This is a genomic window from Hyphomonas jannaschiana VP2 (assembly GCF_000685215.1).
Lineage (GTDB): Bacteria > Pseudomonadota > Alphaproteobacteria > Caulobacterales > Hyphomonadaceae > Hyphomonas > Hyphomonas jannaschiana.
In genome coordinates, this window is sequence record NZ_ARYJ01000001.1 from 334,754 (window position 1) to 391,563 (window position 56,810).

Genomic DNA, 56,810 nt, shown 5'->3' on the forward strand with positions numbered 1-56,810 from the left:
TGGAAGGCAAGGCCGAACAGGCCGCGATGCGGGGCGACGATTTCAAATCCATTTTCGAGATGCTGGCCGAGACCTGGCGCACCTCCCGCCGCCGCGACATGGCCGCCGGGCGCACGCTGGAAGGCCCGCACCGGGCAGACCTTGCCGTCATTCACCGGCCGACGGGGGCACCCGCCAAGGATGCCTCGACCGGGCAGCAGAAGGCCTTACTGATCGGCCTGATCCTCGCCTCGGCCACGGCGCTGAAGGCGGAGCGCGACGGGCCGCCGCCCCTGCTGCTGCTGGACGAGGCCGCTGCGCATCTCGACCCGGACCGGCGGGCCGCGCTCTTCGACGAGATCTGCGCCCTTGGCGGCCAGGCCTGGCTGACCGGGACGGAGAAATTCCTGTTCGACAGTTTCGGCGACCGCGCCCAGGCCCTGCACGTGCAGGACGGCAATGTGGTGGCGGAGGGTTAGAGCCCGCGCCCGTGCTTCGACTTCGCTCAGCATGAGCGCTTCTAAAGTACGGTCTCATCCTGAGCGAAGTCGAAGGATGGCGGCAGCGCGCAGAAGCCTTACTGCTTGATCCGCAGGTCGGCGATCGACTGGGCGATTTCCTTGTAGACTTGTAGCAGCTCGTCCCCGTCGGCAGCCGAATAGGCGAAGGCCGGACTGGTGGCGCAGTATTCGAGGATCGTGCGCCCGTCGCCGGTCTTCTGAACCGAGTCCGGCACCTGGAAGCCGACCGTATAAATCGTCACATTGGACGGGGCCGCCTTCATCTGGTCGCAGAGATCCATGGATTGCTGGAACGAGTTCTTGGACGCGGAGAAGTGCTGCGAGTTGAAGTCACCATCAGTCATCAGGATGAGGGCCTTGGTGGCGTTCACCTCGTCATAGGCCCAGGGCTCGGAATCCGCCGGCCAGATAGACTTCCAGTTTGGCGAAATCAGGTACCAGCCCCAGGCGATGCCGAGATGGCCTGCCGTGCCGCCACCCGCCGTCAGGCTGTTCACATGCGCCTTCAGGGCGGCCTTGTTGTCCGTGAGCGGAACCGGGCCGGAGTCGCGGCAGGTCGCATAGTCGTTACGGAACGCACCTGTATTGCTATTGGCGCCGCCATAGGCGACTTCCTGCCAGCCGCGATATTTGTTGCGGTCGTTGTAACTGAAGTACCATTCCGGATTGGCTGCACCGATCCAGGCAAGCGAGCCGGGGGCGGCATCGGTATCCGCCTGGCTGCCGGTGCGCTCATAGACGCAGCTGTCCTTCACAGAGACGTCTGAATAGAAGCGCCGGGCCGGATCCCAGTCCCAGTTCGACCACTGATCGCAGGTGCCATAATCGAGGCAGGTGCCGGTCTGGTAGTAGAAGAAGCGCTTGCCGGTCGCGGAGTCGTACATCCGCTTGCCATTATACGAATTGAAATTCGCCGAGGCAGCAAGGTTGGAGGCATCCGACGCCAGCGACACGCCGTCGGTCACATCGTTGATATAGGACCCGGCATTGACGGAATTGTTGTAGGTCGTCACCGCGATGCGGATTGTCTTGTCGTCCGGCTTGTCATCCGGCAGCAGCGTGTCGAAGGCGGCATTGGCGGCCGTCTTCAGCAGTGACAGACGGTTATAGCTGTTCATGGAGCCAGAGACGTCGAAGACAAAGGCCACATCCACCTTGCCGACCGAATAGGTCGACGTCGTGGAGACCGTGAAATCGAGATGATCGCGGCCGAGGATCTGCGAAATGAAGGTGGGCTGGGTACACCGGATATTGGCATTGATGTCCTCGCTGACATCGTCCAGCACGACGCCGATCGTCTCGCAGGTCATGCCGCCCCCCTGCATGCCGATCAGGGCGCCTGCGTATTCGCGGACTTCGGCCTTCACTTCTTCGTCGGTCTTGCCCTTCTGGCGCTCCAGCGCGCCCGCAAGCACGGCCGAATCCAGCGCATACTGGACCTTTTCCTTCTGGGAGATCGTAAAGCGCAGATCGATCGCAAGGCCAGCCAGCCCCATGATCGCCACGACCACAAGCGCCATCAGTACCATGATATTGCCGCGCGTATCGCGGCGATACAGGCTTAAGACTTCCTGAATCTTCTTCATCTGAGACATTGTTCCACAGCTCCACCACCCGGAATCGGACGGATAATGCCCCGGATGGGTTGCGTCGCTGTTCTGTTTCGGCTTCCAATTTCCGGCGCCCCGGCAAAGTCCGTTTAACCATGCCAACCGAACCTCACGGGCAAGGAAGACGGCGCCAGGGGAATCGCGCTAGAAACTGTGCGTTTGAGGTCGGCCAGAACAGCTGAGGAGCCCGGATCCATGCAACAGTATCTCGATCTTCTGCGCGATGCCCTGGAGAACGGGTTCGAACGGGGCGACCGCACCGGCACGGGCACACGGGCTGTCTTCGGACGTCAGCTGCGCTTCAACCTCGAAGACGGCTTCCCGATGGTGACGACCAAGAAGCTCCACCTGCGCTCCATCATCATCGAACTGCTCTGGTTCCTGAAGGGCGACACGAACATCAAGTACCTGAAGGACAACAAGGTCTCGATCTGGGATGAGTGGGCCGACGAGCATGGCGACCTTGGCCCGGTCTATGGCAAGCAATGGCGTAGCTGGGCCGCACCGGACGGGCGCACGATCGACCAGATCCAGTGGGTGCTGGACGAGATCCGCACCAATCCGAACTCCCGCCGCCTGATCGTGTCTGCCTGGAACCCGGCCGACGTCAACGAAATGGCCCTGCCGCCCTGTCACTGCCTGTTCCAGTTCAATGTCATGGACGGCAAGCTGAACTGCCAGCTCTACCAGCGCTCGGCCGACATCTTCCTCGGCGTGCCGTTCAACATCGCCTCATACGCCCTGCTGACCATGATGATGGCGCGCGCCACAGGCCTGAAGCCCGGCGAGTTCATCCACACCTTCGGCGACGCGCACCTCTATCTGAACCATGTCGAGCAGGCCGAGCTGCAGCTCTCGCGCCAGCCCCTGCCCCTGCCGACCATGCGCCTCAACCCGGACAAGACCGATCTGTTCGGCTGGGAGTATGAAGACTTCCAGCTCGAAAACTATCAGGCCCACGCCCACATCAAGGCGCCAGTGGCCGTCTAGTCTTTCAGCGCCTGCCAGGCGTTCCAGGCGTCAGCGGCGTACATGAGGCTCGGGCCGCCGCCCATATAGACGGTCACGCCGAGCGCCTCGGACACTTCCTCGTCCGTTGCGCCGAGACGTTTCAGCGCCTTGGTGTGAAAGCCGATACAGCCGTCGCAATGGGTTGCCACACCGATGGAGAGTGCGATCAGCTCCTTCATCTTCTTGTCGAGCGCGCCATCGGTCATGGCGGCTTTCGACATGGCGGTGAACTGGTTCAGCGTCTCGACGGCGCCCGTATCGCGCAGGCCCTTGATGCCTTCATTGATCGAGCCGGTGATGGCGGCGTAGTCCTTGGTACCCATGCTCATGATCGCTCCTGTTGTCTGTGCTCTGGTCTAGCTGGCGGTTTAAAGTCTCCCCTTCAATAAGGGTTTAACCGGATAGGTCCGGCGGGGGTATGTTGGCGATTGGCAGCGACGCCGGCGGCCTCTAGGCTGGCTTCATGTGCGGACGGTTCTACAGGCATGAGATCAGTTGGGCGGAGTATGACGCCGTTCTGTCGATGATCCCGCCAGCGGGCGTCGCGCCGCCGGAAGCCGCCTACAATATCGCGCCCACCCAATACGCCCCGATCATCCGCCTGACGCCGGAGGGCGAAGCGCAGACCGCGGGCACGATCCAGATGGCGCCGGCCATGTGGGGCCTCGTCCCCAGCTGGTGGCACCAGCCGCTGAAGGAAAAGAAATTCTCCACCTTCAATGCCCGCGCCGAAGGCCTGCAGGAGTCGAACACGTTCCGCGGCTCGTTCCGTCACCGGCGCTGTCTCATTCCCGCCAGCGGCTTCTATGAATGGACCGGGCCGAAGGGCAACAGGACGCCCTATGCCATCGGCCTGCGCAACCGGCGCTGGTTCTGTTTCGGCGGCCTCTGGGACAGGGCCATGATCGACGGCTCGGAAATCGACAGTTTCACCATCATCACGACGAAGCCGAACGACCTGATGGCCGGGCTGCACACCCGTATGCCGGTGATCCTGGACCCGCAGGACTATACGCGCTGGCTGACGGCCTCCACGAAGGAGGTCGAAGACCTGTTCGAGCCCTTCCCCACCGATGCGATGCATGCCTGGCCGGTCGGCGCCGCGGTCGGCAATGTCCGCAATCAGGGCCCCGGCCTGATCGAAGAGGCCTGACAGGCTTTTCGCCCCAAGCGCGTAACCGATTGCCGCAAAAGGCGAATTCGATCACTCTCAGCCGATCCGCCGGGGAAAATGCCCCGGGTTTACTGGGAGGGTACCCAATGAAAATCTTTGTCGCCGAACTCATCGGCACCTTCACACTGGTCCTGTTCGGGTGCGGCGCGGCCGTGCTTGCAGGCGAGTTTGTCGGCCAGCTGGGCATTGCGCTCGCCTTCGGCCTGTCCATCGTGGCCATGGCCTATGGCATCGGGCCGATTTCGGGCTGTCATATCAATCCGGCCGTCAGTTTCGGCGCCTTTGTGGCCGGACGCCTCGGCATGAAGGACATGTTCCTCTATTGGGCGGCCCAGTTCGCCGGTGCGCTGGCCGCGGCAGGCGCGCTTTACCTCATCGCCAGCGGCAAGCCGGGCTATGACATCGCCATCAACGGCCTTGGCCAGAACGGCTATGACGCGGGGTCTCCCGGCGGCTACAGCCTTGCGGCGGGCTTCCTCTTCGAAGTCGTGGCCACCTTCCTGTTCCTGGTGGTCATCCTCGGCTCTACAGCGAAGAATGCGCCAGCAGGCTTTGCCGGTCTCTCCATCGGCCTGACGCTCGCCATGATCCACATTGCCGGCATCCAGGTGACCGGCGTGTCGGTAAACCCGGCGCGCAGCTTCGGCCCGGCCGTGTTCGTAGGCGGCGAAGCCCTGACCCAGCTCTGGCTGTTCATCGTCGCGCCCCTGATCGGCGCAGGCCTCGCCGGCTTCCTCGCCACGCTCAACCTTACCGTCAGCGAGGACTAGACCGCTTCAGAGTTCGGCAGGATCGGTCAGGCCAAGGTCTTCGCGCCGCCGGATGACGGCGGAAACGATGACCGCCCCGACCATCTTGCCGATCACGAAGACGATCCAGTTCCACATGTGCAGCGAATTGCCCGGCTCGGCGCCGAGCTCGATCTGTTTGGCAAGGTCCGCCCCGTAGAGGAAGACGGTCGTGTCGACCGGTGCCGCGAACAGGCTGGAGAGCAGGATCCGCGTCGACAGCCGGTATTTCGTGAAGGTGAACATCAGCCAGTCCACGCCCTCGGAAATGGCGAAGGCCACGCCGCTGGCCAGCGCGATCACGGGCCAGGCATAGTAGAACGACCAGGCCACCGCCATCGCCATGACGATCAGCACGCGGTGATGCATCTCGCGCTGAACGAAGTCGCGCACCACGAACACCATGCCTGTCACCATCGTCATCGGGTGGAGCGACACGCCATGCGGGAAGAGCGCGCTCTGGTGCGGCTCGACGACCTGGAACTCCGGAATGACGCCGAACGACCAGTTCAGGAAGGGAATCAGGGCGACATAGATGATCGCCCAGAAGCGGCCCTTCAGCAGCCAGATCGCGCCAAAGGTGAGCGCCAGCGCCAGAAGCGCAGGCAGCAGCTGTTCTGCGTGCCCATTGGTAAGCACTGAAATCAAAGTATTAATCGCGAGGCTCCCCGGTTGGCTGGCATTATTGGCAGACGCGACTGAGTTGCAAGCCTTGTCATTACCCCGGTGTAATGGCCACTACATGACCTGCACGGGGTCTGCCTCCCCGTCACCCCGACAGGAAATCAGCAACAAAGGTGTTGCCCCATGCCGGACACTCTGAACGTCTGCCTGATTGCCGCCCGCGGCAAGAACAATGTGATCGGAAAGGAAGGCGACCTGCCATGGCGCCTGAAAGACGATCTGTCCTTCTTCAAGAAGGTCACGATGGGCTGCCCCATCCTGATGGGCCGCAAGACATGGGAAAGCCTGCCGGTACGCCCGCTGAAGGGCCGCGAAAATATCGTGATGACCCGGGACTGGACCTATAACGCCCCGGGCGCGCGGGTCTATTCCAGCTTCCCGGCGGCCATAAATGCCGCCCGCGCCGTTGCCACCCGGCAGGGGGCCGGCTGTGTCTTCGTCATCGGCGGCGCCACGATCTATGATCTCGCCCTGCCATATGTCGACCGGATCTTCATGACCGAAGTCGATGCGAGCCCGGAAGGCGATGCCCATTTCCCGGAACTGCAGGCAGGCGACTGGTCCCGCGAGACGCTGGCCACCTATCCGGCCGGGAACGGGAACGATCACGCCTTCTCCATCGTCCGGATGGACCGCCAGGTAGCCATCGCACCGCGCACCTGACAGCGCCCACGCGAAAAGAATTGACACCCTGACTGCCAGATTGCAGTTTGGCGAACACGCGCTTAGGGTGGCCTCCGTCTATGGGAGGAAAAAACATGGAATATGAAACAGTCGCCAGCGGTCTCCGCTTCCCGGAAGGCCCGGTCGTCATGGCCGACGGCTCCATCATTGTCGTGGAAATCGAGAAGAAGTGCATCACGCGCTGCTGGGATGGCGGCAAGACCGAAGTGATCTGCACGCCGGGCGGCGGCCCCAACGGCCTCGCCATCGGTCCGGATGGCGCGCTCTGGGTCTGCAACAATGGCGGCTTCGAATATCACGAGATGGACGGCATGCTGATCCCCGGCAACTGCCCGGAGGATTATGATGGCGGCCGGATCGAACGGGTGGACCTCGCCACCGGCAAGGTCGAGCGTGTCATCGAAGCGGTCGACGGCAACCCTCTGAGAGGGCCGAACGACCTCGTCTTCGACAAGGCCGGCAATCTCTATTTCACCGACCATGGCAAGGTGTTCCCGCGCCACCGCGAATTCGGCGGGCTCTATTATCTCGCCAATGGCGCCAGCGCGGCGAAAGAGCTGGACTATCACTATTCCAGCCCCAATGGCGTCGGCCTCTCGCCGGACGAGCAGACCGTCTACATGGCCGACACGATGACCGGCCGCATGTGGGCGTTCGACCTGGAAAGCCCCGGCGTCATCAAACCGGCTTCGCCGCTGAATGGCGGACGCGTCGTCGCCACCATGCCCGGCCTGCAATATTTCGACAGCCTCGGCATGACGGCTGCGGGGAATGTCTGTGTGGCAACCATCCTGAATGGCGGCATCACCACGATCACGCCGGACGGCCAGCACAGCCATATTGCCTTCCCGGACCTGCTGGTCACCAATATCGCCTTTGGCGGGGACGACATGCGCGATGCCTACATCACGCTGTCGGGCACAGGAAACCTGATCAAGTGCCGATGGCCGGAACCGGGCCTGAAGCTCAACTTCAACGCCTGATCCAGCAGGCCGGGGGGACACGACAATGCGCATTCTGAAAACGGCGCTCATTATTCTGGCGGCACTGCTCCTCGCCGGAGCAGTTGCCCGCACGGTCTTCAGTGTGCAGATCGGAGAGGCCGTGTTCCGGTCTGCCGTGAAGAAGAATGTCGGCGCCAGCGCCCTGGCCGATGCGCCAGACGGGCTGACCGTGGTCCTCGTCGGCACCGGCTCCCCCCTGCCGGATCCGAAACGCGCCGGACCGATGACGGTCGTCGCCGCCGGCAACCGCGTCTTCATCGTCGATGCGGGCGCGGGCTCCGGCCGGAAATTCGGGGAGTTCGCCCTGCCCTGGGGCCGGGTGGAAGCGGCGTTCCTGACGCACTTCCATTCCGACCATATCGACGGGCTTGGCGAAGTGATGCTGCAGCACTGGGCTGCCGGCGGGGCGGATACGCCGCTCGCGCTCTACGGGCCGGAAGGCGTGGAACGGATCGCGGCCGGTTTCAACGAGGCCTATGCGCAGGATGCGGTCTACCGGATCGCGCATCACGGGGCGGATGTCGTGCCGCCCTCCGGCGCGGGCGCCGAAGCCTTCCCCTTCGCGACCGATGGCGGCGCCGTGCGCGTCTATGAGCGGGACGGCCTGACCATCACCGCCGTGCCGGTAGACCACAGCCCGGTGCATCCGGCCGTCGCCTACCGGTTCGATTACAAGGGCCGCTCCGTCACCATCTCCGGCGACACGAAAAAGGACCAGGCTCTGATCGATCTTGCCCGGGACACCGATGTGCTGGTGCACGAAGCGCTGAATGACGAAATGGTCGGTGAGATTGCCGACCAGCTGGACACGCTCGGCGCGAAACGTCTGGAAAAGATCATGCACGATATTCCCGACTATCACACCAGCCCCATCCAGGCGGCGGAAGTGGCAAGCGAGGCTGGCGCGGGCCTGCTCGTCTTCACCCATATCGTCCCGGCCCAGCCGAGCCGCATCCTCTATCCCGCCTTCCTGAAAGGCACGAAGAAAGCCTTCGACGGCCCGATCCTCATGGGGGAAGACGGCATGGCGTTCGTCCTGCCGGCCGGATCAAGCAAAATTGAGCGCAAGCGGCTGGACTAGGCTGTCAACGTTCCTTACCTGCCGCCCTCATGAAACACACTTTGATCGCGGCCATCGCCGCAACCCTTATTGCGTCCGGCTGCAGCGCCGGGCACGCCGGTCCGGACACGACCGCCGAAACGCAAGGCCGCACGCAGGTCCTCGCCGAGGGCACCGCCGCCCTGCTGGAGGAGCTGGACTTTTCCGGAACGCTCCTCGTCAGCCGGGATGGTGACATCCTGCTGCGCGAGGCGGTCACCCCGCCTTCGCTGGACACGTCAGACCGCGTAACCCCCGCAACCCGTTTCCCCATCGCCTCCATGACCAAGAGTTTCACTGCCGCCCTGGTGCTGAAACTTGTCGATGAGGGAAAGCTGAGCCTCGACCAGACCCTGGCTGACCTGCTGCCGGACTTCGACGCCCCCTATGCCGGGGACGTCACACTCCGCCACCTGCTGCAGAACCGGTCCGGCATTCCGCACTATATCGATATTCCCGGCTGGTTCGATAATGACGTGAAACGCGCCTTCACCGAGGACAGTTTCCTGTCCACCCTGGCGCAGCTGGAACTGAAATTCCCGCCCGGCAGCGATTATCTGTACTCGAACGTAAACTATTACCTGCTCGCCAAAGTGATCGACAGCTATTCGGGCATGGATTACGAGACCTGGCTGCAGACGCAGATCCTGGACCCGCTCGGCATGGATGCGACGAGCCAGCTCTATGACGGCGCAGATGACCTCGCTGTGAACTATCTGAAGAATGATGACGGCTCCTACGACGTCATCCCCGTCGTGAACCCGGTCCTGTTTCGCGGCACGGCCTCGATGGTCTCCACGGTCGACGACCTGCAAGCCTGGGGCGAAGCCATCATCAATGGCGAGATATATTCCGAGACGGCCGCGGCAGAGGCTTTCAATGCCGACACGCCGATGGCCTGGAACGTGGCGGAACTCCCGGCTGACGACGGCCAGACCACTGGCGTCATTTTCTATAATGGCCGCCTGATCGGGTATCTCAGCCTGATCCTGTTATTGCCGGAAGAAGACGGTGTGATCGTCGTCCTCAACAACAACACGGCCGGCTATGAGAACATGCTGGGCCTGGCGACCGAACTGGCCGCAGACTATTTCGGAGACGCGGACTAGTCCTCGAACACGATTTCCGGCGGCGCCTTGGTTTCCAGCGTGTCGAGGCCGATGGCGACCTTGCGGGCCAGTTCGTGGAACGCCTTCGCGGTTTCCTCATCGCCGATGGCCGCGGGCACGCCGGTGTCACCGCCTTCGCGGATGGCCTGCAGCATCGGCACTTCGGCGAGCAGCGGCAGGCCGAGCGCGTCGGCCATGCGTTTGCCGCCGCCATGGCCCATCAGGTAATGCTTGTTGCCGGCCGGGTCCTGGAAATAGCTCATCGTTTCGACAAGGCCGATCACCGGTACGGCGGTCTTGGTGAACATGGCCGCGCCCCGGCGTACATCCGCCAGGGCCACTTCCTGCGGCGTCGTCACGATCAGCGCGGCGGTCACCGGCACTTTCTGGGCGATGGTCAGCTGCGCATCGCCCGTGCCCGGCGGCGTGTCGATGACCAGCACGTCCAGCGGGTCTTCCGGCGTGCCCCATTCGGCATCGTTCAGCATCTGCGTGATCGCCGACATGACGATCGGCCCCCGCCAGATCATCGGCGCGTCCGGATCAGAGAGGTAACCGATGGAGAGCGTCTTCATCCCGTGCGCCTCGACCGGCACCAGTTTCTTGTTGGCTGAGCCCTTCGGCTCCGCTCCCTGCGTGCCCAGCATGGTGGGAATCGAAGGCCCGTAGATGTCCGCGTCCAGCAGGCCGACCTTCATGCCCGTCTTGGCGAGGGCGGCAGCGAGGTTCACCGAAACGGTGGACTTGCCGACCCCGCCCTTGGCGCTGGCGACGACCAGAATGCGGGAGATGCCGGGAATTTTCGCGACGCTCCCCTGCTGGCGCTGTGGGGCGCCCTGCTGCATCGCCTCATCCGACAGACGGGCGCCTTTCTGCACGCGGCGCGGCGACGGGGTGAGATTCAGCAGCTCTGTCCGGCCTTTTGACCCTGCAGGGGCGTGGTTGTGCGTATGGGCCGGTGCGGCGCCCTGTTTGCGTTCCGCCGTCAGCACGGTGGAGACGGTTTTGATCCCCGGTACGAGGCCCGCCTTGCCTTCGGCGTCCATCCGCAGGGCCTCCGCCACTGCAGTATCAGCAGGATCCGCCTCGATCACCAGCACGGCCCGGCCGGTCTCGTCGACGCTGACAGACTCCAGCCAGGGCGGGCTGCCGAGTGCCTTCACGATGGCATCCGCCTGTTTTTGCCGGGTTTTCCCTTTGGAACCGAACATGACCGCGACCCTCTATCCCTTGATGCCCCTCAAAAGGGCATGCATCTATTAGCAAAGCACCTATATGGAAGCGAACACGCGCAACAGGAGGGGCCATGCCCTGGGATGATAAAACAAAAGGTAGCGGCCCTTGGGGCGGCGGAGGCGGCGACAACGGAGGCGGTGACGGAAACTCCCCGTGGAAGCGCCCGTCCGGCGGCAGTGGTGGCGGGGGTGACCTCGAAGACCAGATGCGCCGCATGCAGGAACGTTTCCGCCAGCGCGGCAATGGCGGCGGCGGCGGCCGGCGTCGCGGCGGCGGCTCGGGCCCGAATTTCGGCCCGCTCGGCATCCTTGTCATCGCCGGTATTGCGCTGCTGGCCTGGCTGTTCACCGGCGTTGTCGTCGTGGACGAAGGCTCGCGCGCCGCTGTGTTCCGTTTCGGCCAGTGGCAGACGAACTTCACGCCCGGCCTGCACTTCCACCTGCCCGCCCCGATCGAGACGCATGTCATCATGCCATCCGAGAAACAGCAGGAAACCCAGATCGGCAACAATTCCAATGAAGCCCTGATGCTGACCGGCGACGAGAACATCGTCGATGTCCGTTTCCGCGTCTTCTGGTTCTACGATCCGGCCAATCCGGAAAACTTCATCCTCAACGTGGATGGCGGCAGCGAGCTGCTGAAAGCCTCCGCCGAGAGCGTGATGCGCGAAGTGGTCGGCAAGTCGAAGCTCGACGATGTCATCACCACGGGCCGGACCACGATCTCCGAACAGGTGAAGACCCAGCTGCAGGCCCTGATGAACGACTATCGCGCCGGTATCCAGGTGCAGAACGTCGAGATCCAGGAAGCGGCCGCCCCTGCGCAGGTGCGCCAGGCCTTTATCGACGTGGTCAATGCCGGCCAGGATGCCGAGAAAACCATCCAGGAAGCCAACAAGTACGCCAACGACATCATCCCGCGTGCAGAAGGCCAGGCCCTTCAGGTGATCCAGAACGCCGAGGCCTATCGCGAGCAGGTGATCGCCAACTCGACCGGTGAAGCGGCCCGCTTCAATTCCATTCTCGACGAATACCGCAAGGCACCGCAGGTGACCCGCGAGCGGATGTATCTCGAGACGATGGAACGCGTGCTGGGTAACACCGACAAGGTGATCCTCGATTCCGACTCCGGCGCGGTGCCATACCTGCCGGTCAACCCCAACCGCAATCAATAGGAGCGAACATCATGCGTGGACTTGGTATTGTCGCCCTTATCATCGCCGCCGGGGTTCTGATCGTCGGCATGAACAGCTTTTTCATCGTCAACCAGACCGAACAGGCGCTCGTCCTGCAGGTGGGTAAGGCGCAGGCTGCCTATAACGCCCCCGGGCAGAACCAGGCCGGCCTGAAAGTCAAAATGCCGTTCATCCAGAACGTCATCAAATATGACCGCCGGAACATCGGTCTCGACATTCCGAACATCGAAGTCCTGGCCTCCAACCAGGAACAGCTGATCGTGGACGCCTTCGTGCGTTACCAGATCTCCGATCCGCTGGCCTTCTACCAGCGCCTGCAGACGCAGCGCGTGGCCGAGAACCAGCTGTCGCAGTTCACCAACACGGCCATCCGGAACGCGCTGGCCAACAAGCTGCCCGAAGAGATCATCTCCGGCCAGCGGGCCACGCTGATGGATGAGATCCGCGAGAACCTGTCGGACTCCATCGCCGGGCGCGGCATCGACATCATCGATGTACGCATCCGCCGGGCCGACCTGCCGCAGGACGTGTCCGAACGCGTGTTCCGCCGCATGGAAGCGGCCCGGAACCAGGAAGCCGAGCTGATCCGCGCCAATGGTGACAAGCAGGCCCAGGCCATCAAGGCCAAGGCCGACCGCGACCGCACCGTGATCCTCGCCGAAGCGAACCAGAAATCGGAAGAGATCCGCGGTGAAGGCGATGCCAAGCGGAACGAGATCTATGCCAGCGCCTATGGCCGCGATCCGGAATTCTTCCGCTTCCAGCGCGCCCTGATCGCCTGCGAACAGTCGCTGAAGAAGGGCAATACGCAGATCGTGATCGGCCCGGAAAACCTTGGCCTGTGCGACGAGTTCATCGCCGCCGCGCGCAAGAACGCCAACTGAGCTGAAGGAGTCTTTCAGCCATGACGCTGCCACTGATCCTGCTGGCGGGTGTCGGCATGTGGTTCTTACTGGAAGGGGCGGCCTATGCGGTCGCCCCCGACTTCATGCGCCGGCTCGCCGTCCTCGTCACCCAGCTGAGCACGCGGGAGCTGACCATGGCCGGCCTTGGCGGCGGCGCGGTGGGCATTGTGCTGATCTGGCTTGCAGTTCACTTGGGCTGAACCTGTTGCACCTTGCCCGCAAAGCGCCATAGTCTGCGGTGAAAATAGTTTCATATTCCGCCCGCAGAGGAAGCCGAAGTCCCATGCGTTTCCCGGCTCTTGCCGCCCTTGCCGTTCTCGTCTCCGTCCCGCTGGCCGCGCCTGCCGCCGCGCAGCAGAGCCTGTCGCAAACCCTCGACCAGATCGACCCCAAGGAGCGCCCGGCCAGTTTCCGGGACCTGTCCAAGCGGCTGATGCCGGCCGTGGTGAACATTTCCACCTCCAAGACCGTAGCGCCGGATGGCATGCCCACCTTCCCGGAGGGCTCGCCAATGGAACGGTTCAACGATTTCTTCGGCCGCGATGAAGACGGTTTCCGCCGCGAAGGTTCGCTCGGTTCCGGTTTCGTCATCAGCGCCGACGGCTATGTTGTGACCAATAATCACGTCATTGAAGGCGCCGACGAGATTGAAGTGAACTTCGCCAATGGCCGCGTGCTGGACGCCGAACTGATCGGCCGCGACCAGGACACGGACCTTGCCGTGCTGAAGGTCAAATCCAGCACCCCCCTGCCTTTTGTCAGCTTCGCCGACAGCGACAGTGCCGAGGTCGGCGACTGGGTGATCGCCATCGGCAACCCGTTCGGCTTTGGCGGCTCCGTCTCCGCCGGCATCATCTCGGCCCGCAACCGCGACCTGAATGCCGGGCGGTCGGATGACTTCATCCAGACCGACGCGGCCATCAACCGCGGCAATTCCGGCGGCCCGCTGTTCAATCTGGGCGGCGAAGTCGTGGGCGTGAACACGGCGATCATCTCGCCGACCGGCGGCAGCGTCGGCATTGGCTTCTCGGTACCGTCGAACCTCGTCAACAAGATCACAAGCGAACTCATCAAGTCCGGCCGCATTCGCCGCTCCTGGATGGGCGTCAATGTTCAGGATGCGGACGAGTCCCTGGTGCGTGCCTACAAGGCCAGCGGCAAGGGCGGCGTGATTGTTACCCGCATCACCGATGATGGTCCGGCCGACAAGGCCATGCTGGAAGTCGGTGACCTGATCCTCAGCTTCGACAACCAGCCGGTTGCCAGCGTGCGGGAACTGACCCGCGTGATCGCCGACACGCCCATCGGCAAGGACGTGCCCGTGCGCCTGGTGCGCGATGGCCGCGCCCGCACCTTCACCGTCACCATGGGCGAGCTGGAAGAACAGACCGGCGACGAGGCGACCCAGCTGCCGGACCTGCCGGCCAGCGCCAATGATCTTGGGGCTGACCTGACCGGCATCGACGACGACATCCGCCGCCGCTACGGCATTCCGAAAGACGTCGATGGCGTGGTCGTCTCTTCCGTCTCCGCCCGCGGCCCGGCCTATGGCAAGCTGGTGCGCGGCGATGTCATCATCGAGGTGAATTTCGAACGTGTCGCCACGGTCAGCGAAACGCTGGACAAGGTCAAAGCCGCCCGCGCCACACCGGCAGAGCCGCTGCTGATCCGTGTCAAACGCCGCGGCGAAGCCGGCTGGTTCGATCAGTTCCTCAGCGTGGACCTCGGCAAGTAGGCCTTTTCTTCCGCTTTTCAGTCGCATGATCCCGGTCTAGGCTCTTCCCGAGGCGGACAGGGAGGTGGAAAGATGCTGCGCGCACTGATTGTTTTGTGGGGTCTGGCCAGCCTTGCCTTCGCCGCATCTGCAGAAACCCGCTATGCCCTTCTGATCGGGAACGAAGACTATCCGCCCACCGTCGGCCAGCTCACCCTGCCGCATGAAGACGTGGAGAACATGCGCGCCGGCCTGATGCAGGCGGGCTTTCCGGCAGAACATATCAAGGTGCTGAGAGATGCCACGCAGACGGACATCAATCTTGCCGTCGCGCAGCTCTCGTCCGACCTGCGCGCAGCAGGAGAGGACTCCATCGGCTTCTTCTACTATTCCGGCCATGGCGGCTCTGCCGAGTCTGCCGGACAGCGGGCGAATTACCTGATCCCGGCCAAATCGCCGATCACGGGCGCCGAACAGCTGCCGATCCTGGGTGTGCCGGTGAACAGTATCGTGGATGCGCTGGCCGCCAGCGATGCCAAGGCCATCTTCATCGTCTCCGATGCCTGCCGCAACACGCTGCCTTTCACCTCGTCCAAGGGCGGCGCGGCAGACAAGGGCATGGTCCGTGTCCCGCGCAAGAAAGGCCTCTATATCGCCTTTGCCACGGCTGACGGAGCAACGACGCCCGATGACGGCCTGTTCTCCCGCGCCCTGTCGAAACGCCTGCCGCAGAAAGGCCTGTCGGCTGACCGCGCCTTCACCCTCGCCCTGCGCGAAGTCGCTGCTGCCCGGCCCGGCAATGCCATGCCGTTCACGGCAGACGGCCTGACCGAAGACATCTGTTTTGCGGGGTGCGAACCTGCGCCGACGCCCGCCACCGCAGGCAGCGAAGACCTCGCCTTCCTCACTGCCAAGCGCACGAACACGATCGCCGGCTGGCTGGAATTCATCGAGGCCTGGCCGCACAGCAGCTTCATCCCCTCCGCGCAGGACGGGATCGTCGACCAGCTCTTCAAAGACACCGAGGAGGCGAAGTCCTATAACGGCCCATACGACACGCTGAGCGGCCCGCCCGCCCTGCTGGAGGCCGTGCTTCATGGCGGCGAGGTCTCCGCTCAGCGGGATCAGCTGGAGATGGCCGCGGTTTTCTTCCGGGTTGCCTGCTTTTCCGGACTCGGCCGGGCCTGCCCGGTTCTGGCAAACGCCATCCAGCAAGGCTACGCCAATGACGAATTCCGCAAATCCGATGGCAGTCTGGACTTCGATGCCCGGCGGGAAGCCGAGGTCAGCAGCTATCAAATCGGCTGCGCGCTCGGCGACCGGACGTCCTGCGACTGGCTGCGCGGGAACGGTCTGCGCATTCCAGAACCCTGCATGGCCTATGAGGGCGACGAGGCCTACAATTTCTGCGAAGAGAACGAAATCACGCCCGTCGCTGTCAGCCCGCAGTGATCAGAGCGCCTCACGCGCCAGCGCGAGACTCACCCCTTCAGTGTACCCGGCTTCATAGGCGGCATCGCGCACCAGCGTGACCACGCCGGTCTTCGCTTTCGGGGCCGCTTCGATGGCGACCTGGATGTCCGGCGTTTCGGCTTTGACCCGTTCGATGGCAGCGCGCACGGCGCCGATGTCGGTCATGCGGCCATTGACGCGGATGGTGCTGTCATCGCCGATCCGGATCAGCATCGCCTTGCCGGAGGACGGCCCCGTGCCGGTTGCCGGCGGCTCCAGCCGGATCGCCTTTTCCCGGGTGAAGGTTGATGTGACCATGAAGAAAATGAGCAGGATGAAAACCACGTCCAGCATCGGCGTCATCGACACCTCCGCAGTCCCTGCCCCGGTCCGGTGTCTGCCTCGCATTCTGGCCTCCCTCTTTTTCTGATTTGCGGAAGAATATACACGTGATGTAATGACATTACAATTTTGAAATGACCGACCGTTGTTTCAGTGTGCCCCCAGGCGGCGGCGCAGCGTCTGTTCACGGTGTTTATATGGTGTATTCACGGTGTTGTTCACGGTCTGAAGCGCCGCTTATCCAACACCTCAGCCGACGAAGTCCTTCGCCTCATAGCCCTGGAAGAAGAGCGCGGCGCGCAGGTCCGTGTGCTCGATCGCAGCATGCGCTTCGGCGGCCACAACGGGCTTCGCATGATAGGCAATGCCGAGACCCGAGGCCTTGATCATGGCGAGATCGTTCGCCCCGTCGCCCATCGCAATCACGTCGTCCCGGCCGATCCCTTTGCCGGCGGCAAATTCGTCCAGCGCCGAGAGTTTGGCTTCGCGGCCAAGGATCGGCCGGCCGACCTCCCCGGTCAGCACCTTGCCGTCATCGATCAGCGTATTGCCCCGGTGCGTGTGGAAGCCTGCCGCCGCCGCCACGCGGGAGGTGAAATAGGTGAAACCGCCTGAAACCAGTACAGTTTCTGCCCCGTCCGCTTTCATCGTTTCGACCAGCGTCTTCGCGCCGGGGTTCAGCGTGATGCGCTCCGAATAGGCCTGCTCCAGCGCGTCGAGGCCGAGCCCTTTCAGCATGGCGACGCGGGTTGTGAGGGCGCCTTCAAAGTCCAGCTCGCCGCGCATGGCACGCTCGGTAATGGCGGAGACTTCGGCTTTGAGCCCCGCAAAATCGGCGAGCTCATCCAGGCATTCCTGGCCGATGATGGTGGAATCCATGTCCGAGATCAGGAGGCGTTTGCGGCCGCTGTCTGCAGGCAGCACAGCCGTATCGACAGGGTGCCCCTTGTCGGTCAGCCGGGCCCGCAGACGGGCGGCCTCATCCTGGTCGCCCGGCACCCGCCACTCAAGCGCGACAAGCCCGTCCACGCTGCCAAGCGAACGCGACGGCGCCACACGCCCAAGCTCAGGCGAGACCTCCGCTTCCAGCTTTGCCGCATCCATTGCAGCGACGGCAACAATCCTCAGGCTCATGGCACATTTCCCGGGTTTTCCCGCGTCATCATGGGTTTCCTCTTCGATGACAACCCCTTACCTCTATTGGCATGCATCCGGCCATCCTGATCCACGGCCCCACGGCCAGCGGCAAGACCGCGCTCGCCATCGAAGTCGCCCGGCGGCTCGACGGAGAAGTGATCAATGCCGATTCCATGCAGGTTTACCGGGACCTGAAAGTCATTTCCGCCCGTCCGGACGAGGAAGAGATGGCCGGTGTTCCGCATCATCTGTTCGGGCATGTGAACGCCGCCGAACGCTATTCCACCGGCCAGTGGCTGGAAGAGGCCCGCGCCAAGATCCGCGTGCTCCAGAAGAAGAACAAGCGCGCCGTCATCGTTGGCGGTACCGGGCTGTACCTGCTGGCGCTGACGCAGGGCCTCTCGGCCATTCCGCCTGTGCCGGAAGACATCCGCGCCGAAGTCCGCGACATTGCCGAAGCCGAAGGTGCCGAAGGCCTGCGCGCCCGGCTTGCCCCGCACGATGCGGAAACGGCGGAGCGCCTCGGCACCGGCGACAGGCAACGCCTCGCGCGCGCCTATGAGGTCTGGCTGGCGACGGGCCGGCCCATCACGGACTTCCATAATGAGCGCCAGCCCCCTGTCCTGCTGGACCGGGAATGGATGGGCTTTGCCCTGACCCCGCCGCGCGCCAAGCTCTACGCAAAGATCGACCGGCGCTTCGAAGGCATGCTGATGCAGGGCGCGATGGCCGAGGCCCGGGCGCTGATCGAACGGGGGCTGGACCCCGAACTGCCTGCCATGAAAGCCCATGGCATGCCCTGGCTGGCTGCGTTTGCCCGCGGCGAGATCAGCGCCGAGTTTGCCGCCGAGAACGCAAAACGCGACACACGGCGCTATGCAAAGAGGCAATTCACGTGGATTGGCAGGCAATTCCCGTTCTGGCCGAGAATTCCGGGCACCGAAATGAGCGACCGCATGAGGGTTATTCTTGCCCTCTATAGGGAGATTGACAGGGAGATGGAGGCAGATTATTCCTAGCCCCCGTCGTTGGAGGAAACGCACGTGCGCATGTCAGAGGTACTCGTAATTAGGCACCCGTAGCCGGAGTTCATCAGAACCGGTTGCGGGTGTGCGCACAAAAGGGTCTCCGAAGGGGGCCCTTTTTCTTTTCAGAAAACAATCCGGACAAACACCCTCCTTTCTAACCCCAGACGCCAGAGCAAAGTCATGACCGTCAAAACCAAGCAGAAGACCGAAACACGCCTGATGACCGGCGCCGAGATCGTAATCACGGCCCTCCGGGAACAGGGTGTAGAAGTCATGTTTGGCTATCCAGGCGGCGCGGTCCTGCCGATTTATGACGCGCTATTCTCGGCAGACGACATACGTCACGTTCTGGTGCGTCATGAGCAGGGCGCAGGCCATGCGGCCGAAGGCTATGCGCGCTCCACCGGCAAGTGCGGCGTGGCGCTGGTCACCTCTGGCCCCGGCGCGACCAATATGGTCACGCCGATCACCGACGCGATGATGGATTCGATCCCCATGGTCGTCATCTCCGGCCAGGTGCCGACGCACCTGATCGGCACGGATGCCTTCCAGGAAGCCGACACGACCGGCATCACGCGCAGCTGCGCCAAGCACAATTACCTGGTCACCGATGTCGACCAGCTGGCCCGGACGATCCATGAGGCCTTCCACATCGCGACGTCCGGCCGCCCTGGCCCGGTCGTCATCGACATTCCCAAAGACATCCAGTTCGCGACCGGCACCTATTCCGGCAAGGACGGCGTGCACAAACCGACCTATTCGCCGAAGACCCAGCCGCAACCGGAAGCCATTGAGGCGGTCGCGGAGCTGATCGCCATGGCCCGCCGGCCTGTCTTCTACACAGGCGGCGGCGTCATCAATTCCGGGCCGAAAGCCTGCGAAGCGCTGCGCAAGCTGCAGGCCGAGACGGGCATCCCCGTCACCTCCACCCTGATGGGTCTCGGCGCCTTCCCCGCCTCCCACAAGGACTGGCTGGGCATGGTGGGCATGCATGGCAGCTACGAAGCCAACAATGCGATGCATGATTGCGACCTGATGATCTGCGTCGGCGCCCGCTTCGACGACCGTGTGACCGGCCGGATCGATGCCTTCTCACCGAACTCCAAGAAGGTCCACATCGACATCGACCCCTCCTCGATCAACAAGATCGTCCGGGTGGACGTGCCGATCGTTGCCGACTGCGGCGCAGCCCTCGAAGCGCTGATCGCTGCCGTGAAGCACCGCAAAGGCAAGCGCCCGGACCTGAAGCCCTGGAAGGCCGAGATCGACGCCTGGCGCGCCCGCGACTGTTTCGCCTATGCGCCATCGGACGAGGTCATCAAGCCGCAATACGCCATCGAACGTCTCTACGAACTGACCAAGGACCGCGATCCCTACATCACGACCGAGGTTGGCCAGCACCAGATGTGGGCGGCGCAGTTCTTCCATTTCGACGAACCGAACCACTGGATGACCTCCGGCGGCCTCGGCACGATGGGCTATGGCCTGCCTGCAGCAGTCGGCGTCCAGTGCGCTCATCCGGATGCGCTGGTCATCGACATTGCCGGCGAAGCCTCGATCCAGATGATGATGCAGGAGCTTTCGACCGCTGTGCAGTTCTGCCTGCCGGTGAAGGTCTTCATCCTCAACAATGAATGGATGGGCATGGTGCGCCAGTGGCAGGAATTGCTGCATGGCGAGCGCTATTCGCACTCCTATTCGGAAAGCCTGCCGGACTTCGTCAAACTGGCCGAAGCCATGGGCGCCCACGGCATCCGCTGCGAGGATCCGGCCCTGCTGGATGACAAGATCATGGAAATGATCGAGCATCCGGGCCCGGTCCTGTTCGACTGCCGGATTGAGAAGGACGGCAACTGCCTGCCCATGATCCCGTCGGGCTCTGCACATAACGAGATGATCCTCGGGCAGATAACTGGTAACGAGATTGGTGAGACCGGGCGCAAGCTCGTCTGACTTCTGACAGACCGGGAACCGGCGCCGCTTCAGGGGATGGTAATGGCCTTTGACAACATCTGGCAGCTACTGGCCGACAATGTCGGCACAGTCGTCACGGTGGTGTCGGCGATCGCGGCCGTGATCGGCGCGCTCGCCAGCCGGGCAGAAACCCGCAAGCAGCGCCAGCTGCGCACCGAGCAATTGCGCCAGGCCATCGACAGTTCCAGCCTCGACTGGGGCAATGCGGCCATCGATACGCTGGCCCGGGCGGCCATGCTGGCGCGCACCCGGCACCTGCATGGCAATGAAGGCGCCTTCCAGACCGCCCGCGCCGCCACGCTGATCAATCTGACTTCCCTGATCGACCGGGGCCGCATGTTTTTCCCCAATCTCGACGAACACGGGAAAGGCGCAGAGAAAGACGGCGCCTATCGCGGCTCGCGTCCGCCAATCCTCGACGCGATGGTCTGGGTTCATTGTGAAATCAAGGCGCTGACCCGTGAAGGCGGCCCGACCGGCGACAACAGCGCGGACTTCATCGATGAATGCCGGCGCCTCGTTGTGTCCGAACTGCAGGCCCATCTCGATCCGCGCCGCCTGAACCAGGTGATCGGGCGCTATGACGGGCAGACCCGTACCCATCAGAAGCAGGCCATCGGACGCGCTGAGTCCCTCAGGCAGCAACTCTTGACTCGGCGTCCCGGGGTCTCCATCGACAACCCAACCCGCCATCCAGAACAGCCGGAGACTGTACAATGAGCGACGGATCCGGAACGCCCGCTCCGAACGGACCGCAGAACGGGCCGAAGTCCGCCTACTTCCTCAACCATGAGGATGAAGCCGTCGAGCGCCGCACGCTGGCCGTGCTGGTCGACAACGAGCCGGGCGTGCTTGCCCGTGTCGTCGGCCTGTTCTCCGGGCGCGGCTATAACATCGACAGCCTGACCGTGGCCGAGGTGGATGCCTCCAGCCACCAGTCGCGCATCACCATTGTCACCCAGGGCACACCGCACATCCTGGAGCAGATTGAAGCGCACCTGATGCGCCTCGTGCCGGTTGGCGAAGTCGTGGACATCACAAAATCGAAGCGCGGCATCGAGCGTGAACTTGCCCTCGTAAAAGTGGCCGGCAGTGGCGAGAAGCGCGTGGAAGCGCTTCGCATTGCCCAGATTTTCCGCGCCAATGTGATCGATACGACGAATGAGAGCTTCATCTTCGAGATCACCGGCGCTTCCGACAAGATCAGCCAGTTCGTGGATCTGATGACGCCGCTTGGCCTGGTCGAGGTCAGCCGCACCGGCGTACTCTCAATCAAGCGCGGGAAGGAAAAGGGATGATGCACCGCCTTTTCGCCCTCCCCCTGCTGGCTGCCTGTTTCGCTGCGCCTGCGCTGGCCGAACCGCCGATGCCGGAAAGCTGCAAGCCGCGCGTGGCCGGAGTGGCGCTGGCCGTGGCCGACGAGGCCGGCAAGGCACAGCTGGCCTGCGATGTTGACCGGGCAGCGATCTACGAAAACCGTGCCGACGCGATTTTCGGGCAGGTCGCCGATCCGCTCGTCAGCGTGATCGATACCGCGATCTCCCCCAGCGGAGCGGTTTATGTCTACGCCGTCAGCGACGTTCAGGGCACGATGATCCTCAATGCCCGCTCGGTGCCGGCCGATATGGAACAGCCCGGCAATGTACCGGTCTGCCAGCTGAAGACACTGATGCCGGACGACGCGGCCGCGCAGGTTTCCATCGGCCTCCTGAAAGCTGCCTCACCCGACCTGCCCGGCTATGCCGAGCGGATGGAAGTCGTGGTCAATCCGGACGGATCGCACCGGTCTGTCCTGCTGCTCGATTCCCACGACGTGGTCAGCCGTGTGCAGACCGCGAACGGGACACGCAATTTCTCCCGCCACATCCGCCAGAGCGACGATGTGGCGAAACTCAACGAATTGATCATTGGCGTCGCCAATGTCAGCGACGGCTGGGACTGCAACGCCCCCTGACCGCCTCATCCCTATCCAGAACAACCCCCGACGGAGCCGAACGGAAGCCCATGAAAGTTTATTACGAGCAGGACGCAGATCTCGCCCTCATCCAGAGCAAGAAAGTGGCCGTGATCGGCTATGGCAGCCAGGGTCACGCCCATGTGCTGAACATGCGCGACAGCGGTGTGAAACAGGTCAAAGTCGGCCTTCAGGAAGGCTCGGCCAGCCGCAAGAAAGCTGAAGCCGAAGGCCTCGAAGTCGTCACCCCCGCTGAAGCCACCCAGTGGGCCGACGTGGTCATGATCCTGATCCCGGACGAAAAGCAGGCTGTGCTGTACGCCAACGAGATCGAGCCGCACCTGCGCGCCGGCCAGCACATCATGTTCGGCCACGGTTTCAACGTGCACTACAACCTGATCCGCCCGCGCGCCGATGTCGACGTGTCCCTGTCGGCCCCGAAAGGCCCGGGTCACACGCTGCGTGCGCAATACCAGATGGGCTTCGGCCTGCCGGGCCTCGTCGCCATCCACCAGGACGCGACCGGCACCGCCAGGGACGTCGCCCTCTCCTACTCGAAAGCCATCGGCAACACCCGCGCCGGCGTGATCGAAACCTCCTTCCGTGAAGAGACCGAAACCGACCTCTTCGGCGAACAGGCCGTTCTCTGCGGCGGTATCGTTGAGCTGATCAAGGCTGGCTACGAAACCCTGGTCGAAGCCGGCTATGCGCCGGAAATGGCCTATTTCGAATGCCTTCACGAGACCAAGCTGATCGTCGACCTGATCTATGAAGGCGGCATCGCCAACATGAACTACTCGATCTCCAACACGGCCGAGTATGGCGAATACGTTTCCGGCCCGCGCGTCGTGAACTCGGACGCCAAGGCGAACATGAAGAAGGTTCTGGAAGACATCCAGAACGGCACCTTCGCCCGCAACTGGGTGCTGGAAAACCAGGCCGGCGCACCGGGCTTCAACGCCATGCGCCAGCGCATGAACAGCCACCCGATCGAGGAAGTCGGCGAGAAGCTGCGCGGCATGATGCACTGGGCCCAGAACGACCGCCTGGTCGACAAATCCCGGAACTAACCCCCCTCGCGCCCCCGTTCAAACGCTGTTAGAGCGGGGGCGTGACCTCCACCGATCCGATTCTTGTTGCAGGCGTGAACCGCCCATTGGGGGCATGTATCGCGCTGGACCTTGCCGGACGCGGCCTGAAAGTCGTCGGCACACGGCGCCATCCCGATGTGGATCTCGACGCCCGTATGCAGGCCGCCGGTATTGAGCTTGCGCCCCTTGACCTGACAGACCTGACCGCGATCAGCGCCCTGGCGCCTCAGTTGTCCAGTGTCATTCTGACACCGATCCTGTCGATCTCCGGCCCGGCCGCACGCGCTTTCCATGCAGGGGGCGTGAGGCGCGGGGTCGTCTTTTCCTCGAACAATGTCGCGATCGTCGGCGAAGACCCCGTCTATGACCGGCTCCGCGCGGCTGAAGCGGACGTTCTGGAGAATGCATCCGGCTGGGCGGTCCTGCGGCCGACCATGATCTATGGATACCCGGGGGACGGAAACCTGTCGCGCCTGTTGCGGATGCTGGCGCGCTTGCCGGTGTTTCCACGCCTCGGTTCCGGTGAGGCGAGCCAGCAGCCGATCCATTTTGAAGACCTTGCCCGCCTGGCGGCCGCGCTGGTCACGGGCGAATGGAACGCGGCCGGCCTCCTCGCTGTCGGCGGGCCGCAGATCCTGTCTCACCGGGAGCTGATCGCGACAGCGCGCCGGGCGACCGGGCGCGGCGGCATCGACCTGCCGGTGCCGCTGGGGCCGGTTCGGGCAGTCGTGTCCCTGCTGACCGGGCTTGGGGTAAAACTGCCACTCAGCCCGGCACAGCTGGCGCGGATTGACCTCGACAAGGCCGCGGTGAACCCGGCGGACATTCCGGCAGCGCTGCGCCCGCAGGTCATGCCGGAGGAAGGCCTGACACGTCTCGCGCTCGACCTCGATATTTAAGGCGTGCCGGGCACGCGGTTGAGATCCACAAACCCGTCGACCCCGGGCACCTGACCTTTCATCGAATACTGCCAGATCAGCACCTCCCCGTCCGGCGGGCCGGACAGGCTGCGCATCCAGACCGGATGACCGGGAAAGTGTCCGGCCAGCCAGTCGCGATGGAAATCCGGTGTCGTGTAGAGCACGGGCGGCGCGCCATATTCGGCTTCCAGCGCATCCAGAAACGTCCTGATTTCTGCCCGGACGGCCTCTTTGGATCCGTCCGGCGGGCAATTATGGGCGTATTCCAGGTCGACTGCCGGGGGCAGCGTGCCTTCGCGCACTTCGACTGACTGGATGAAATTCTCCGCCTGTGCTGCGCCATTCCGGCAGAGCAGGTAGAAATGATAGGCCCCGACATGCCAGCCACGCTCGCTCGCCGCCAGCCAGTTTTCCTGAAACCGTGTGTCCTTCCAGTCGCGCCCTTCGGTGGCTTTCAGATAGACGAAATCGAGCGGCGCGCTGCTGAGCGCGTCCCAGTTCACCCGGCCATTGTGGTGGGAAAGGTCGATGCCCTCATTGCCGGGGGTGAACGGTCCGTTCTGCGCTATCTCCGCAACAGGCGCGGCGCGCTCCGAGCAGGCAGTCACGGTCAGGAGAAAGGCGGCGGTCAGGCAGATGAAGCGCATAGGCTGATCCAATCCCCTCTCTCCGGCGCCCCCGCGGCATGCCGGTGGCCAGATCGGGGCAATTCCCCGACTGAAGGCCCACGCACACCAATTTTCCCCTGAAATCAACAGGTTCTGCGGTCTGGGCACAATCCCTGCATAGACGCGCTTGTGAACAAGAAAAGGGCTTAGACCTCCATGGCACCTGCAGACAAAATGCGCGGCGGAGAACCGGCAAACCTGATCCTGAAGGGCACCACACTTGAGGGCGACCTGCGGTTCGGGGCCCAACTGGTCGTTGCAGGCGTGATCAAAGGCAACATCCACTGCGAAAGCATGCTGATCGTCGAACGCGGCGGCCGTGTCGAAGGCCGTATCGAAGCCCCGCTCATCGTCGTGCATGGTGAGCTGGTAGGCACGGTTCTGGCGACCCAGTCGATCGAAATCTGGTCGGGCGCAACGGTCGGCGGAGACGTCGCCGCGCGGTCCATCCGTGTCGATGAAGGCGCCATGCTGACAGCCAATCTGCTGATCGCTGCGGATCTGCCGGACCGTCTCGGGCCGCCGGATCCTGTTCAGGCCCCAAAAGCCGACCCGGTCCCAGCAGGGCGCCCTGTGGAGCCGCCTGTCACGCGGTCACAGCCAGCATCGCCCATAACACCGCCAGCCTCTTTCCTGTCTCCCGGCCCGGTGACGGATCGCCGCTAAGGCAAAGCGCGGCTGCGGATCAGCCGCCGCGCATGTCTTTCAGGCGTTCGAACGCAACGGAATCCGGATCATAAGCGCCCAGCTCGTCCAGCCGGGTGCAGGCCCATTCATAATCGCGATTGCAGGCGTCCTGCAGGACGCGCGTGCCTTCCGGCACATTCTTGGCGCCCCCCGTTCCGGTGAACAGCATGTTGCCATAACCGGCACAGCCGCTGACTTCACCAAGATCGCAGGATTCTTTGTAGAGGCCGCGCGCCTTCACCGGATCGGCGTCCATCCCGCGGCCCAGCATGGTCATATAGGCCAGTGAGGCACAGCCCTTGCCATTATCGCCCTTGCAGGCCCGGTCATACGCCTTGATGGCAAGTCCATAATCCTGCGTGCCGCCAGTGCCCTTGCGATAGGAATCGCCCGCAGTCACGCAGGCATCATAGTCGCGGGCGGCGCAGGCGGTGTTCGCTTCCTGACGGGCGGCACGTTGTTCGGCGAAAGTCTCTTTGGCGTTTTCCAGCGCGATCTCGGCCTGGGAGCGTTCAACCCGGCCATACTGGGCGGCGGCTGGCAGGGCGATGGCGCAACAGGTCAGTGCGGCGGCAATCAGAGGGGAGCGTAGCATGGGGTCTGCCCTTCCTAAGTCATTGTTCCGGCTCTGATATAGGGACCGGGCCATGGGGTCACCAAGACTTTACCGGCTTAAGCTTTCTTAACCTGCGATTGCCCTTGCTGCCCCTCCTGCCGCAGGGCAGTATTCCCCGACAAAAAAAAGCGCGATCGGAGAAAAGGGAGATTTCCGTATGGCCGCACAGGACCAGGCCCCGATCGGATCGGGATTTCACGACAAATCGACAGCTGCCGAAGTGATCGAAGGGATCGACCTTTCCGGAAAGAACGCCGTGGTCACCGGGGGCTATTCCGGCATCGGACTGGAAACCGTCCGGGCATTGGCCTCGGCTGGCGCCCGCGTGACGGTCCCGGCCCGGCGGCTCGACACGGCCGAAGCTGCGCTGGCCGATGTCCCCGGCGATATTGAGATCGCGGCGATGGACCTGGCAGACCTTGCCAGTGTCGAGAAATTCACCCGCGAATATGACGAAACCGGGCGCGGCCTCGACATCCTGATCAACAATGCCGGCATCATGGCCTGCCCGCTCGCCCGGGTCGGCCCCGGCTGGGAAAGCCAGTTCGGCATCAACCATCTCGGCCACATGGCGATGAGCCTCGCCCTCGCCCCCGCCATGCAGCGCACGGAGAATGCGCGCCTCGTCGCCCTCTCCTCCATCGGCCATGCCCGCTCGGACATTATCTGGGACGACCCGAACTACAATGAACGCGCCTATGACAAATGGGAGGCATACGGACAGGCCAAGACCGCCGATGCGCTGTTTGCCCTTGGCGTCGACCGGCGCGGGCGCGACATCGGCATCCGCGCTTTCTCGGTCCATCCCGGCGGCATCTTCACCCCGCTGCAACGCCACCTGCCGGAAGAAGAAATGGTCGCGCTTGGCTGGAAAGCACCGGACGGGTCCATCCCGCCCATGGTGCTGGAACGGTTCAAGACACCGGAACAGGGCGCCTCGACCACAGTCTGGGCGGCCACCTCGCCTCAGCTTGAAGGCCGCGGCGGCGTCTATTGCGAAGATTGCGACATTGCACAACTGGCCACCGAGACCAGTGAGCGCTGGGAACATGTCCGCCCCTGGGCCTGCGACGATGAACGCGCAGAACGCCTGTGGGAAATGAGTGAGAAAATGCTGGCAAACGCCTGATCCGGGGACGGATCACCCTGAGGAGAACAGGAAGATGAAACAGATCGCACTACTCAGCCTGGCAGGGGCCCTGCTCGCCGCCTGCGCCACACCGGCCGAAAGCCCTGCACCGGAAGCGCCTGCCGCCATGCCGGAAGCCCCTGCTCCCAAAGTGGCACCGGGCGGCTTCGATTATGAGAGCGTATTCCGCCAGGATGACCGGCCGGAACAGGACTATGAACTCTACCCGGTGCGCAAGTCCGCCGAAGTCCTGTCCTTTGCCGGTGTCATGCCAGGCATGACGATTGTCGAAATGGAAGCCGGTGACGGTTTCTATACCGAGCTCCTGTCACGCGTCGCCGGGCCGGATGGCAAGGTCTACATGCAGAACCCGCCATCGTTCAAAAACTTCCTCGGCGATTCCGTCTCGAAACGGGTCGACGGGCGGCTGCTGAATGTCCAGATCGTGGAAAGCGCCTTCGACAATCTCAGCAATGTGCCGGATGCGGATGCAGACATCGTGACCTGGTTCCTCGGCCCGCACGAGCTCTGGTATACGCCGCAGGGAGAGCCGGAAGGCGTGCTCGGCGACCCGGACATGACCTTTGACGAGATTGCCCGTGTACTGAAGCCGGGCGGCCATCTGGTGGTGCTGGACCACATGGCCCCGGCTGGATCGCCCCCCACAACGGGCGGAGACACGCACCGTATCGACAAGGCCATCATCGTCGCGCTGGCCGAAGATCATGGCCTGACGCTTGTCGATGAGAGCGGCATCCTCGCCAATCCGGACGATGACGGCACCGTGCAGGTGTTCGACCCGTCCGTCCGGCGCAAGACGGATCGCTTCCTCCTGAAATTCGCCAAATAGGCGTATCTGGCACAGAACATGCATATTTCCGGGCGAGTTTGGTCTTGCCCGGGAGTTGTGCCATGTCCGCCATCCGCTTTATCGCCATCAGCCTCGCCGCCGCGAGCGTTGCCCTACCCGTTCTTGCTGCAGAAGACAGCGGCCTGCGCGGCCGTCTGGAAGCTGATTTCCTGCCGAAAACCGAAACTGCCGAGGACGCCCCGGCTGTCATGGAAACGGTTGTGGTGACGGACAAGGACGGTTCGGACCTTCTGGTCTCCAAGCCGGCCATCCTGCGCTATGACGTGGCGCCTGAGGTTCCGGCCCGTGTCGTGGCGGAGACCCGCGGCCAGGATCCCGAGCGTATCGTCGAGGCGCACTAGACGGCGCCTTGCGGTCCGTCTCAGGACGGAACGACATTCTCCGAAAGAAGCAATTCGCGCTGTGCGCTTACGGCACGCATCGCTTGTGCCGGCAGCCAGCAGGTGACTTCCAGCCCGCCGCCATCGACCGGTTTCATGCCGACCGTGCCGCCGTGCAGGTCGACAAAGTGCTTCACGAGGGCAAGGCCGAGGCCAGCGCCGCGCTGATCGCCTGAGACGAAACTGTCGAAGCTGGTCGCGCGCTTGTCGGCCTCAAGGCCGCGGCCATTGTCGCGTACGGAAAACGTCACCATGTCGCCCATGCGCTGAGCCGAAATGACGATCTCGCCGCCGGAATCGGTAAAGCGAAGCGAGTTTGACACCAGATTGAACAGGATCTGACGGATGCGGCGTTCGTCCGCGCGGATCAGGCCCAGCTTGCCCGAAATATCCGACCGCACCGTGATCTGCGTATCCTCGGCCTTCGAGACGACCATCTCGATGCTTTCCTCGATCACGCTGGCAAGGTCGACATCTTCGAGGTCGAGATCCATACGCCCGGCCTCGATCATGGCGAGGTCGAGAATGTTCTCGATCAGCTTGGACAAGTGATCCGAGGCAGACAGGATCGCGCTGACATAGTCTTTCTGGCGTTCCGTCAGGTCGCCATTGCGCTGGGTTTCCAGAAGTTCGGCATAGCCGAAGATCACCGTCAGCGGCGAACGCAGCTGGTAGGACACGTTACGCACGAATTCCGTCTTCAGGCGGTCTGCCGCTTCGAAGGCTTCGGCGCGTTCGCGCAGGGCCGACTCGACCCGCCGCGTCGCCGTCACATCAGCAAAGGCGATCAGTGTGTTTCCGTCCGGCAACGGATGGGTGAGATAGGTCAGGATCGACCCATCGGAACGGCGCATTTCGCCCGTCGTCGACTGGCGCGCCTTGGCGGACGGGTCCGTGATGTGGCTCTTCATCGCCGCCCAGATTTCCGTGTCATGGAACAGCGGGATGCACTCCTCCACCACGTCATCATAGTCAGGCTGGTCCTTCAGCATCTCTCCGCTGAGGCTCCACAGGCGTTCGAAAGCGTAATTGTGCAGCTTCATGCGTCCGTCGCCGCCAAACACGGCAACCGCCTCGTGGAGATTATCGAGCGTGGAACTCTGCGTTTTTACAATGGCATTGAACTGGGTCTGCAGTTCCAGTTCGCCCGTAATGTCCTTGAACAAAAGCAGAAGGCCGCCCATCGGGTGGCGCTGGCGGGTCACAGACAGGGTCCGCTCATCCGGCAGCGACCAAGTGTCTTCCTTCACCCCGTCAATGTCGAGATAGTAGGAAAGCTCTTCCGCGCGCCATTCGGCATAGTTCGCCCGCGCCGGCAGCTTGCGGCGCTCGCGCAGCCGGTCCAGCAGCTGGCCATGGCCGGGACGGTCCAGCAGGAAGCTCTCATCGAGATCCCACATGTCGCGGAACGCCTTGTTGTAGAAGGTCAGCTTGCGATCGGCACCGAAAATGGCAACGGCATCGGCCACATGGTTCAGCGTCTCGTCATGCGCGCGGACGTGGCGGTTCAGTTCCTCACGCGCATCTTCCTGCGCGGTGACGTCCAGCGCCATCGCCCCTGCCCCACCCGACAGCGGGAAGGTCAGGATACGCATCGCCCTGCGCGCCCCATTGATGGTGATGTGGCGGGTCTCGTCGATGTCGATGCCTTCGCTGATCGTCTTGCGGGCCTGATCGGCGGTGGCCTGATCCAGCATCAGCTGGCGGTCCAGCACACGATCCAGGTTCGTGCCGTCGACGGCCTCGATATAGGCCGGGTTCACCCATTGCAGCTTGCCCATGCCCGACATACGCCAGGCCGGGAACGGCGCCTTGCCCAGCATGTCGAGGAAAGCGGTGGGGTCACGCGCGATGACCTGACGGGCCTCCTCCAGCTTGCCGCGTGCGGAGCTTTCTTCCAGCCCCTTGATGGTTGCGTCGCTGACCCAGACCACGGCGCGGGCGCCGGCCGTGCGCCCATCCGCTTCGAGGAAGCGCCCGGACGGGCCGATAATCGTCAACGAGAAGGCCTGCCCGCTCTCGCGCAGTTCGCGCAGGCGGATGCGAAGCGTTGTGTCATGTCCGGCACTGTCCCGGGCTTCAAGGTCTGCGAGGCCTTCGATAATGCGCACGGCCGGGTCGGGCGAAATGGCATCGTCGGTAAAGCTCAGCAGGCCAGCCAGCGCGACCGGGGACCCATACATTTCCGGCGGGATGATGTCGTCACCCTCGGCTTCCAGCGCCTCGCCCTGCCAGACCAAAATCACCCCCGGATGGGCACCGAGAATGGACCGGTGCGCCGCAAGCGTGGTTTCCAGCTCAGCAGACCGGTCACGATATTTACGGGCAGCCCCCCGCGCACCGTCCGACACGCGTAACGCCCAGAGCAGCGCCGCGAGGCCAAGAGCGGCCGCACCTGCGGCCATAATGATCGGAACCTGCTCCGCTGAAAGTGCCATGCCGCGTCATCCAAAAGCCCGAATCAGCCGCGAGAACGACCGATGAAACGGTTAACGAATTGCCCCTCTAGCGTTAAGGGCGCGTTAACGGAGTGCTAATGCCCGGCCGATACCGGCGCAAGATTACTGAAACCACATGTTGCAAAAACACAACACTCGCTTAGTCTGCTCGCCTGTTCGCGGAGTGATCCCCATGATTTTACGTCCAATCGCGCTGGCTGGCGCCTTGTTGATCGCTGCAGCAGTTCCGGCTGCGGCACAGGAAGCACAGGACGAAATCGTGCGTCTGCCTGGTCAGGGATTTACCAAACCCGAAGCGCGCCGCCCCAAGGGGACGCCTGAAAGGCTGGTCGCTGGCGGCGGCCTGTTCCTCAGTTTCGACACCAATGGGGACGGGGAAATCACGCGCGCAGAGCTGGAGGCCGGCACCAAAGCCGCTTTCCGGAACGCCGATACGAATGGCGACGGCTATCTGACAGCATTCGAGCAGATCAACTGGGCTGAGAGCCTGCCGACACGGGACGATTCCCTCGCCAATCCGGTCCGCTTTGACCCGAACCTCGACCGCCGGGTCAGCCCGGAAGAATTCGAAGCCGTGATCGCAGAGCTTGCGGATCACTATGCCGAGGAAACCAGCGACGTGATCGTGATCGCCTCTCTGAAGGCGCCGAAACCCAGGCCGGAGCGGGATGAGCGTTCGCCTTTCGACACCGGACAGCGGGCCCCCCGCGGCACGCCGGGCGGAAGCTGAGGCCTCCGATCAGACGAGTATGTCGTAGAGGTCTGTCCGCCGGTCGCGGAAGAAACCCCATGCGGCCCGATCGCGGTCGATGACATCAAGATCGAAGCTGGCGACCAGCACGCCTTCTTCACTGCGTCCGAAATCGGTAACGACTTCGCCGACATGGTCGGTAATGAAGCTGGTGCCATAGAAGACCTGACCTTCCTCATCGCCCACACGATTGGCAGCGACCACCGGCATGACATTCGCCACCGCATGGCCCTGCATCACGCGGCGCCAGCGGGCGGCCGTGTCGAGGCTGGCATCATGCGGCTCTGCCCCGATCGCGGTAGGATAGAGCAGCACATCGGCGCCCATCAGGGCCATGGCCCGCGCCGCTTCGGGGAACCACTGGTCCCAGCAAACGCCGACACCGATATTGCCCTTCATGGTCTGCCAGGTGCGGAAACCCGTATCGCCCGGCCGAAAATAGTATTTTTCCTGATAGCCGGGACCGTCCGGAATATGGCTCTTGCGGTAGACGCCCAGCGGGGTGCCATCGGCATCGATCATGACCAGCGAATTGTAATAGTGCGGGCCGTCCTTCTCATAGATCGAGACCGGGATCACGACACCAAGTTCGGCGGCGAGTTCTCCGAGCTGCATCACCGCCGGATGATCGTGCCAAGGCAGCGCGCGGGCGAAGTGATGCTCTTCCTGCGTCTTGCAGAAATAATAGCCGCAGAAAAGTTCTGGCGGCAGCACGACGTCAGCCCCCTGCCCGGCGGCTTCGCGGATGAAACCTGCCACGCGGTCGATGTTTGCCTGCATGTCATCGCTCGGCGTGAACTGGATGCTGGCGACGGTGAGAGTTCGGCTCATCTTGGGATCCTCCGGATCAGGCGGGAATTTCGCGGGTCATGCAGTGGAAGCTTCCGCCCCCACCCAGGATATGTCCGGCTGGCAGGCCGATGATCTTCCGGCCCGGGAACAGGACACGCATCTCCGCAAGCGCCACGAGACTGTAATGGTCTTCATAGACAGGCACCAGAACGGCGCCATTGGTGATGGTGAAGTTCATGTGGCTCGCCGGGATTGGCTCGCCCTCTTCCCCTGGTATCAGGCCAGGCGACGGGATGGTCGTCACATCGAGCCCGGCCTCACGCAGTGTGGCTTCGATTTCCAGCAGCACATCCTTGTTCGGGTCGTCCGCGCCGGACGGCATCTGGCACAGCGCATGGCCGGGCCCGATAAAGCGGGCAATATTGTCGACATGGCCGTCGGTGTGGTCGTTCAGGAGACCATCGCCCAGCCAGATCATTTCGTCGATACCCAGCGCCGCGCAGATGCGGGCCTCGATCTCGTCCGCCGTCAGGTCCGGATTGCGGTTCGGGTTAAGCAGGCACTGGCGCGTGGTCAGCAGCCGGCCCTTGCCATCGGCATCGATAGCACCGCCTTCAAGCACGATGGGATGGAAACTGGCCGGCAGCGTTTCGTGCGCCGCGATGGCGCCGGCGGTCTCTGTGTCGCCCGGCATGAGGTATTTGCCGCCCCAGCCATTGAAGCGGAAAGCCTGGGCCTCGCGCGCGTCGCCCTGCCCCGTCACGATCGGGCCGGTGTCACGCAGCCAGATGTCCCCGGCGGGGATGTCCACGATTTTCGCCACATCGCCGACAGCCGCCGTGGCAGAGGCCAGCGCCTCGGCAGACCCGGCAGCCACCCGGACCGGAACATGCGCCGAAGCGGCCCGGATGAATCCGGCAATCTGCACACGCGGCCCTTCGAGACGGCCGCCCCATTCATCGGCAAGATGCGGCCAGCCGCACCAGAGGGCAGCCTGCGGAGCCCATTCGGGCGGAAGGAAGGGTTTGTTGTCGCTCATCGCGCGCGCCATGCCACAGGTCTCACCAAAGGAAAAGGGCGGCCCCGCATGGAGCCGCCCTTCCCGATTTCAATTCAGTTCAGGCCGTAAGGCTTAGAACTTGTACTTGATACCGAAGTGGACCTGCCACAGCGACGGGCTGACCACGATGGAGTCCTGGTCGGCATCGCCGTTGAAGCTGGTGATCTCGTACTGGCCGTTCACAATGTTCGCATTGTACAGCTCAGCGTCACCCGGGAAGCCATGCTCACGCAGGATGCCCCAGTCGGAGTTCAGCAGGTTGCCGACGTTCTCGATGGTGACCCAGGCTTCCGTGCGGTCCTGAGCGCGCAGACCCGGCAGTTCCTGGGTCAGCTTCAGGTCGAACTTCGTCCACCAGTCATCCGCTGCATCGTTGCGGGTGAAGATGCTGCCGCGAGCGTTACGCAGGTCGTCATTGTTCTCGATGAAGTTCACGAGAGCAGCGACGGCATCCGGATCGGAGCTTGCCGCGATGAGCGGGTCAGCAATACCAGTCGGGATGTAGGCCAGCTGACGGCTGTTGCGGAACGGACCTTCGATCGTGCTGCCGTAGCCCAGGGTGTAGCTGTACGGAGCACCTTCGTTGGCCGTGCCGAACAGGGAGACGCGGGTCTCCAGGTCCTTGATGTACTCTTTCGCGTAGTTGAACTGCAGCGTGAAGCGGTGAGCCACTTCATAGTCCGACGTACCGAGGCTCGGGCTCACCGGATCGTAGGTCGCATAGTTCGCGAAGTTCGAGAAGGCGACCGACGACGTCATCGGGTTGGCGTCTTTGGCGTCCGTGTAAGCGTAGCCGAGAGCCCAGTCGATGCCGTTGTCATATGCCTGAGACAAGCCGAGCGAGAGCACCAGGGCGCTGCCCTTCTCGTCTGCATTGGTCAGCAGGAAGTCGCTGGTGGAGCCGCCGTAAAGCGGACGACCATCCGGCGCCGTGCCGGACTGAACATAGCTGAGCGGAACCACAGCAGCAGCTTCGTTCGTTTTCGAGTACAGGATGTCAGCCATGACGCGCAGGTCATTGCCGAGGATCGGCATATTGGTGTCAACATCAGCCACGGCACCGAACGCGAACTTCCATTCCGACGGGATTTCGAAGTTCGGGTCGAGGGCGTTCACACCACCACGGCCCGTCGCGTTAGCGATGTAGTCGATGGCCTCGTCCGGCACATCGAAGAACGGCCGTCCGGTGTCGGAGTAGGTGTAGTCGGCAAGGTTGGTGCCCGACGGAGCGTAGTAATCGTTCAGCGTCACGCCATTGTTCGAATAGTTGTTCGAAATCCAGACGTTCGGATTACCACCGGAGAACAGACCGAAGCCACCATGGAAGCTGAGATTGTCAGCATACTCATAGTTGAAACCAAACCGCGGCTGCAGCAGGTCGCGACCATCCATGTTCTCGTCGTTACGGATACCGTAGGTCGCTTCGAAGTCGGCGTTGTAACGCGGCTTGTCGCTGGACGTGTAGAAGTCATAGCGAAGACCCGCCGTCACATCGAGCTTGTCGGTGACCTGCCACTTGTCCTGAATGTAGAACGTATTGATTTCGTATCCGAAATCAGCCGCCGCATCGTTCACGTCGTTGGTGCCGGCAGCGTTCGTGTACTGGAAGTAGTTGATGTCGCCGTTGGCGAAATCAGCCGGGCTGTTGAAGCGCCACTCACCGATGGCCTGCTGAACGAACAGGTTGAACACGGAGAACTCTTCGCGCTCAACGCCGGCCGTAAAGAGATGGTCGCCCATCGAGTAGTTTGCAGCCGCCTTGTAGTTCCAAAGCTCGTAGTTCAGCTTGTTAGCTTGACGGCTGTCGTCGGCGCCGAGGTAGATCGTCGTTGTACCCGAACCAAGATCCTGCGGAACGCGGATCTGGACTTCACCCCAGTTGTCGGTTCCCCAGACAGGGATCTGACGGTTGTCGAGCTTAACGTAAGACGCACGCACCTCGGTGCTGAGGTTCGGCGTCCAGTCCGAATAAAGCGTGCCAGTGTAGTTCTCAAGCTTGGCACCGCGCTCATAGTAGTGGTTACCGTCGGGAAGACGGGTCGAGCCGGAGTCGGACGGCGAGTAGTTGGCACCATCATTGTAGGTGTAGGTAAATTCAGCACGGTGGTCGTCGTTGATGTTCCAGTCGAGCTTACCGAAGAACTTCTCGTCTTCGACAGCCAGAGAGGTCGGCAGACCGCCGGCGGTGTAGCCATACTGGTTCACAGCCGTGTCGATGATGCTCTGGTACAGGGCATCCGACAGGCCGACATCGTTCGGCGTGTAACCGAAGATGTTTGCGCCTTCGAATTTTTCGTAAGCAGCGAAGAAGAACAGTTTGTCCTTGATGATCGGGCCGCCGACATTGATGCCGTAACGCTTCTCTTCGAAGGAGCCGAGGTCACGTTTGATGCCATCGGTTTCGTCGCCGGTCAGCGAGTCGTCGGTGTAGTCGAAGAACAGGCCGCCGTGGAATTCGTTCGAACCGGTTTTCGTAACAGCGTTGATGTTACAGGCGGTGAACGAGCCGTAGTTCACGTCGAACGGTGCCAGCTCAACCGACACCTGCTCGATGGCGTCGTAGGAGAACGGGATACGCTCGGTCGGGTAACCGTTGGAGTTCAGGCCGAAATTGTCGTTCAGGCGGACGCCGTCGACGGTCAGCGAGTTGTAGCGCGGGTTGGCACCGGCACAGTTGATCGAGTCGTTGAAGGCTTCGTCGACATAGACGCGCGGGTCGAGACGGACGATGTCCTTGATGTCGCGGTTCATGGCCGGAGCATTTTCCAGCGTCGCGATATTGAAGGTCGAGGACGGGCCGGTCGCAACCTGGGCAACCTGCAGAGCGGAACCGGTGATGACAACCGTTTCCATGCGGGCCGTGTCGTCGCTGGACGTCGTAACGGCCAGGTTCAGGCTCGTGGCTTCACCGAGGTTGGCGTAGACGTTGTCGGCGCGGGCCGGCACGAAGCCTTCACCAGTGATGGTAACGCTGTAAGGGCCGCCGACGCGCAGGTTCTGAGCTGAGAACTGGCCGGTGGCGCTGGTGGTTGCCACGGCGACCGAGCCGGTCGGTTCGTGGAGGATGGTGACGGTGGCGCCGGAAACGGCAGCACCGGTTTCATCGACGATGGTACCGCGGATCGACGAGGTCGTAACCTGTGCCGATGCAACGCCAGCCGCCGTGATCGCGATAGCCGAAACGGCGGCACCGCGTGCGAATGTATTCCAGTTGATCATGATTTTCCCCTGTCCGAGAGAGCACCCGGTCAGCGCCCTTGCACGCCTTCCGGTTTTGAGAGCGCTTAACGCCCCCACATGACAGATTAGTGACAAGATCTTGAAGGTTCGACACATGATGTTCGGATTTGTGTCGAAGCCCGTGCTGCGATGCAAAAATGACACGGTGGTTAGAAAGAACTCGCCGTGAAACGTGCGTTTCAGGGTATATTATGTCGGCATCCCATCGCATAAACCGGACCAGTACCGAAAAGGCCCGAGGCAAATGATGGAATCCCCCGGCGAATCGACGACGGACTGGCGCCGCATCACCTATCTGGCCCTTTTGATTCTGCTGGCCCTGCGTGTCCTGCTCCTGGCCGTGTCCCCGCTGAACCTTTATGCCGACGAAGCCCAGTACTGGCGCTGGGGCGAGACGCTCGACTGGGGCTATTATTCAAAGCCGCCGATGATCGCCTGGCTGATCCATGCGGTCACATCCGTGTTCGGTAACGCGGAATGGGCTGTGCGCCTGCCTGCCCCCTTCCTGCATACGGCCGGGGCCATTTTCCTGTTCCATCTCGGCCGCGACATGTATGGTGGCCGAACCGGCATGCTGGCTGCGCTCGGCTATGCGCTGATGCCGGCGGTGGTGCTGTCCTCTGCCGTCATCTCGACCGATGGCGTGCTGATGCCCTTCTGGTGCGCGGCCCTGTTCTGCTTCTGGCGCCTGCGCGCCGGGAAAGGCAGCTGGGTGAGCGCCGCCGGCCTCGGCCTCGCCATCGGGGCGGGCCTCCTGTCGAAATATGCGATGATCTATTTCCTGATCGGCATTGTGCTGACACTGCTGATCGACCGGGACAGCCGCCGCGCGCTGATCTCAGGGCATGGCCTGCTTATGCTGGGCCTGGCCGCACTGGTCTTCGCACCGCACATGGCCTGGAACGCAGCGCATGATTTCGAGACCGTCAGCCATACGGTGGACAATGCCAATCTCGGAGGCGACCTGATCAATCCGGAAAACGCGCTGACCTTTCTGGTCGACCAGCTTGGCGTGTTCGGACCGGTCAGTTTCCTGGCCCTGGTCTTCGGCCTGTTCGCCGTCCGCTCGCAGGACGAAGGCATCATGGGCCGGGACCGCTGGCTGCTCTGCTTCATCCTGCCGGTGCTCGTCATCATTCTCGGCCAGGCCGTGCTGTCGCGTGCCAATGCGAACTGGGCCGCAACCGCCTACCCGGCTGCAAGCGTGCTGGTTGCTGCGTGGCTGATCCGCGCGCGGGCCAATCGGAAGCTCTGGTTCATCGTGGCCGGGCTGACCTTTGTGGCGCTGCAGTTCGTGCCGGACCTCGGCGTCTGGGTCCGGCTCATTCTCGGCCTTATTGTCGGTGGAGGCCTCCTGCTTTTCGCCGGCCTGGTAAGGTACCGCCCGTCGGGCCTGCTCTGGTTCAGCATTGGCCTGCACGGCGTGCTGGCACTCAGCTTTGCGGCGATCTCGCTGCTGCCGCTGCAGTCCTCCACCTCGCTCGGCCTCGACAATGCGCTGAAGCGCACACGCGGCTGGGACCAGGCCGCGAAAGACGTGTTCGGCATTGCCAGGTCGGTCGGCGCAACGGCTGTGCTGGTGGATGAGCGCGAGGCCTGGCACGGGCTCGACTATTATGGCCGCGACCGCTCCATCCCCCTGCTCTCCTGGCGCCGCTATGGCGTACCGAAGAGCTTCTCGGAAACCCAGCCGCTCGCCCCGCCGCTGGACCAGCGTGTCCTGATCGCTTCAATCCATCCCGGCATGCGGCCGATGCTTCGCAGTGAGTTCGAGACATTTGAACCGGCCGGCGAGATCTCCGTGCCGCTCGGCAAGCGCAGCAATGGCTGCCCGCTGTCGCGGACGTTCGTTCTGTATGTGGCGTCCGGCTTCAAGCCTCAGGTCCATGATGCGGACTGGGAGGCGCAGTTCGAAGGCCAGACGGAATTCCCGCCGGCACCCTGCCCTGCAAAACCGGAAACGGACGGTCAGTGACCGGCTGAATCCTCGGCCCAGACCTTCTTCACCCGCGCATCGCGGCCACAGGCCGTGCGGTAGTAGCGGTATTTGAGCGGGTTCTTCTTGTAATAGTCCTGGTGATAGTCCTCGGCAGGCCAGAACGTGCTGGCGTCGAGGATCTGCGTCACAACCGGTGTACCGAGCACGCCGGAGGCGTTGATCATGTCGACCTCGGCTTCGGCGACTTCGCGCTGGTCGGCATCGGCCACGAACACCGCCGAGCGGTAGCTTTCACCCTTGTCGCAGAACTGACCCGTCGCATCGGTCGGATCAATGTGGTGGAAATAATAATCCACCAGCGCATCATAGCTGACCTTATCCGGATCATAGGTGACTTTGACGGCCTCATAGTGGCCCGTCTTCTCGTGCGAGACCTGCTTGTAGGTCGGGTTCGCGACCGTGCCGCCGGTATAGCCGGAGATGGTTGAAACGACACCGTCCACCTTGTCAAAATCCGCTTCAACGCACCAGAAACAGCCACCGGCAAAGACGGCCGTCGACAGACGTTTGGCGTCCGGACTGGAGACCTGATCCTGTGCGCCGGCGCTGGAGAAGAATCCCAGCGCCATGGCTGCGAGACCGGCAGCTAGGGCAACAGACTGAGGAGAACGGGTACGCATCTTGTTTACTCGATTTACTGGATCGGGGCCTTGTTCGATTTCCGGTCTGATATGGGAAATGACCGGTGGTCTGTAACCCCGTAAACACAGTCCTAACGGGAATGTGTTGCGCCCGTGTTGTTCGAAGGCGGCGCAAATATGGCAATGCCGTGTTTTCAGGCAGGCCCGGTCAACACTCGCACCCGGACCCGGCTCGTGCGTCCTGCAGAATCAACTGCAGTGACGGTGTAAAAGCCCGGACGTTCCGGCTTCCAGACCGGCGCGCCGGCATCATCGGTCTCGCAAGGGCGGCCATCGATATACCAGCTGAGCCGTCCATCCCCCCGGCCGGCCAGGACGAAACCGCGGGACGTGCGCCCGTTCACCGGCCCGGCCCAGAGTTCCGAGGCCTGCGGTGGAAACAGGATCTGCGGTGGGCCTGCCTCCTCCAGCACCTTCATCGCGCCATGGGATTTCAGGCGGCGTTTCTCGCTGGTCAGCCGCATCGTCGCTTCGCCTTCGTCCTGAAGGTGCTGCGAGACGCGGTCGGCGACTTCGAACAGGATCGGCAGGGCCGTGTCATGACCGGTCTTGCCGGCGCGCGGCGCCCCATCGGCCCGTCCGACCCAGACGACAATCGCGTGCTGTCCGGAGACGCCTGCCGCCCAGGCATCACGGAAGCCATAGGACGTGCCTGTCTTGAAGGCAATCTGCGGGGCGTGTGCCGTCAGCGAGCCCGGCATGCGGCCTTCCGGTGTCGGCGCCTTGCGCAGGATGTCGAGCACTTCGCCGGCACTTTCCCCGCTGACGAGGCGCTTGCCGGTCGCTTCATAGTTCGCGGCCTCCTCGTCCGCGCGCCAGACAAGCGGCTTGGCAATGCCGTCATCGCCGAGTGCGGCATAGAGCACGGCCAGCTCACGCGCGGTCAGGCCTGCCCCGCCGAGCGCTATGGCAAGGCCCGCCTCGTGTTCCGCGCCGCCGGAGATGCGCGGGCGCGCCCCGGCCGAGGCGAGCTGCGCGGCAAAACGCTCCGGGCCGACCCGGTCCAGCATGGCGACGGCAGGAATGTTCAGCGAGTGCTGCAACGCGTCCGACACGCGGACATCGCCGCGGAACATGCGGTCAAAGTTTTCCGGCTGGTAGGACGCAAAGCGCGTCGGCAGGTCCGCCACGCGGGTGTCCGGCGCAGCGGTGCCGTCATCGAAGGCCATGGCATAGATGAAAGGTTTCAGCGTGGAACCCGGCGACCGTGCCTGCGCCGTCAGGTCCAGCCAGCCGCCCGGCCGGTCACGTGAGGCCGAACCGGCCACAGCCCGCACCGCCCGCGTCGGCACGTGCACGACCAGAACGGAAACCTGCACGTCCTCGCCTTCGGCTTCGGCGCGTGTCAGCGCGATCCGCTCGACCTCTGCCTGCAGGCCGGCATCGAGCGTCGAGCGGACATCTTCACGCGGGCCCTCGGCCAGCGCCTTGGCCGTGCCATGCCAGGCCCGGTCCGGGAAATCCCGCCGCCGTCCGGGCACGGACAGGGTGGCGACATCCTCCACATCGCCGGCCGTGTACACATCATACCGGTTCAGCTTCTCCGCCACCCAGTTGCGCGCACGCTCGGCTGCTTCCGGGTGCCGGTCCGGCCGCCGCGCCTCCGGTGATTGCGGCAGCGCGATCAACAGCGCGGTCTCGTCCTTGGACAGCTTGTCGGCCTCATGCCCGAAATAGCTCCAGCTGGCGGCCCGCACGCCTTCAAGGTTACCGCCATAGGGCGTCAGCGACAGGTAAAGCGACAGGATCTCGTCCTTGGTGAGACGCCGTTCCAGCTGCCAGGCACGGGCGATCTCGATCAGTTTGGAGCCGATATTGCGGTCGCGCGGTTCCAGCATGCGCGCGGTCTGCATGGTCAGGGTCGAGCCGCCGGACACGATGCGGCCGGCGAACAGCGAGTCCACGGCGGCGCGGCTGAGCCCCATCCAGTCGGTGCCCCGGTGTTCGTAGAAGCGCTTGTCTTCCACGCGGATGAGGGCGTCGATGAACTCCGGATCGATCCGGTCGAGGTCTCCGGCGAAGCGCCATCGCCCGTCTGGTGTCGCAAAGGCCCTGAGCGGCTTGCCGTCCCGGTCCGTGACGAGGGCGGACAATCCCCCCGCCCTTTCCAGCGGCGGAGGGAACAGCCTGTCCGCAATGGCCACCGCGAGGAACAGCGCAAAGATGCCGAGGAAGATCCGGCGCGCTGTCAACATGGGCTTACTTGCCTCCTTCGGCCCCGCTCTGGGCCGGGGCGATAGTGACGCGGCCGGCCTTCGAACGGGCGAACACGGCCGGGCGGTACATGTCCTCGGCGACGACGCCCGGAATGGCGAAGTCACCCGGTGTCACCGCGCGGACCACATAGGCCATGGTCACCGAGTTCGAATAGACATCGACGGCGGCGACATAGCGGTCATCCTGCGCCTGGGCGGTCTGGACATTGGCCAGCTCTCCCAGATAGGCGAAGGCGCCATCGGGCCCGTATTCCTGACGGCCATCGGCCGGGCGCAGTACCGTCTCGATCTCGAAACCGGCCGGCAGCAGGTCTGCCACGATCACCGGGTTCAGGCGGCGCTCTTCCGGCGAGACGGTCAGCTTCACGACTAGTTGGTCACCCTGGTTTACCCGGGCAAGATCCACCCGGCCGCCGGTCAGCGTATAGAACGCCTTGTCGACCTTCATCTTCGAAGCTGCCGATGGCGGCGCGCTTGCCGGCGCGCCGGTCACCAGCACGGTACGGAACATCGGCGCCTTGCCGCCGAGGGTGAAGGTCACGCCTTCGCGGGCCTGGTCCTCGGTCAGGGCATATTGGCGGTCATTATTGTTGCCACGGCCAAGCCCTTCCACATCGAGACGGAAGCCTTCCTCGCCAGCGCCCAGATCGTTCACCGCCTGCAGGAGGAAGGATTTCTCCTGCGTGGTCAGGCGGCTTGGGTCCGGCGTCTCATTGCCGAGCTTTTCGGACAGGCGTTCCAGCGTGCCGGTCTGCCCGGCCTCCGCTGCAAGAGCCAGCACACCGGCCAGGTCGCGCAGCGGCGTCTGGTAATAGTCGCCGGTATTGTTGTAGCCGAGCGCGTCTTCGGCGGCCTTGAAGGCCGAATTGGCACGGGCCTTGTCGCCCAGCTGCGCCAGCGCAGCACCGATATGGGCGCGTGCCAGCGGGCTGTCGATCGACTTCAGCTCGCGGTCATGCAGGTAGCGCAGGCGGGAGATGTCCGCCTTGCCCGCCTTGGCCAGCACATAGAGCGCATAGGCCGAGGAGCGTTTCATCATCTGCTCGACCGTGTCGTTCGAATAGCGGCTCTCATAGACGTCGGTGTCATAGCCATAGACCCGCCAGGCATCGCCGGTTGCGATCTGGCGCAGGGCCCCATAGGCGCGGTCCATCGCCTCGTCCGGCACGGCATAGCCGGCTTCCTTTGCGCGGTAGATGAAGTCCGTCGCATAGGCGCCGAGCCAGGGTGAGGCATAGCCATCGCCTTCACGCCAGAGGCCGAACGCCCCGTCCGCACCCTGACGGTTCAGCAGTGTGTTGACCGCCACCTGGACCTTCGTCTTCGGATCGTCATTGGCATCCTTCGCGCCCATGGCAACCAGCTGTTCCGAATAGAGCAGCGGCAACGCACGGCTCGTCGTCTGCTCGGTGCAGCCATAGGGATAGCGGTCCAGCGAAGCATAGAGCGTCGCCGCATCGACCGGGATGGAGGAGAAACCGACCGACACGAAGCCCGATCCCTGGACGAGGTCCGTCAACAGGCTCGGATCGACAGAGAAGGAATCGCCCGGCTGCATCAGTTTCGAGGACACGCGCGTCACCGGCAGGTAAGGCGATCGGGTCTGGATCTGATAGGTCCGGTCCACGGCATATTTGCCGGGGCCTTCAACATCCAGACGGACGGTGGAGATGCCCTCATCCTCAGCCTCGACACGGACCGGCAGGTCCATGCGCTCACCGGTCTTCAGCGTACGGGTCAGCTTGCCATCAGCAATCGCAAGGCCTTTGGTCGCGTCCACGAGGGCCGAGAACTCACCGTCGGCCAGTTCGACATTGTCGACACTGGCCGTGAGGACGGCTTCGTCGCCCGGCGCCAGGAAGCGCGGCATGATCAGGTCTGCCGGGGCTTCGTCGCGTACCGTCATGGTGGAGACAGCCGAGCCGACCCCGGTCTTCGACCAGGCCACCGCCATCAGGCGCAGCTCGCCATTGAACTCCGGCACATCGAAGCGGACCTTCGCCTTGCCGGACCGGCCGACATCGACGAGGCCCGAGAACAACGCCACGGATTTTACCGGCACAACGGAGAGGCCTTCCCCGCCCAGCTGGTCACCGCCGGTGCGCACTTCCGCAGGCAGGCCCATGTTCGGATCCAGCAGACGGCCGTAATCGTCGTAGAGTTCCACGCCGAGGGCCTTCTTGCCGTAATAATACGACACCGGATCCGGGCTCTTGAACTTGGTGAGACGCAAGATGCCTTCATCCACCGCGGCCAGCGTCAGATAGACCGGCTCACGCGGGCCATCGCCAATGTCGACCTCGATCACCTGCTCCCCGCGCGGACGCGCGACAGACGGCGCATCGATCGCCATGTCGAAGGTGCGCGCCTCCATATTGAGCGGAATGTAGGTGACACCGACGGCGCGGCGAGGCTTCGCGCGCAGCACAGGGTCACGTTCGGTGTAGACCGAGACCATGACATAGGCGCCGTCGCCCCATTCATCATTCACCGGCAGGGTCACCTGCGTGCCACCTTCGGTGACGGATATGTTCTGTACAGAAAGCACCTTGTCGGTCGCGACGACGACTTGCGCCTGCCCGTCATAGGGCGGAACGATGGTGATCTCGGCGGTCTGGCCGGAAGCCGGTGCCTTGGCCGGGCCGGTGACTTTCACACGGTCCGGTGCCTCGACACCGTCCTCGGAGACATACCCGCCCCAGCCGACATAGAAATTGTCGCTGGCCGACGTGCCGGACGCGGCGCCCGTGCCCTCGATCACCAGTTCATGGCTGCCCCAGTCGAGGCCGGAAACCGTGATCTCTCCCGTGCCGCCTTCCGGCGTGGTCAGCACGCCCTCATTCACCTTGGTCACCGTGCGCGAACGGCGCCAGCGCCAGCGGTCGCCATCATTGTACCAGTCATAATGCCAGTCTATGGCCAGCACTTTCCATGTCAGGTCCTGAGCGACGGCATTGCCATCGGCATCGACGGCGACGACCTGATAGGTCGCATCCCCGCCCTGCTCGACCGAATAGTCGAAACCGGGCTTGAGGCCGAGATACAGGCTCTCCGGCCGGTAAGGCACACGCACACTTTCAGAAACGGCCCGTCCGCCCGGCTCCAGCACGGAGACGACCGTGTTCAGGCGCAGTGGCACACCGGCATTGCTGCCGGCATTGCCGGGCGACAGGCGGATCACGGCATTGCCCGCGCCATCCGTCGTCACATCGTCAAATTCGAGAATGCGTTCCTGGAAGCTGGAATCGTGGCGTCCATAGCTGAACCCTTCAAAGGCCGGGAACGGATTGGGCTGACGTTCAACACGGGCTTCCGCCTTGACGGTCAGGCCCGCGCCGGGTGCGCCATAGAGGAAGCGCGACGACACTTCGACATCGCGCGTCCCGCCCAGCTTCACCGGCGTCTCATCATCAGTGGCAAGGTCCACGGCGATACGCTGCGGCACAAAATCCTCGACCGAGAAGCGCACAGAACCGGACGCACCGGACAAGCCGTCCATCTGGGCTTCGACGCGCCATTCCCCGCGCGAGGCGCCTTTGGGCAGTTCGAAATTGTGCAGCACGGCGGCCGCGTCTGATCCGGTGAAACGGATCTTCTCAGACACCAGGCCATTCGGGCGGTAAAGCACCAGGCTCCCGTCACGGTCGGTTACAGCCTTGCCCGTAGAGTCCCGCAGCATGCCGGTCAGCTTCACCGTCTCGCCCGGGCGGTAAATACCGCGGTCCGTATACAGATAGGCATCGACCAGGCCGGGCATGCGGCGCCCGCCAATATCCTCTTCCGACAGGTCCACCGGCGCGCGGGTCAGGTCCAGCGCGGCCAGTTCGCCCTTGGCGGTAAGCGCCAGGATCAGTTTTGGCGCCATAGTGCCCTGGCCATTGGTCAGCTCTGCCGGGAACACGACGCGTCCCTGCTGGTCAGACCGGCTTTCGGCCAGAATGTCATTGTTGCGGGCGATCAGCTGGACCGTCGTATCCGAGATCGGGCGGCCATCCTTCAGGGACCGCAGTGTCACATCGATCCCGTTGCCGCCTTCATAGGCTGTAATGGCAAGGTCGGTCAGCATGATCCAGCGGCTGGTCGAGGCTGGCGGACCAGCTGCCTCGCCGATGTCGCCGGCATCCTTGACGGTCACGAAATAGGCGCCCGGCTCCAGCGTACCGATGGTCGCTTCCAGCGGGAAGACGGTGATGACCGGCGCGTTCTGTTCGCGCGCGACATCCACCGTGCCCTTGAACAATTCTTCCTTCACATCGTCCGGATCGTCCTCGCCCCAGGTCCAGGAAGAGCGGCCCTGTGCCGTCGTCGTGCCTTCGCTGATCCGCTTGAAGGCCAGCGCCCGGTCATTGATGCGGGACACCGTCACTTCGATCTTGTCGACATTCACCGTCTCGATCGGCAGGCCGTCGGCATTCTCGCGCGGCAGGATCACGCCCGTGCCCTTGAAGCCGACATAAGGCGGCCGGTCAGCGAAATCGATCGGCACCTCTTCCTGGTTTTTCAGGGTCCGCCCATCGGCGGACGGCAGGCCTGACAACAGAGTCGCCGTCCGCTCCGTTCCGAAGGACAAGCCGCCAACGCACAGCTCACGGCCCTCAACGCTCAGCGCCGGTTTGAAGGCCGGGCGGAATTCAACATAGGGAGAGTAATCTGCTTCCGGGTCCAGCGCCGCGGAGAAGACGAAACAGGCCAGCGGCTCGTCTTCGCTCGTATCGATGCGGTAGCGGAAATAGGTGAATTCCTGCTCGCGGGCATCGATTGCGGCCTGGCGCCGCTTCTCTCTCTGCCGGGCCGCCACGCTGTCGGCGGGCGACAGCTGCACGACGGTGCCTTCTTCACCTGCACCGGAACCGGAGCGGTCCGAGCCGCCACCTCCCCCGCATGCAGCGAGAACACTCAGCAGCAACGCCATCAGCATTGCCTTACCGTATTCCCCCTTGCCCGGGATGAAGTGCGTCATGGAGCCTCTCCTACGTATAACATGAACACTCTTACACATCTTCGCGGCGGCGCGAACAGGGCGCGAATTGGACAATTCCGACATTATTCGGGGATTTCGCCGGTGCGGCAGCGCCAAACCCAGCTTGCCAGCCGCGGCACCACGCGCCATCGTCGCGTCATGTGGAGCTGGCGCATCCTCGGATTGATTTCGTTCGCGTTTGGCGCGATCGGTCTGTTTCTGCCTATCTGGCCCACCACAGTGTTCTGGATTGTCGCTGCGCTGGCCTTCGCCCGCTCCAACCCGGCCTGGGCGGAATGGATCTATGCCCGCCCTAAAATTGGCCCGCCGATCCGCACCTTTGTCGAGACCGGCGCGCTCAGCCATGCCGGCAAGGCTGCAGCTCTCGGCGGCATGGGCCTGTCAGCCGCTGTGATCGGCTTCGCATTCTGGAAACGGCCGGTGCCGCTGAGTATCGCCCTGTCGATCCTCGGCTTCGGCGCACTGTTCGTGATGACGCGCCCCCGGGCCCCTTCCGATTCCTGACCGGCGGCTAGTCGCCAAGCCCGCCATCGGTGCCGGGCAGCGGCACCTTCCCGTCCGGCGTCCGTTCGGCCTGTGAGGAATAGGCATGCGTGGCCGCCTTTTCCTTCGCCTCCTGGCGCTCGCGCAGTTCGTCCGAGAACGCGCTGGCGAACACACCGGCCGGAAGCGCCACCACACCGATGCCTGCAATCGCGATGACCGACGCGAACATCCGGCCCAGCGGCGTCACCGGGTAAACGTCGCCATAGCCCACCGTGGTCAGCGTTGCGATGGCCCACCAGATGGCACGGGGAATCGAGGCGAAGCTTTCCTGCTGTTCGCCTCCGACGCCTTCGATGAAATACAGCGCCACCGCCGAGACATAGACCAGCACCAGTGCCATCGCGAGCGCGGTGAGAAGCTGCGTGCCGGCCCGTTTGACCGCCGCGCCGAAAATGTCGAAGGCGGGCACGAAGCGCGCAATCTTGATCAGCCGGAAGAGGCGCAGCACCCGCAGCGCAATCAGCGGTATGCCGAACCCGGCCAGCATCACGATCAGTTCCGGCAGGAAGGCCAGCAGGTCCGCGATCGAATAGAACCGCGTCATATATTTCAGCCGCCCGCCAATGCCCCGGTATTCCGGGTCCAGTCCGGCCACGAAGACCCGCAGCACATATTCCACCGCGAAGGCGAACACGACGAAGATGTTGAATACGCGGAACACGGCCCGCCATTCGGCTTGCGAATTCAGGGCCGGTTCGGTTTCCAGTGCCAGGAACACGAAGCTCAGCAGGACCAGCGCAACAATGAAGAGGTTGGTGACCGAGATGCTACGCAGGCGCGCTTCGGGCACCAGCTCCTGATAGAGCTTGTAGCGCAGCCCCTTCTGCACCATCAGCTGCTGCACTGCCATTGCCTGCCTCGCTGCGTTCCCCTGCTGCCTATCCCCTTAGCACACCGCCGCAGCCTTTGGCGACGGCCGCCACGACCTTGTCCATCAGGGCCTGGATGTCTTCATCCTTCAGCTTTTCCTTCGGCTGGATCGTGATCTCGAACGCGACCGACTTCTTGTCTTCCGGCACGCCCTTGCCCTGATAGACGTCAAAGACTTCCACCTGGTCGATCAGCTGCTTGTCGGCGCCCTTGGCGAAGCGGACCAGGTCGGCCGCCGGTACGGTCTCGTCGACCACGAACGCCATGTCGCGCCGGATCGGTGTCAGCTCCGACCGTTCGAGCACGGACTTGGTCTTGGTCGCTTTCGTCTTCATCAGCGGCAGTGCGTTGAGATTCAGTTCGAAGCCGAAGGCCGGGCCTTCCACATCCAGCTGCTTCAGCACACCCGGGTGCAGCGCGCCGAAATGCGCAACCGTCACCTTCGGGCCGAGCTTCAGCGCAGCGGCCTGCCCCGGATGCCAGTGCGGCTGAGTCGGCGGGGCGACCTGGAACCGGTCCCCCGGCTGGCCGAGCGCCTCGAGCACCGCGAACAGGTCTGCCTTCGCGGCGTAGGAATCGTAAGGCTTCGGCGCGCCCTGCCAGTGGCGTTCGGCCACCGGGCGGACAAGCGCCGCCACGACCGTGCGCTGATCGTCCGGGCCATCGCCCAGATAGATCGGGCCTGCCTCGAAGAAGCGGGCGCCGGGCTCACCCCGGTTGGCCGCGCGCTGAGCAGCGCCAGCCAGGTTTGCCAGGATCGACGGGCGCATCTGGTTGAGATCGCTCGCCACCGGGTTCGCAACCGTCAGGCTGTCCGGCGTCTTTCCGAACAGGGCCGCATTCGCCTTCGACATGAAGCTCCACGTCACCGCCTCAAGGAAGCCCCGCGCGGCCAGCACGCGCCGCGCCGTGCGCACCCGCGCCTGGATCGGCGTCGTGATCGCGCGCACGCCGCCCTCCGGTGCCGGCAGTGATGTCGTCGGCAGTTGGTCGTAACCAACCATGCGGGCAATTTCTTCCACAATGTCAGCCGACTGTTCCATATCGAACCGGAAGCTCGGCGGCATCAGATACCAGGCATCGCCGGCATCTTCGACGGAGAACTCAAGGTCCTTCAGGATACGGCGCATATCGGCGCTCTTCACCTTCAGACCGGTCAGGCGCTCCACGTCGGCCGGATAGAACGTCACCTTGTCTGCGCGGGCCGGGATCATGCCCGCGACATTCGCCTTGGACACCGTGCCGCCGCCGAATTCCACGATCAGCGCGAGCGCGAGGTTCAGGCCATCGACACAGGATTGCGGATCGACGCCGCGCTCGAACCGGTAGCGCGCATCGGAATGGATGCCGGTTGCGCGGCCCGTGCGGGCGGTGCGCAGCGGATCGAACCAGGCGCTCTCGATGAACACGTCTGTCGTCTCGGCCGAAACCGCCGTCGACTCGCCGCCCATCACACCGCCAAGGCCGATGGCGCCGCTGTCGTCAGCGATGACGCACATCTCTTCGCCGATGTCATAGGTCTTGCCGTCAATGGCGACCAGCTTCTCGCCCTTCTTGCCGAGGCGCGCCGTGACAGCGCCCTGCAGCTTGGCCGCATCATAGGCGTGCAGCGGGCGGGCGCGATCGAGCGAGATGAAGTTCGTGACATCCACCAACAGCGAACGCGGCTGGATGCCGACAGCTTTCAGGCGCTGCTGCATCCAGTCCGGCGACGGACCATTCTTCACGCCTTTCACCAGCGCGCCCGCGAACATCGGACAGGCTTCCTTGGCCTCAAGTCTGATCTCGATCGGGCAGTCGAAGCTGCCGGAGACTTTCTTCACATCATTGGGAATGAACCGCCCTGCCCCGGCCGCGGCGAGGTCGCGCGCAATGCCCTGCACGCCCAGCCAGTCCGGACGGTTCGGCGTCACTTCGAAATCGATCACCGGATCGGCAAGGCCCAGCGCCTCGGCCGCCGGCGTGCCGAGCGGGATCGAGTCGTCGAGATCGGCAATGCCGTCATGATCCTCGCCGGCTTCAATCTCCTTGGTGGAGCACATCATGCCATGACTTTCGACGCCGCGGATCGCACGCGGCTTCTTGTCGAGCGCGAAGTCCAGCCCCGGAATATATGTGCCGAGCGGCGCATAGATCGCCGTCATCCCGGCACGGGCATTCGGTGCGCCGCAGACGATCTGCTTCATGCCGTCCACGGTTTCCACCTTGCACACGCGCAGCTTGTCCGCATCCGGATGCGGTTCGGCCTCGATCACCTTGCACACGGTGAAGTCTTTCAGCTTCTCGCGCGGGTCATGCACGTCCTCGACCTCGAGGCCGGCCTTCTGCATGCAGGCCAGAATCTCCTCCAGCGTCGCCTTGGAGGCGATGTGGTCGCTCAGCCAGGAAAGGGTGAATTTCATCGTCTATTCCAGTTCGGGATCTAATGCGTCTTGAACCTGACTGACCGGCGAAGGGTTCTCAGACAGGTTCTCAAAAATATCTTCTTCGCTGCGCGTGCAGGCCTTCACACGCCGGGCGGGTGAGTTCTTCGACAGGCCTTCAACTTCCCAGCAGCGTTTGAACACAGAGCAATAGCAGACCAGCATGGTCAGCTCGCCCCACTTGTCAGCCGTTTCCGCCTGCACGGCCGGGCTGATGGCGTCCGCCGGCCAGGAAATCCGCAAGGCGTTGATCGTTTCCCCCGGCGCGACAGCGCGCCCGACCATGCTCGTCCATGACAGGTCGTAACCGCCCGGCAGCGTTTCACGATAGGCATCAAGACTGTCCAGCCGTTCGTCATCTTCCAGTATGTCGACCGATTCGATCAGCGCCGGCCCGACACCGCTGTTGCGGAACCGGACACCAATGTCGCGGACATGCGGTTCTGTGGAGACATATCCATCGGCCTGCAGCACCGGGTAGACAGAGCCGTGCTGCTGGGCCCGCATGACGCGGCCCTGGTCCCAGGCAATGAAGACCGCGAGCGCGCTGGTCACCACCGCGCAGATCGCAATCACCATTTCAACCTTGTTGCCTGTGCCCATGCCCGCCTCCTACGCCACGGCCCCGGCGCGTTCCTGCGCGAGGTGCTGAGGGGCCGCCGCCGCGAACGCGTCATCGAGAACTTTCTCCAGACGGAAGGTTTCAAAGAACACATCCATGTCTTCTGCGAACACGCCATTCCGGGTGAAATACTCCCGGTGCGCACGCTGCCAGTAGTCGAGACTGAGATCGCCCTCGCCTTCCAGCGCAGCCAGTTCCTCTGTCACGTCAGCGAATTTCATACGCGTGACCGTTTCGGTTTGCAGGATCGCAACCCGTCGGCCATCGCCGCTCATCAGGTAGCCGCGCTCACCCTCCACCGGCACTGGCTGGATGCCTGTGTCGCTGCAGGTGGCGGTCTTCACACCCGCCACGATCAGCGCCGCCAGACGGTCGGCCAGTTCGGGGCCATCCCCGAAAGTCCATTCCGGCAGATCAGAGGAGGAAGGGCTCGCCGTCACGACAGCCCTCCGCTGACGGAGGGCGTGCTCCACGGCGCGAAGCCGTAATGGCGGGTCCATTGCGGATCGGCCTCGAAATACGGGCGCAGGTCCGGCATGCCATATTTCAGCATGGCCAGGCGGTCGATCCCCATACCGAAGGCAAAGCCCTGATATTCGTTCGGGTCGATGCCGCAATTGCGCAGCACATTCGGATGCACCATGCCGGAGCCGAGAATCTCCATCCAGCTGTCGCCGGCGCCGATCTCGATCGTCTCGCCCTTGCGGGTGTATTTCACGTCCATCTCGGCCGACGGCTCCGTGAACGGAAAGAAGTGCGGGCGGAAGCGGGCTTCCACAGTGTCGACTTCGAAGAAGGCTTTGACGAAATCGATCAGGCAGCCTTTCAGATGCCCCATATGGGTGCCCTTCTCGATGACGAGACCTTCGACCTGATGGAACATTGGCGTGTGCGTCGCATCCCAGTCGTTCCGGTAAACCCGGCCCGGCACGAGAATGCGGATCGGCGGCTTCTGGTCCATCATGGTGCGGATCTGCACGGGCGAGGTGTGCGTACGCAGCACTTTCGGCGTGTCGCCTTCCTGCGCCTTCATGAAGAAGGTGTCGTGCGTCTCGCGGGCCGGGTGGCCTTCAGGGAAGTTCAGCGCGGTGAAATTGTGCCAGTCGTCTTCCACGTCCGGGCCTTCGGCCACGGTGAAGCCCATGTCGCCGAAGATGGCCGCGACTTCCTCGAACACCTGCATGACCGGGTGCAGCGCGCCAGCCTTGGGGCCTGGCGACGGCGGCAGGGTCAGGTCCAGCTTTTCGCTGGCCAGCTGTTTCTCCAGCGCCTCGGCTTCCAGCTCGGTCTTGCGGGCGGTGATCGCATCATTCACGCGGTTCTTCAGCGCGTTCAGCTTCGGGCCGTTTTCCTTGCGCTCTTCCGGGCTCATCTTGCCCAGCGAGCCCATCAGGCCGGAGACCCTGCCCTTCTTGCCAAGCTCTGCCACGCGCACCGCGTCCAGCGCTTCCAGGTCAGCCGCTGCGGCGACGGCCGCCAGCGCTTCGTTTTCGATGGTCGTAATATCGGACAAGGTCTTGCCCCTTTTATGTTTCCGCGGGCTTTGTAGGCGCTTCGCGGGATCATGCAAATCCGGAAACGGAAAAGCCCGGCACACCGGCCGGGCTTTCTCTCATTCAATTCGGCGGCTGCCTTTTCAGGCGGTCACCGGCGGCGCGGGGCCTGTCAGAAAGCTTACTTGCCGGCAGCTTTCTTGCGGGCGATCCGTGCGCGCTTGGTGTTGCCAAACACGCGGACTTTCGCGCGCTTGCCGAGATTGGCCTTCCAGGTCGCGTTGCGGCGCTTGACGCGCGGCTTCTTCGCCGGGTGCAGAACGGAGTTCGGGGACTTCGACATCGGGAAATTCCTGACTGGTCTTTATGACTTAAGCGAGGGCCGCTTTGGCCTGGGCCACCAGGGCGCCGAATGCGTCCGGATCCTTGATGGCGATGTCGGACATGACTTTCCGGTCGACTTCGATGCCGGCTTTGGTCAGGCCGTTGATGAACTGCGAGTAGTTCATCTCGTCGTCGTGGATGCGGACAGCGGCGTTGATGCGCTGGATCCAGAGCGAGCGGAACTTCCGCTTTTTGACTTTACGGCCGACATAGGCGTACTGGCCGGCTTCCCAGACGGACTGGTTGGCGATGCGGAACGTATTCTTGCGGCGGTTACGGAAACCCTTTGCCTGCTTCAGGATTTTCTTGTGGCGGGCGTGGGCAGGAACTTTAGCGCGGGAGCGGGGCATTTGAGCCTCCTTCTATCAAGATCAGTATTAAGTCAGCGACGGCGGCTTAGAGGCCGTACGGCAGGAACTTTTTCACACGGGCTTCATCGGCCTTTGCACCGACGGACGTGCCGCGGTTCTGGCGGATGTACTTTGCATTGTGGCTGATCAGGCGGTGACGCTTGCCAGCGACGCCGTGCTTCAGCTTGCCCGTTGCGGTGATCTTGAAGCGCTTTGCAGCGGCCTTCTTGGTCTTCATCTTCGGCATTTCAGTCTCCTTTTTGGTGGAGCTCGCACCCTTGCGGGCGGCCCGGTCTGTCATGAGTGGAGGGCATGCCGTTCGCCAGCACCACTCGGAAGAGGCGGCTTATGACGGATTGGGCCAAGGGAATCAAGGGGTGAAAGCGGCTGGAAATGCACTTGAAAATGCCCGGCTGCCCTGCCCCGTAACAAGAAGAGCCGGCAGGGTCCGCCCGGCCGGCTCTTCATGGTGTATATATGGTGTTTAGACGGTGTTCTACATGGTGCACAGCGCACCATTTATCGCGGTGAGAGCACCATCGTCATCTGGCGGCCTTCGAGCTTCGGTTCCAGCTCGACTTTCGCCATTTCGTCGAAGTCTTCCTTCACCCGGTTCAGCAGTTCCATGCCGAGATGCTGGTGCGCCATTTCCCGGCCGCGGAAGCGCAGGGTGACCTTCACCTTGTCGCCTGCCTCAAAGAAGCGCGTCATCGCCTTCGCTTTGACTTCATAGTCATGCACGTCGATGTTCGGACGCATCTTGATTTCTTTGAGTTCGGAATTCTTCTGCTTCTTCTTCGCAGCGGCTTTCTTCTTCCGCTCTTCGAAACGCAGCTTGCCATAGTCGAGAATCTTGACGACGGGGACTTCCTGGTTCGGCGAAACCTCGACTAGGTCCATACCCGCTTCGCGGGCAGCGTCGAGCGCGGCGGAAATCGGCATGACGCCCTGTTTCTCACCGTTTTCGTCGATCAACAGGACCTTTGCGGCCCGGATGTCGTCATTTGTGCGCGGTCCCTTATCTTTCTGGGGCGCTTCGTTCATTGGTCTGCGAGCTATGGCCTGTCTCCTTTGTGGCTGTTCTCAGAATGCCTGAATATGCCTGTGGTTGCGGGCATATTCAAGGCTGAGCGCACTCGGCAATTTCTGGTTCCCGGTCAAGTGGGAAGCACACCCAGCGCCAGGATCGAGCGCCAGACCGTATCAACTTCCAGTTCCGCGAGCGTCGGGGCCGAATTGATGATCGGCGAGCGGGCGCCGCGCGGGGCCGCATGGTCGGGATTGCTTTCATTGGTGGCGAACAGGGCGACGCCCGGCGCCCCGGCAATGGCGGCCATATGCATCGGGCCGGTATCATTGCCGACGACGAAGGCAGCTTTTTCCGCCAGAGTTACAATCTGGAAGAGGTCCGTCCGGGTGACGAGGCTTTTGGCCCGCTTCTCCAGCTTCAATATGTCCTGCGCGATCTTGCCCTCGGCCTTGCCGCCGATAATCGCCGGCGTGACGCCCGCATCGGCGATCCGTTTGGCCAGTTCGGCGAACCGCTCCACCGGCCAGCGCTTGGCCTCACGGTGTTCGGACGCGCCCGGAATCAGCAGCATATAGGGCTGTTCCAGCCCAAAGTACGCGGGCTGCAGGCGCGGTGCGTCGCGCAGTTTCGGCCGCACCCAGCTGAGGTCCGGCTTCGGGAAGTTCTGGCGGTTCCAGCGCCCGTCCGGCGCGACACCCGCCACAGCCAGCTGTTCGGCCAGCCGGTCGATCGAGTGCATGGTCGCCCGGTCCGGATTGTCGTGGAAGAAGGCCGCCTTCTCGTGGTGGCCTGACCAGAGCGGCGCCTTGCCCGTGCGGCTCAGTGCCGTGAAATAGTTTTTCGTACGCCCGGAGGTCTGGAAATCATAGATGATGTCGTATTTCGACTTGCGGATCCGGTTCAGCAGCGCCGTCGTCGCCTTCATCGTGGCGGGGCGCCCGTCGGTCTCGATCCGGTCGAAATACGGGCAATGCTTGGCAAAATCCTCGAAAGGCGGCGTCGTCAGCAGCGTGATCCGGGCCGACGGATGGAAGTCGCGCACGGCTTTCATGGCGCCGAGCGCCAGCACAAAGTCACCGAGCGCGCTCAGCTTGATGACCAGTACTTCCTTTGCGCCAGCCCCCGGATTGACCGGGCTGGCCAGTTTTGCGGTTTTCGCCATGCCTACCTCGTCGGTCCCCTAACCGATCAGGCGCTTATAGACGCCGAGGGTAGCCATCTGAAGCCCCCGCTTGGAGAAATGGCTGCGGACATGCGCCTGTCCGGCCTTTCCCATGCTGGCGCGGGCGGTTTTCCCGACGGCCAGCAGCGCCCGGATCGCGCCCGCCAGCGCCGCCGCGTCGCCCGGCTGGAAGCGGGCCCCTGTCTCCCCGTCGAGCACGGTTTCACGCCCGCCGCCATGGTCGGACACGATCACCGGCCGCGCCATCGCGGAGGCTTCCGCCGCCACCCGGCCGAAGGCTTCCGGCCGCGTCGAAGGCGCCATGACAATGTCGGCGGCGAGGTAAGCGGCCGGCATGTCGGTCTCGTGGCCCACGACCAGAACCTGACCGTCCAGCTGCAGATGGCGGACCGTGTCATAGATCCGGCCTTCATAGGCGTCGCGCCCCTGTGCATCGCCGGCAAGGACAAGGACCAGCCCTTCGCGCTCTTCCGGCGCCAGCAGGCCGAGCGCCTGAATCGCCAGCAGCTGGCCTTTCCATTCCGTCAGGCGGCCCGGCAGGAACAGGGTCAGGCGCGTGTCGTCCTTCAGGCCCCAGCGCGTACGCACGGCATCGATCCGCGCCTGCGGCACGGCGGCAGGGTCGAACGCGGCAAGATCCACGCCGCGCGGGATGGTCACGATCTGCTCCGGCGGAATGCCATGCACACGCTGCACATGCGCCGCGATCCACTGGGAATTGGCGATCACAAGATCGCCCTTGGCCATGACGGAATTGTACTTCCGTTTGAGGCCCTCCTCGCCCGAATAGGCCCCGTGATAGGTTGTG

General features: G+C 63.3%; 53 protein-coding genes (2 of these 53 running past the window's edge). 27 read left to right on the forward strand and 26 right to left on the reverse strand.

Annotated elements, in window-relative coordinates; genetic code table 11:
- Positions 1-458, forward strand: partial view of a DNA replication/repair protein RecF gene (gene recF, locus HJA_RS01650; protein ID WP_035577353.1) — the 3' portion only. 658 nt of this gene lie to the left of the window's left edge; 458 of the gene's 1,116 nt are visible here — the last part of the coding sequence; its start codon lies off the left edge, out of view; its stop codon occupies positions 456-458.
- Positions 459-556: 98 nt separating this feature from the next.
- Here the strand turns inward: recF and HJA_RS01655 are convergent, their stop codons facing one another.
- Positions 557-2,095, reverse strand: coding sequence for a pilus assembly protein TadG-related protein (locus HJA_RS01655; protein ID WP_081814456.1), 1,539 nt, complete (start codon positions 2,093-2,095; stop codon positions 557-559).
- A gap of 210 nt (positions 2,096-2,305) precedes the next feature.
- Between HJA_RS01655 and HJA_RS01660 the strand changes: the two genes are divergently transcribed.
- Complete coding sequence (locus HJA_RS01660; protein WP_035577357.1) at positions 2,306-3,100, forward strand: thymidylate synthase; 795 nt, start codon at positions 2,306-2,308, stop codon at positions 3,098-3,100.
- Here HJA_RS01660 and HJA_RS01665 read toward each other — a convergent pair.
- Entirely contained in the window at positions 3,097-3,444 is a 348-nt protein-coding gene (locus HJA_RS01665) for a carboxymuconolactone decarboxylase family protein (RefSeq protein ID WP_035577359.1), read from the reverse strand. The genes HJA_RS01660 and HJA_RS01665 overlap by 4 nt on opposite strands.
- A 140-nt stretch (positions 3,445-3,584) precedes the next feature.
- Between HJA_RS01665 and HJA_RS01670 the strand changes: the two genes are divergently transcribed.
- Positions 3,585-4,274 (forward strand): SOS response-associated peptidase, encoded by a 690-nt coding sequence (locus tag HJA_RS01670; protein WP_035577361.1) that lies wholly within the window; start codon positions 3,585-3,587, stop codon positions 4,272-4,274.
- Between the two features lie 107 nt (positions 4,275-4,381).
- Positions 4,382-5,065, forward strand: coding sequence for an aquaporin Z (gene aqpZ, locus HJA_RS01675; RefSeq protein ID WP_035577363.1), 684 nt, complete (start codon positions 4,382-4,384; stop codon positions 5,063-5,065).
- Positions 5,066-5,071: 6 nt separating this feature from the next.
- On the opposite strand, the gene HJA_RS01680 is transcribed toward aqpZ, so the two are convergent.
- A complete protein-coding gene (locus HJA_RS01680; RefSeq protein WP_241764278.1) occupies positions 5,072-5,722 on the reverse strand; it encodes a hypothetical protein in 651 nt (216 codons plus the stop codon).
- A 168-nt stretch (positions 5,723-5,890) separates the two neighbouring features.
- Here HJA_RS01680 and HJA_RS01685 point away from each other — a divergent pair, with 168 nt between their 5' ends.
- From HJA_RS01685 to HJA_RS01700, 4 genes are all read left to right on the forward strand, one after another.
- A complete protein-coding gene (locus HJA_RS01685; protein WP_035577370.1) occupies positions 5,891-6,430 on the forward strand; it encodes a dihydrofolate reductase in 540 nt (179 codons plus the stop codon).
- A gap of 95 nt (positions 6,431-6,525) precedes the next feature.
- Positions 6,526-7,434, forward strand: coding sequence for an SMP-30/gluconolactonase/LRE family protein (locus HJA_RS01690; protein WP_035577372.1), 909 nt, complete (start codon positions 6,526-6,528; stop codon positions 7,432-7,434).
- A gap of 25 nt (positions 7,435-7,459) precedes the next feature.
- Entirely contained in the window at positions 7,460-8,536 is a 1,077-nt protein-coding gene (locus HJA_RS01695) for an MBL fold metallo-hydrolase (protein WP_035577375.1), read from the forward strand.
- A gap of 29 nt (positions 8,537-8,565) precedes the next feature.
- A complete protein-coding gene (locus tag HJA_RS01700; protein ID WP_081814457.1) occupies positions 8,566-9,663 on the forward strand; it encodes a serine hydrolase domain-containing protein in 1,098 nt (365 codons plus the stop codon).
- Here the strand turns inward: HJA_RS01700 and HJA_RS01705 are convergent.
- On the reverse strand, positions 9,660-10,874 hold the full coding sequence (locus HJA_RS01705) for an Mrp/NBP35 family ATP-binding protein (protein ID WP_035577379.1): 1,215 nt from the start codon (positions 10,872-10,874) through the stop codon (positions 9,660-9,662). The genes HJA_RS01700 and HJA_RS01705 overlap by 4 nt on opposite strands.
- 95 nt (positions 10,875-10,969) lie before the next feature.
- On the opposite strand from HJA_RS01705, the gene hflK reads away from it, so the two are divergent.
- The 5 genes from hflK (at position 10,970) to HJA_RS01730 (ending at position 16,165) form a co-directional block, all read left to right on the forward strand.
- The gene (gene hflK, locus HJA_RS01710; RefSeq protein WP_035577381.1) at positions 10,970-12,073 is read left to right on the forward strand and encodes an FtsH protease activity modulator HflK; all 1,104 of its coding nucleotides are present in this window, start codon (positions 10,970-10,972) and stop codon (positions 12,071-12,073) included.
- A gap of 11 nt (positions 12,074-12,084) precedes the next feature.
- Positions 12,085-12,978, forward strand: coding sequence for a protease modulator HflC (gene hflC, locus HJA_RS01715; RefSeq protein ID WP_035577383.1), 894 nt, complete (start codon positions 12,085-12,087; stop codon positions 12,976-12,978).
- Between the two features lie 20 nt (positions 12,979-12,998).
- Positions 12,999-13,199: a DUF2065 family protein gene (locus HJA_RS01720; RefSeq protein ID WP_035577385.1), complete on the forward strand. Its 201-nt coding sequence runs from the start codon at positions 12,999-13,001 to the stop codon at positions 13,197-13,199.
- Between the two features lie 83 nt (positions 13,200-13,282).
- Positions 13,283-14,734 (forward strand): Do family serine endopeptidase, encoded by a 1,452-nt coding sequence (locus HJA_RS01725; RefSeq protein ID WP_035577388.1) that lies wholly within the window; start codon positions 13,283-13,285, stop codon positions 14,732-14,734.
- Positions 14,735-14,806: 72 nt separating this feature from the next.
- Positions 14,807-16,165, forward strand: a complete 1,359-nt coding sequence (locus tag HJA_RS01730) for a caspase family protein (protein WP_035577391.1) — start codon at positions 14,807-14,809, stop codon at positions 16,163-16,165.
- On the opposite strand, the gene HJA_RS01735 is transcribed toward HJA_RS01730, so the two are convergent.
- Positions 16,166-16,573, reverse strand: coding sequence for an ExbD/TolR family protein (locus HJA_RS01735; protein ID WP_035577393.1), 408 nt, complete (start codon positions 16,571-16,573; stop codon positions 16,166-16,168).
- A gap of 183 nt (positions 16,574-16,756) precedes the next feature.
- A complete protein-coding gene (gene serB / locus HJA_RS01740) occupies positions 16,757-17,641 on the reverse strand; it encodes a phosphoserine phosphatase SerB (protein ID WP_081814458.1) in 885 nt (294 codons plus the stop codon).
- Between the two features lie 71 nt (positions 17,642-17,712).
- Here serB and miaA point away from each other — a divergent pair, with 71 nt between their 5' ends.
- The 7 genes from miaA to HJA_RS17730 all read left to right on the forward strand — a co-directional run bounded on the left by miaA (position 17,713) and on the right by HJA_RS17730 (position 24,590).
- Complete coding sequence (gene miaA, locus HJA_RS01745) at positions 17,713-18,663, forward strand: tRNA (adenosine(37)-N6)-dimethylallyltransferase MiaA (protein ID WP_035577396.1); 951 nt, start codon at positions 17,713-17,715, stop codon at positions 18,661-18,663.
- Positions 18,664-18,852: 189 nt separating this feature from the next.
- Positions 18,853-20,625, forward strand: coding sequence for an acetolactate synthase 3 large subunit (locus HJA_RS01750; protein ID WP_035577398.1), 1,773 nt, complete (start codon positions 18,853-18,855; stop codon positions 20,623-20,625).
- A gap of 42 nt (positions 20,626-20,667) precedes the next feature.
- On the forward strand, positions 20,668-21,366 hold the full coding sequence (locus HJA_RS01755) for a hypothetical protein (protein WP_035577400.1): 699 nt from the start codon (positions 20,668-20,670) through the stop codon (positions 21,364-21,366).
- Positions 21,363-21,944: an acetolactate synthase small subunit gene (gene ilvN / locus HJA_RS01760; RefSeq protein ID WP_035577403.1), complete on the forward strand. Its 582-nt coding sequence runs from the start codon at positions 21,363-21,365 to the stop codon at positions 21,942-21,944. The genes HJA_RS01755 and ilvN overlap by 4 nt, the downstream gene beginning before the upstream one ends.
- Positions 21,941-22,600, forward strand: coding sequence for a hypothetical protein (locus HJA_RS01765; protein ID WP_155839828.1), 660 nt, complete (start codon positions 21,941-21,943; stop codon positions 22,598-22,600). Before ilvN ends, HJA_RS01765 begins: the two co-directional genes overlap by 4 nt.
- 50 nt (positions 22,601-22,650) lie before the next feature.
- Positions 22,651-23,670 carry a ketol-acid reductoisomerase gene (gene ilvC / locus HJA_RS01770; RefSeq protein WP_035577408.1) on the forward strand — a complete coding sequence of 340 codons (1,020 nt, stop codon included), beginning with the start codon at positions 22,651-22,653 and terminating at the stop codon, positions 23,668-23,670.
- Positions 23,671-23,711: 41 nt separating this feature from the next.
- Positions 23,712-24,590: a Rossmann-fold NAD(P)-binding domain-containing protein gene (locus tag HJA_RS17730; RefSeq protein ID WP_051597241.1), complete on the forward strand. Its 879-nt coding sequence runs from the start codon at positions 23,712-23,714 to the stop codon at positions 24,588-24,590.
- On the opposite strand, the gene HJA_RS01780 is transcribed toward HJA_RS17730, so the two are convergent.
- Complete coding sequence (locus HJA_RS01780) at positions 24,587-25,270, reverse strand: glycoside hydrolase family 25 protein (protein ID WP_155839829.1); 684 nt, start codon at positions 25,268-25,270, stop codon at positions 24,587-24,589. The genes HJA_RS17730 and HJA_RS01780 overlap by 4 nt on opposite strands.
- Positions 25,271-25,435: 165 nt before the next feature.
- On the opposite strand from HJA_RS01780, the gene HJA_RS17735 reads away from it, so the two are divergent.
- Positions 25,436-25,945, forward strand: coding sequence for a bactofilin family protein (locus HJA_RS17735; protein ID WP_051597243.1), 510 nt, complete (start codon positions 25,436-25,438; stop codon positions 25,943-25,945).
- A 19-nt stretch (positions 25,946-25,964) separates the two neighbouring features.
- On the opposite strand, the gene HJA_RS01790 is transcribed toward HJA_RS17735, so the two are convergent.
- The gene (locus tag HJA_RS01790; RefSeq protein ID WP_035577410.1) at positions 25,965-26,561 is read right to left on the reverse strand and encodes a tetratricopeptide repeat protein; all 597 of its coding nucleotides are present in this window, start codon (positions 26,559-26,561) and stop codon (positions 25,965-25,967) included.
- Between the two features lie 178 nt (positions 26,562-26,739).
- Here HJA_RS01790 and HJA_RS01795 point away from each other — a divergent pair, with 178 nt between their 5' ends.
- From HJA_RS01795 to HJA_RS01805, 3 genes are all read left to right on the forward strand, one after another.
- Complete coding sequence (locus tag HJA_RS01795; protein WP_035577412.1) at positions 26,740-27,711, forward strand: oxidoreductase; 972 nt, start codon at positions 26,740-26,742, stop codon at positions 27,709-27,711.
- Positions 27,712-27,745: 34 nt separating this feature from the next.
- On the forward strand, positions 27,746-28,561 hold the full coding sequence (locus tag HJA_RS01800) for a class I SAM-dependent methyltransferase (RefSeq protein ID WP_035577414.1): 816 nt from the start codon (positions 27,746-27,748) through the stop codon (positions 28,559-28,561).
- Positions 28,562-28,623: 62 nt separating this feature from the next.
- Entirely contained in the window at positions 28,624-28,923 is a 300-nt protein-coding gene (locus tag HJA_RS01805; protein WP_035577417.1) for a hypothetical protein, read from the forward strand.
- A 20-nt stretch (positions 28,924-28,943) separates the two neighbouring features.
- Here HJA_RS01805 and HJA_RS01810 read toward each other — a convergent pair whose 3' ends face one another.
- On the reverse strand, positions 28,944-31,400 hold the full coding sequence (locus HJA_RS01810; RefSeq protein WP_035577419.1) for a sensor histidine kinase: 2,457 nt from the start codon (positions 31,398-31,400) through the stop codon (positions 28,944-28,946).
- A 193-nt stretch (positions 31,401-31,593) separates the two neighbouring features.
- On the opposite strand from HJA_RS01810, the gene HJA_RS17740 reads away from it, so the two are divergent.
- The gene (locus HJA_RS17740; RefSeq protein WP_051597244.1) at positions 31,594-32,151 is read left to right on the forward strand and encodes an EF-hand domain-containing protein; all 558 of its coding nucleotides are present in this window, start codon (positions 31,594-31,596) and stop codon (positions 32,149-32,151) included.
- A gap of 9 nt (positions 32,152-32,160) precedes the next feature.
- On the opposite strand, the gene aguB is transcribed toward HJA_RS17740, so the two are convergent.
- From aguB to HJA_RS01835, 3 genes are all read right to left on the reverse strand, one after another.
- On the reverse strand, positions 32,161-33,003 hold the full coding sequence (gene aguB / locus HJA_RS01825) for an N-carbamoylputrescine amidase (protein ID WP_035577421.1): 843 nt from the start codon (positions 33,001-33,003) through the stop codon (positions 32,161-32,163).
- 16 nt (positions 33,004-33,019) lie between these two features.
- Complete coding sequence (locus HJA_RS01830) at positions 33,020-34,003, reverse strand: agmatine deiminase family protein (protein WP_035577976.1); 984 nt, start codon at positions 34,001-34,003, stop codon at positions 33,020-33,022.
- A 93-nt stretch (positions 34,004-34,096) separates the two neighbouring features.
- Complete coding sequence (locus tag HJA_RS01835) at positions 34,097-37,243, reverse strand: TonB-dependent receptor (RefSeq protein WP_035577423.1); 3,147 nt, start codon at positions 37,241-37,243, stop codon at positions 34,097-34,099.
- Positions 37,244-37,508: 265 nt separating this feature from the next.
- On the opposite strand from HJA_RS01835, the gene HJA_RS01840 reads away from it, so the two are divergent.
- Complete coding sequence (locus HJA_RS01840) at positions 37,509-39,239, forward strand: ArnT family glycosyltransferase (RefSeq protein WP_051597245.1); 1,731 nt, start codon at positions 37,509-37,511, stop codon at positions 39,237-39,239.
- Here the strand turns inward: HJA_RS01840 and msrA are convergent.
- From msrA to HJA_RS01855, 3 genes are all read right to left on the reverse strand, one after another.
- Positions 39,233-39,883 carry a peptide-methionine (S)-S-oxide reductase MsrA gene (msrA, locus tag HJA_RS01845; protein ID WP_035577427.1) on the reverse strand — a complete coding sequence of 217 codons (651 nt, stop codon included), beginning with the start codon at positions 39,881-39,883 and terminating at the stop codon, positions 39,233-39,235. The genes HJA_RS01840 and msrA overlap by 7 nt on opposite strands.
- 155 nt (positions 39,884-40,038) lie before the next feature.
- On the reverse strand, positions 40,039-42,099 hold the full coding sequence (pbpC, locus tag HJA_RS01850; RefSeq protein ID WP_035577429.1) for a penicillin-binding protein 1C: 2,061 nt from the start codon (positions 42,097-42,099) through the stop codon (positions 40,039-40,041).
- A gap of 4 nt (positions 42,100-42,103) precedes the next feature.
- Positions 42,104-47,080 (reverse strand): alpha-2-macroglobulin family protein, encoded by a 4,977-nt coding sequence (locus tag HJA_RS01855; protein WP_035577431.1) that lies wholly within the window; start codon positions 47,078-47,080, stop codon positions 42,104-42,106.
- Positions 47,081-47,182: 102 nt separating this feature from the next.
- Here HJA_RS01855 and HJA_RS01860 point away from each other — a divergent pair, with 102 nt between their 5' ends.
- Positions 47,183-47,605 (forward strand): YbaN family protein, encoded by a 423-nt coding sequence (locus HJA_RS01860; protein ID WP_162177012.1) that lies wholly within the window; start codon positions 47,183-47,185, stop codon positions 47,603-47,605.
- A 7-nt stretch (positions 47,606-47,612) separates the two neighbouring features.
- Here HJA_RS01860 and HJA_RS01865 read toward each other — a convergent pair whose 3' ends face one another.
- From HJA_RS01865 to HJA_RS01910, 11 genes are all read right to left on the reverse strand, one after another.
- The gene (locus HJA_RS01865; RefSeq protein ID WP_241764273.1) at positions 47,613-48,497 is read right to left on the reverse strand and encodes an ion transporter; all 885 of its coding nucleotides are present in this window, start codon (positions 48,495-48,497) and stop codon (positions 47,613-47,615) included.
- A gap of 28 nt (positions 48,498-48,525) precedes the next feature.
- Entirely contained in the window at positions 48,526-50,919 is a 2,394-nt protein-coding gene (pheT, locus tag HJA_RS01870) for a phenylalanine--tRNA ligase subunit beta (RefSeq protein WP_035577436.1), read from the reverse strand.
- 3 nt (positions 50,920-50,922) lie between these two features.
- The gene (locus tag HJA_RS01875; RefSeq protein ID WP_035577438.1) at positions 50,923-51,543 is read right to left on the reverse strand and encodes a hypothetical protein; all 621 of its coding nucleotides are present in this window, start codon (positions 51,541-51,543) and stop codon (positions 50,923-50,925) included.
- 9 nt (positions 51,544-51,552) lie between these two features.
- Positions 51,553-52,002 carry an ASCH domain-containing protein gene (locus HJA_RS01880; protein ID WP_051597246.1) on the reverse strand — a complete coding sequence of 150 codons (450 nt, stop codon included), beginning with the start codon at positions 52,000-52,002 and terminating at the stop codon, positions 51,553-51,555.
- Positions 51,999-53,075 carry a phenylalanine--tRNA ligase subunit alpha gene (gene pheS, locus HJA_RS01885; RefSeq protein ID WP_035577439.1) on the reverse strand — a complete coding sequence of 359 codons (1,077 nt, stop codon included), beginning with the start codon at positions 53,073-53,075 and terminating at the stop codon, positions 51,999-52,001. Before pheS ends, HJA_RS01880 begins: the two co-directional genes overlap by 4 nt.
- A gap of 161 nt (positions 53,076-53,236) precedes the next feature.
- On the reverse strand, positions 53,237-53,398 hold the full coding sequence (locus HJA_RS18475; protein ID WP_155839830.1) for a hypothetical protein: 162 nt from the start codon (positions 53,396-53,398) through the stop codon (positions 53,237-53,239).
- A 28-nt stretch (positions 53,399-53,426) separates the two neighbouring features.
- Positions 53,427-53,789, reverse strand: coding sequence for a 50S ribosomal protein L20 (gene rplT / locus HJA_RS01890; protein WP_035577442.1), 363 nt, complete (start codon positions 53,787-53,789; stop codon positions 53,427-53,429).
- Between the two features lie 46 nt (positions 53,790-53,835).
- The gene (rpmI, locus tag HJA_RS01895; protein WP_035577982.1) at positions 53,836-54,036 is read right to left on the reverse strand and encodes a 50S ribosomal protein L35; all 201 of its coding nucleotides are present in this window, start codon (positions 54,034-54,036) and stop codon (positions 53,836-53,838) included.
- Between the two features lie 272 nt (positions 54,037-54,308).
- Positions 54,309-54,833, reverse strand: a complete 525-nt coding sequence (infC, locus tag HJA_RS01900) for a translation initiation factor IF-3 (protein ID WP_035577445.1) — start codon at positions 54,831-54,833, stop codon at positions 54,309-54,311.
- A 113-nt stretch (positions 54,834-54,946) separates the two neighbouring features.
- The gene (locus HJA_RS01905) at positions 54,947-55,981 is read right to left on the reverse strand and encodes a glycosyltransferase family 9 protein (protein WP_051597247.1); all 1,035 of its coding nucleotides are present in this window, start codon (positions 55,979-55,981) and stop codon (positions 54,947-54,949) included.
- Positions 55,982-55,999: 18 nt separating this feature from the next.
- Positions 56,000-56,810, reverse strand: the 3' portion of a protein-coding gene (locus HJA_RS01910) for a glycosyltransferase family 4 protein (protein WP_035577986.1). It continues 350 nt past the right edge of the window; the window shows 811 of its 1,161 coding nt (coding positions 351-1,161); its start codon lies off the right edge, out of view; it ends in the stop codon at positions 56,000-56,002.

What these genes read in the sequence shown, in the direction of transcription:
- HJA_RS01670 (WP_035577361.1), top strand. Translation starts at nt 3,585, where the DNA reads ATGTGCGGACGGTTCTACAGGCATGAGATCAGTTGGGCGGAGTATGAC.
- HJA_RS01725 (WP_035577388.1), top strand. Translation starts at nt 13,283, where the DNA reads ATGCGTTTCCCGGCTCTTGCCGCCCTTGCCGTTCTCGTCTCCGTCCCG.
- rpmI (WP_035577982.1), bottom strand. Translation starts at nt 54,036, where the DNA reads ATGCCGAAGATGAAGACCAAGAAGGCCGCTGCAAAGCGCTTCAAGATC.
- HJA_RS01755 (WP_035577400.1), top strand. Translation starts at nt 20,668, where the DNA reads ATGGCCTTTGACAACATCTGGCAGCTACTGGCCGACAATGTCGGCACA.
- HJA_RS01700 (WP_081814457.1), top strand. Translation starts at nt 8,566, where the DNA reads ATGAAACACACTTTGATCGCGGCCATCGCCGCAACCCTTATTGCGTCC.
- HJA_RS01805 (WP_035577417.1), top strand. Translation starts at nt 28,624, where the DNA reads ATGTCCGCCATCCGCTTTATCGCCATCAGCCTCGCCGCCGCGAGCGTT.
- HJA_RS01765 (WP_155839828.1), top strand. Translation starts at nt 21,941, where the DNA reads ATGATGCACCGCCTTTTCGCCCTCCCCCTGCTGGCTGCCTGTTTCGCT.
- rplT (WP_035577442.1), bottom strand. Translation starts at nt 53,789, where the DNA reads ATGCCCCGCTCCCGCGCTAAAGTTCCTGCCCACGCCCGCCACAAGAAA.
- HJA_RS01800 (WP_035577414.1), top strand. Translation starts at nt 27,746, where the DNA reads ATGAAACAGATCGCACTACTCAGCCTGGCAGGGGCCCTGCTCGCCGCC.
- HJA_RS01730 (WP_035577391.1), top strand. Translation starts at nt 14,807, where the DNA reads ATGCTGCGCGCACTGATTGTTTTGTGGGGTCTGGCCAGCCTTGCCTTC.
- hflC (WP_035577383.1), top strand. Translation starts at nt 12,085, where the DNA reads ATGCGTGGACTTGGTATTGTCGCCCTTATCATCGCCGCCGGGGTTCTG.
- HJA_RS01720 (WP_035577385.1), top strand. Translation starts at nt 12,999, where the DNA reads ATGACGCTGCCACTGATCCTGCTGGCGGGTGTCGGCATGTGGTTCTTA.
- hflK (WP_035577381.1), top strand. Translation starts at nt 10,970, where the DNA reads ATGCCCTGGGATGATAAAACAAAAGGTAGCGGCCCTTGGGGCGGCGGA.
- miaA (WP_035577396.1), top strand. Translation starts at nt 17,713, where the DNA reads ATGCATCCGGCCATCCTGATCCACGGCCCCACGGCCAGCGGCAAGACC.
- ilvC (WP_035577408.1), top strand. Translation starts at nt 22,651, where the DNA reads ATGAAAGTTTATTACGAGCAGGACGCAGATCTCGCCCTCATCCAGAGC.
- HJA_RS01695 (WP_035577375.1), top strand. Translation starts at nt 7,460, where the DNA reads ATGCGCATTCTGAAAACGGCGCTCATTATTCTGGCGGCACTGCTCCTC.
- infC (WP_035577445.1), bottom strand. Translation starts at nt 54,833, where the DNA reads ATGAACGAAGCGCCCCAGAAAGATAAGGGACCGCGCACAAATGACGAC.
- ilvN (WP_035577403.1), top strand. Translation starts at nt 21,363, where the DNA reads ATGAGCGACGGATCCGGAACGCCCGCTCCGAACGGACCGCAGAACGGG.
- HJA_RS01855 (WP_035577431.1), bottom strand. Translation starts at nt 47,080, where the DNA reads ATGACGCACTTCATCCCGGGCAAGGGGGAATACGGTAAGGCAATGCTG.
- HJA_RS01750 (WP_035577398.1), top strand. Translation starts at nt 18,853, where the DNA reads ATGACCGTCAAAACCAAGCAGAAGACCGAAACACGCCTGATGACCGGC.
- HJA_RS01795 (WP_035577412.1), top strand. Translation starts at nt 26,740, where the DNA reads ATGGCCGCACAGGACCAGGCCCCGATCGGATCGGGATTTCACGACAAA.
- HJA_RS01810 (WP_035577419.1), bottom strand. Translation starts at nt 31,400, where the DNA reads ATGGCACTTTCAGCGGAGCAGGTTCCGATCATTATGGCCGCAGGTGCG.
- HJA_RS01840 (WP_051597245.1), top strand. Translation starts at nt 37,509, where the DNA reads ATGATGGAATCCCCCGGCGAATCGACGACGGACTGGCGCCGCATCACC.
- HJA_RS01875 (WP_035577438.1), bottom strand. Translation starts at nt 51,543, where the DNA reads ATGGGCACAGGCAACAAGGTTGAAATGGTGATTGCGATCTGCGCGGTG.
- HJA_RS01685 (WP_035577370.1), top strand. Translation starts at nt 5,891, where the DNA reads ATGCCGGACACTCTGAACGTCTGCCTGATTGCCGCCCGCGGCAAGAAC.
- msrA (WP_035577427.1), bottom strand. Translation starts at nt 39,883, where the DNA reads ATGCGTACCCGTTCTCCTCAGTCTGTTGCCCTAGCTGCCGGTCTCGCA.
- HJA_RS17740 (WP_051597244.1), top strand. Translation starts at nt 31,594, where the DNA reads ATGATTTTACGTCCAATCGCGCTGGCTGGCGCCTTGTTGATCGCTGCA.
- aqpZ (WP_035577363.1), top strand. Translation starts at nt 4,382, where the DNA reads ATGAAAATCTTTGTCGCCGAACTCATCGGCACCTTCACACTGGTCCTG.
- serB (WP_081814458.1), bottom strand. Translation starts at nt 17,641, where the DNA reads ATGAGCCTGAGGATTGTTGCCGTCGCTGCAATGGATGCGGCAAAGCTG.
- HJA_RS01660 (WP_035577357.1), top strand. Translation starts at nt 2,306, where the DNA reads ATGCAACAGTATCTCGATCTTCTGCGCGATGCCCTGGAGAACGGGTTC.
- pheT (WP_035577436.1), bottom strand. Translation starts at nt 50,919, where the DNA reads ATGAAATTCACCCTTTCCTGGCTGAGCGACCACATCGCCTCCAAGGCG.
- HJA_RS01655 (WP_081814456.1), bottom strand. Translation starts at nt 2,095, where the DNA reads ATGTCTCAGATGAAGAAGATTCAGGAAGTCTTAAGCCTGTATCGCCGC.
- HJA_RS01705 (WP_035577379.1), bottom strand. Translation starts at nt 10,874, where the DNA reads ATGTTCGGTTCCAAAGGGAAAACCCGGCAAAAACAGGCGGATGCCATC.
- HJA_RS01790 (WP_035577410.1), bottom strand. Translation starts at nt 26,561, where the DNA reads ATGCTACGCTCCCCTCTGATTGCCGCCGCACTGACCTGTTGCGCCATC.
- HJA_RS18475 (WP_155839830.1), bottom strand. Translation starts at nt 53,398, where the DNA reads ATGTCGAAGTCCCCGAACTCCGTTCTGCACCCGGCGAAGAAGCCGCGC.
- HJA_RS01835 (WP_035577423.1), bottom strand. Translation starts at nt 37,243, where the DNA reads ATGATCAACTGGAATACATTCGCACGCGGTGCCGCCGTTTCGGCTATC.
- HJA_RS01865 (WP_241764273.1), bottom strand. Translation starts at nt 48,497, where the DNA reads ATGGCAGTGCAGCAGCTGATGGTGCAGAAGGGGCTGCGCTACAAGCTC.
- HJA_RS01690 (WP_035577372.1), top strand. Translation starts at nt 6,526, where the DNA reads ATGGAATATGAAACAGTCGCCAGCGGTCTCCGCTTCCCGGAAGGCCCG.
- aguB (WP_035577421.1), bottom strand. Translation starts at nt 33,003, where the DNA reads ATGAGCCGAACTCTCACCGTCGCCAGCATCCAGTTCACGCCGAGCGAT.
- pbpC (WP_035577429.1), bottom strand. Translation starts at nt 42,099, where the DNA reads ATGTTGACAGCGCGCCGGATCTTCCTCGGCATCTTTGCGCTGTTCCTC.
- HJA_RS01905 (WP_051597247.1), bottom strand. Translation starts at nt 55,981, where the DNA reads ATGGCGAAAACCGCAAAACTGGCCAGCCCGGTCAATCCGGGGGCTGGC.
- HJA_RS17735 (WP_051597243.1), top strand. Translation starts at nt 25,436, where the DNA reads ATGGCACCTGCAGACAAAATGCGCGGCGGAGAACCGGCAAACCTGATC.
- HJA_RS01735 (WP_035577393.1), bottom strand. Translation starts at nt 16,573, where the DNA reads ATGCGAGGCAGACACCGGACCGGGGCAGGGACTGCGGAGGTGTCGATG.
- HJA_RS01665 (WP_035577359.1), bottom strand. Translation starts at nt 3,444, where the DNA reads ATGGGTACCAAGGACTACGCCGCCATCACCGGCTCGATCAATGAAGGC.
- HJA_RS01830 (WP_035577976.1), bottom strand. Translation starts at nt 34,003, where the DNA reads ATGAGCGACAACAAACCCTTCCTTCCGCCCGAATGGGCTCCGCAGGCT.